General features: G+C 41.8%; 55 protein-coding genes and 1 pseudogene (2 of these 56 running past the window's edge). 16 read left to right on the top strand and 40 right to left on the bottom strand.

Annotated features, from left to right (window positions below; translation table 11 throughout):
• From rpoS to AN390_RS02215, 11 genes are all read right to left on the bottom strand, one after another.
• A protein-coding gene (rpoS, locus tag AN390_RS02265; protein WP_055252851.1) for an RNA polymerase sigma factor RpoS crosses the window boundary here: on the bottom strand, nucleotides 1–439 show its 5' portion. It extends 536 nt beyond the left edge of the window; only the first 439 of its 975 coding nucleotides appear in the window; its start codon is at nucleotides 437–439; its stop codon lies beyond the left edge, outside the window.
• Between the two features lie 35 nt (nucleotides 440–474).
• Nucleotides 475–1,299, bottom strand: coding sequence for a peptidoglycan DD-metalloendopeptidase family protein (locus AN390_RS02260; RefSeq protein ID WP_055252850.1), 825 nt, complete (start codon nucleotides 1,297–1,299; stop codon nucleotides 475–477).
• Nucleotides 1,300–1,340: 41 nt separating this feature from the next.
• Nucleotides 1,341–1,919 (bottom strand): YqaA family protein, encoded by a 579-nt coding sequence (locus AN390_RS02255; protein ID WP_055252849.1) that lies wholly within the window; start codon nucleotides 1,917–1,919, stop codon nucleotides 1,341–1,343.
• Nucleotides 1,920–1,928: 9 nt separating this feature from the next.
• Nucleotides 1,929–2,567 (bottom strand): protein-L-isoaspartate(D-aspartate) O-methyltransferase, encoded by a 639-nt coding sequence (locus tag AN390_RS02250; protein ID WP_055252848.1) that lies wholly within the window; start codon nucleotides 2,565–2,567, stop codon nucleotides 1,929–1,931.
• The gene (gene surE / locus AN390_RS02245) at nucleotides 2,557–3,321 is read right to left on the bottom strand and encodes a 5'/3'-nucleotidase SurE (protein ID WP_004586186.1); all 765 of its coding nucleotides are present in this window, start codon (nucleotides 3,319–3,321) and stop codon (nucleotides 2,557–2,559) included. The genes AN390_RS02250 and surE overlap by 11 nt, the downstream gene beginning before the upstream one ends.
• On the bottom strand, nucleotides 3,302–4,351 hold the full coding sequence (gene truD, locus AN390_RS02240) for a tRNA pseudouridine(13) synthase TruD (RefSeq protein WP_055252847.1): 1,050 nt from the start codon (nucleotides 4,349–4,351) through the stop codon (nucleotides 3,302–3,304). The genes surE and truD overlap by 20 nt, the downstream gene beginning before the upstream one ends.
• A complete protein-coding gene (gene ispF / locus AN390_RS02235; RefSeq protein ID WP_004586184.1) occupies nucleotides 4,348–4,845 on the bottom strand; it encodes a 2-C-methyl-D-erythritol 2,4-cyclodiphosphate synthase in 498 nt (165 codons plus the stop codon). The genes truD and ispF overlap by 4 nt, the downstream gene beginning before the upstream one ends.
• Complete coding sequence (gene ispD, locus AN390_RS02230) at nucleotides 4,842–5,543, bottom strand: 2-C-methyl-D-erythritol 4-phosphate cytidylyltransferase (protein WP_024033118.1); 702 nt, start codon at nucleotides 5,541–5,543, stop codon at nucleotides 4,842–4,844. The genes ispF and ispD overlap by 4 nt, the downstream gene beginning before the upstream one ends.
• Nucleotides 5,533–5,820, bottom strand: a complete 288-nt coding sequence (ftsB, locus tag AN390_RS02225; protein ID WP_055252846.1) for a cell division protein FtsB — start codon at nucleotides 5,818–5,820, stop codon at nucleotides 5,533–5,535. Before ftsB ends, ispD begins: the two co-directional genes overlap by 11 nt.
• A 30-nt stretch (nucleotides 5,821–5,850) precedes the next feature.
• Nucleotides 5,851–6,480 (bottom strand): hypothetical protein, encoded by a 630-nt coding sequence (locus AN390_RS02220; RefSeq protein WP_024033119.1) that lies wholly within the window; start codon nucleotides 6,478–6,480, stop codon nucleotides 5,851–5,853.
• Between the two features lie 75 nt (nucleotides 6,481–6,555).
• Nucleotides 6,556–7,035: a DUF2947 domain-containing protein gene (locus tag AN390_RS02215; protein WP_024033120.1), complete on the bottom strand. Its 480-nt coding sequence runs from the start codon at nucleotides 7,033–7,035 to the stop codon at nucleotides 6,556–6,558.
• A gap of 60 nt (nucleotides 7,036–7,095) precedes the next feature.
• On the opposite strand from AN390_RS02215, the gene AN390_RS02210 reads away from it, so the two are divergent.
• The 3 genes from AN390_RS02210 to AN390_RS02200 are packed head-to-tail and all read left to right on the top strand — an operon-like array spanning nucleotide 7,096 to nucleotide 9,425.
• Nucleotides 7,096–7,335 (top strand): DUF1653 domain-containing protein, encoded by a 240-nt coding sequence (locus AN390_RS02210; RefSeq protein ID WP_029774266.1) that lies wholly within the window; start codon nucleotides 7,096–7,098, stop codon nucleotides 7,333–7,335.
• Between the two features lie 52 nt (nucleotides 7,336–7,387).
• On the top strand, nucleotides 7,388–8,236 hold the full coding sequence (locus AN390_RS02205) for a MoxR family ATPase (RefSeq protein WP_004586178.1): 849 nt from the start codon (nucleotides 7,388–7,390) through the stop codon (nucleotides 8,234–8,236).
• A gap of 1 nt (nucleotide 8,237) precedes the next feature.
• On the top strand, nucleotides 8,238–9,425 hold the full coding sequence (locus AN390_RS02200; protein ID WP_055252845.1) for a VWA domain-containing protein: 1,188 nt from the start codon (nucleotides 8,238–8,240) through the stop codon (nucleotides 9,423–9,425).
• Nucleotides 9,426–10,115: 690 nt separating this feature from the next.
• Here AN390_RS02200 and AN390_RS02195 read toward each other — a convergent pair.
• The 7 genes from AN390_RS02195 to tkt form a co-directional block, all read right to left on the bottom strand.
• The gene (locus AN390_RS02195; RefSeq protein ID WP_004586175.1) at nucleotides 10,116–10,430 is read right to left on the bottom strand and encodes a DNA-binding transcriptional regulator; all 315 of its coding nucleotides are present in this window, start codon (nucleotides 10,428–10,430) and stop codon (nucleotides 10,116–10,118) included.
• Complete coding sequence (locus tag AN390_RS02190) at nucleotides 10,417–10,749, bottom strand: type II toxin-antitoxin system RelE/ParE family toxin (RefSeq protein WP_054982728.1); 333 nt, start codon at nucleotides 10,747–10,749, stop codon at nucleotides 10,417–10,419. Before AN390_RS02190 ends, AN390_RS02195 begins: the two co-directional genes overlap by 14 nt.
• 78 nt (nucleotides 10,750–10,827) lie before the next feature.
• Nucleotides 10,828–11,283: a GNAT family N-acetyltransferase gene (locus AN390_RS02185; protein ID WP_055252844.1), complete on the bottom strand. Its 456-nt coding sequence runs from the start codon at nucleotides 11,281–11,283 to the stop codon at nucleotides 10,828–10,830.
• A 71-nt stretch (nucleotides 11,284–11,354) separates the two neighbouring features.
• Nucleotides 11,355–12,590 carry an NRAMP family divalent metal transporter gene (locus tag AN390_RS02180; RefSeq protein ID WP_055252843.1) on the bottom strand — a complete coding sequence of 412 codons (1,236 nt, stop codon included), beginning with the start codon at nucleotides 12,588–12,590 and terminating at the stop codon, nucleotides 11,355–11,357.
• A gap of 142 nt (nucleotides 12,591–12,732) precedes the next feature.
• Complete coding sequence (gene hpf / locus AN390_RS02175) at nucleotides 12,733–13,089, bottom strand: ribosome hibernation-promoting factor, HPF/YfiA family (protein WP_024033129.1); 357 nt, start codon at nucleotides 13,087–13,089, stop codon at nucleotides 12,733–12,735.
• Between the two features lie 178 nt (nucleotides 13,090–13,267).
• On the bottom strand, nucleotides 13,268–13,582 hold the full coding sequence (locus AN390_RS02170; protein ID WP_024033130.1) for a pyrimidine/purine nucleoside phosphorylase: 315 nt from the start codon (nucleotides 13,580–13,582) through the stop codon (nucleotides 13,268–13,270).
• Nucleotides 13,583–13,839: 257 nt separating this feature from the next.
• Nucleotides 13,840–15,831 carry a transketolase gene (tkt, locus tag AN390_RS02165; protein WP_029774273.1) on the bottom strand — a complete coding sequence of 664 codons (1,992 nt, stop codon included), beginning with the start codon at nucleotides 15,829–15,831 and terminating at the stop codon, nucleotides 13,840–13,842.
• A 304-nt stretch (nucleotides 15,832–16,135) separates the two neighbouring features.
• Here tkt and metK point away from each other — a divergent pair, with 304 nt between their 5' ends.
• The 5 genes from metK to serA all read left to right on the top strand — a co-directional run bounded on the left by metK (nucleotide 16,136) and on the right by serA (nucleotide 20,684).
• Complete coding sequence (metK, locus tag AN390_RS02160) at nucleotides 16,136–17,287, top strand: methionine adenosyltransferase (protein WP_004586168.1); 1,152 nt, start codon at nucleotides 16,136–16,138, stop codon at nucleotides 17,285–17,287.
• Between the two features lie 308 nt (nucleotides 17,288–17,595).
• Nucleotides 17,596–18,138 carry a hypothetical protein gene (locus AN390_RS02155; RefSeq protein ID WP_055252842.1) on the top strand — a complete coding sequence of 181 codons (543 nt, stop codon included), beginning with the start codon at nucleotides 17,596–17,598 and terminating at the stop codon, nucleotides 18,136–18,138.
• 19 nt (nucleotides 18,139–18,157) lie between these two features.
• On the top strand, nucleotides 18,158–18,754 hold the full coding sequence (locus tag AN390_RS02150) for a 5-formyltetrahydrofolate cyclo-ligase (protein ID WP_055252841.1): 597 nt from the start codon (nucleotides 18,158–18,160) through the stop codon (nucleotides 18,752–18,754).
• A 37-nt stretch (nucleotides 18,755–18,791) separates the two neighbouring features.
• The gene (gene rpiA / locus AN390_RS02145) at nucleotides 18,792–19,445 is read left to right on the top strand and encodes a ribose-5-phosphate isomerase RpiA (protein WP_004586165.1); all 654 of its coding nucleotides are present in this window, start codon (nucleotides 18,792–18,794) and stop codon (nucleotides 19,443–19,445) included.
• Between the two features lie 9 nt (nucleotides 19,446–19,454).
• The gene (serA, locus tag AN390_RS02140) at nucleotides 19,455–20,684 is read left to right on the top strand and encodes a phosphoglycerate dehydrogenase (protein ID WP_004586164.1); all 1,230 of its coding nucleotides are present in this window, start codon (nucleotides 19,455–19,457) and stop codon (nucleotides 20,682–20,684) included.
• A gap of 117 nt (nucleotides 20,685–20,801) precedes the next feature.
• On the opposite strand, the gene AN390_RS02135 is transcribed toward serA, so the two are convergent.
• The 3 genes from AN390_RS02135 to radA all read right to left on the bottom strand — a co-directional run bounded on the left by AN390_RS02135 (nucleotide 20,802) and on the right by radA (nucleotide 24,239).
• Nucleotides 20,802–21,653 carry a tetratricopeptide repeat protein gene (locus AN390_RS02135; RefSeq protein ID WP_055252840.1) on the bottom strand — a complete coding sequence of 284 codons (852 nt, stop codon included), beginning with the start codon at nucleotides 21,651–21,653 and terminating at the stop codon, nucleotides 20,802–20,804.
• A 192-nt stretch (nucleotides 21,654–21,845) separates the two neighbouring features.
• Nucleotides 21,846–22,778, bottom strand: coding sequence for a hypothetical protein (locus tag AN390_RS02130; protein ID WP_055252839.1), 933 nt, complete (start codon nucleotides 22,776–22,778; stop codon nucleotides 21,846–21,848).
• 75 nt (nucleotides 22,779–22,853) lie between these two features.
• A complete protein-coding gene (gene radA, locus AN390_RS02125) occupies nucleotides 22,854–24,239 on the bottom strand; it encodes a DNA repair protein RadA (protein ID WP_004586161.1) in 1,386 nt (461 codons plus the stop codon).
• A gap of 359 nt (nucleotides 24,240–24,598) precedes the next feature.
• Between radA and AN390_RS02120 the strand changes: the two genes are divergently transcribed.
• Complete coding sequence (locus AN390_RS02120; protein ID WP_055252838.1) at nucleotides 24,599–27,076, top strand: PilZ domain-containing protein; 2,478 nt, start codon at nucleotides 24,599–24,601, stop codon at nucleotides 27,074–27,076.
• A 120-nt stretch (nucleotides 27,077–27,196) separates the two neighbouring features.
• Here AN390_RS02120 and serB read toward each other — a convergent pair whose 3' ends face one another.
• Complete coding sequence (gene serB, locus AN390_RS02115; protein ID WP_055252837.1) at nucleotides 27,197–28,213, bottom strand: phosphoserine phosphatase SerB; 1,017 nt, start codon at nucleotides 28,211–28,213, stop codon at nucleotides 27,197–27,199.
• A gap of 151 nt (nucleotides 28,214–28,364) precedes the next feature.
• On the opposite strand from serB, the gene AN390_RS02110 reads away from it, so the two are divergent.
• Nucleotides 28,365–28,985 (top strand): AhpA/YtjB family protein, encoded by a 621-nt coding sequence (locus AN390_RS02110; RefSeq protein WP_004586158.1) that lies wholly within the window; start codon nucleotides 28,365–28,367, stop codon nucleotides 28,983–28,985.
• On the opposite strand, the gene AN390_RS02105 is transcribed toward AN390_RS02110, so the two are convergent.
• From AN390_RS02105 to AN390_RS02075, 7 genes are all read right to left on the bottom strand, one after another.
• Nucleotides 28,952–29,719, bottom strand: a complete 768-nt coding sequence (locus tag AN390_RS02105; RefSeq protein ID WP_055252836.1) for a TatD family hydrolase — start codon at nucleotides 29,717–29,719, stop codon at nucleotides 28,952–28,954. The two genes, AN390_RS02110 and AN390_RS02105, sit on opposite strands and share 34 nt — an antisense overlap.
• A 12-nt stretch (nucleotides 29,720–29,731) precedes the next feature.
• Nucleotides 29,732–30,370 (bottom strand): pyridoxamine 5'-phosphate oxidase, encoded by a 639-nt coding sequence (gene pdxH / locus AN390_RS02100; RefSeq protein ID WP_004586156.1) that lies wholly within the window; start codon nucleotides 30,368–30,370, stop codon nucleotides 29,732–29,734.
• A 366-nt stretch (nucleotides 30,371–30,736) separates the two neighbouring features.
• Complete coding sequence (gene argS / locus AN390_RS02095) at nucleotides 30,737–32,479, bottom strand: arginine--tRNA ligase (RefSeq protein ID WP_055252835.1); 1,743 nt, start codon at nucleotides 32,477–32,479, stop codon at nucleotides 30,737–30,739.
• A gap of 62 nt (nucleotides 32,480–32,541) precedes the next feature.
• The gene (prfC, locus tag AN390_RS02090) at nucleotides 32,542–34,131 is read right to left on the bottom strand and encodes a peptide chain release factor 3 (protein WP_004586154.1); all 1,590 of its coding nucleotides are present in this window, start codon (nucleotides 34,129–34,131) and stop codon (nucleotides 32,542–32,544) included.
• 289 nt (nucleotides 34,132–34,420) lie between these two features.
• On the bottom strand, nucleotides 34,421–35,455 hold the full coding sequence (locus tag AN390_RS02085) for an HlyD family secretion protein (RefSeq protein WP_055252834.1): 1,035 nt from the start codon (nucleotides 35,453–35,455) through the stop codon (nucleotides 34,421–34,423).
• A 24-nt stretch (nucleotides 35,456–35,479) separates the two neighbouring features.
• A complete protein-coding gene (locus tag AN390_RS02080) occupies nucleotides 35,480–37,024 on the bottom strand; it encodes an MFS transporter (RefSeq protein WP_055252833.1) in 1,545 nt (514 codons plus the stop codon).
• Nucleotides 37,024–38,532 carry an efflux transporter outer membrane subunit gene (locus AN390_RS02075; protein ID WP_055252832.1) on the bottom strand — a complete coding sequence of 503 codons (1,509 nt, stop codon included), beginning with the start codon at nucleotides 38,530–38,532 and terminating at the stop codon, nucleotides 37,024–37,026. The genes AN390_RS02080 and AN390_RS02075 overlap by 1 nt, the downstream gene beginning before the upstream one ends.
• 239 nt (nucleotides 38,533–38,771) lie before the next feature.
• Here AN390_RS02075 and AN390_RS02070 point away from each other — a divergent pair, with 239 nt between their 5' ends.
• Nucleotides 38,772–39,440 (top strand): TetR/AcrR family transcriptional regulator, encoded by a 669-nt coding sequence (locus AN390_RS02070; protein ID WP_055252831.1) that lies wholly within the window; start codon nucleotides 38,772–38,774, stop codon nucleotides 39,438–39,440.
• Between the two features lie 428 nt (nucleotides 39,441–39,868).
• Complete coding sequence (locus tag AN390_RS02065; RefSeq protein WP_055252830.1) at nucleotides 39,869–42,541, top strand: ATP-binding protein; 2,673 nt, start codon at nucleotides 39,869–39,871, stop codon at nucleotides 42,539–42,541.
• 48 nt (nucleotides 42,542–42,589) lie between these two features.
• Here AN390_RS02065 and rimI read toward each other — a convergent pair whose 3' ends face one another.
• Both rimI and AN390_RS02055 read right to left on the bottom strand, forming a co-directional pair.
• Entirely contained in the window at nucleotides 42,590–43,057 is a 468-nt protein-coding gene (rimI, locus tag AN390_RS02060; RefSeq protein WP_029772791.1) for a ribosomal protein S18-alanine N-acetyltransferase, read from the bottom strand.
• Nucleotides 43,044–43,349, bottom strand: coding sequence for a hypothetical protein (locus AN390_RS02055; protein WP_055252829.1), 306 nt, complete (start codon nucleotides 43,347–43,349; stop codon nucleotides 43,044–43,046). The genes rimI and AN390_RS02055 overlap by 14 nt, the downstream gene beginning before the upstream one ends.
• 819 nt (nucleotides 43,350–44,168) lie before the next feature.
• Here AN390_RS02055 and AN390_RS02050 point away from each other — a divergent pair.
• The gene (locus AN390_RS02050; RefSeq protein WP_055252828.1) at nucleotides 44,169–45,767 is read left to right on the top strand and encodes a BCCT family transporter; all 1,599 of its coding nucleotides are present in this window, start codon (nucleotides 44,169–44,171) and stop codon (nucleotides 45,765–45,767) included.
• A 302-nt stretch (nucleotides 45,768–46,069) separates the two neighbouring features.
• Here AN390_RS02050 and AN390_RS02045 read toward each other — a convergent pair whose 3' ends face one another.
• Complete coding sequence (locus AN390_RS02045; protein WP_055252827.1) at nucleotides 46,070–47,257, bottom strand: MFS transporter; 1,188 nt, start codon at nucleotides 47,255–47,257, stop codon at nucleotides 46,070–46,072.
• The gene (locus tag AN390_RS02040; RefSeq protein WP_055252826.1) at nucleotides 47,254–48,237 is read right to left on the bottom strand and encodes an aldo/keto reductase; all 984 of its coding nucleotides are present in this window, start codon (nucleotides 48,235–48,237) and stop codon (nucleotides 47,254–47,256) included. The genes AN390_RS02045 and AN390_RS02040 overlap by 4 nt, the downstream gene beginning before the upstream one ends.
• Here AN390_RS02040 and AN390_RS02035 point away from each other — a divergent pair.
• Entirely contained in the window at nucleotides 48,236–49,240 is a 1,005-nt protein-coding gene (locus AN390_RS02035; RefSeq protein WP_201780868.1) for a LysR family transcriptional regulator, read from the top strand. The genes AN390_RS02040 and AN390_RS02035 overlap by 2 nt on opposite strands.
• 108 nt (nucleotides 49,241–49,348) lie before the next feature.
• Here AN390_RS02035 and AN390_RS19725 read toward each other — a convergent pair whose 3' ends face one another.
• Nucleotides 49,349–49,513: a hypothetical protein gene (locus AN390_RS19725; protein WP_157686027.1), complete on the bottom strand. Its 165-nt coding sequence runs from the start codon at nucleotides 49,511–49,513 to the stop codon at nucleotides 49,349–49,351.
• A 332-nt stretch (nucleotides 49,514–49,845) separates the two neighbouring features.
• Here AN390_RS19725 and AN390_RS19550 point away from each other — a divergent pair, with 332 nt between their 5' ends.
• On the top strand, nucleotides 49,846–50,316 hold the full coding sequence (locus AN390_RS19550) for a hypothetical protein (protein WP_095206716.1): 471 nt from the start codon (nucleotides 49,846–49,848) through the stop codon (nucleotides 50,314–50,316).
• Here the strand turns inward: AN390_RS19550 and AN390_RS02030 are convergent.
• Nucleotides 50,252–51,401: pseudogene (locus AN390_RS02030) on the bottom strand (IS3 family transposase). The gene AN390_RS19550 and the pseudogene AN390_RS02030 overlap by 65 nt on opposite strands.
• Before the next feature lie 109 nt (nucleotides 51,402–51,510).
• Here AN390_RS02030 and AN390_RS02020 point away from each other — a divergent pair.
• Nucleotides 51,511–52,200 (top strand): hypothetical protein, encoded by a 690-nt coding sequence (locus tag AN390_RS02020; RefSeq protein ID WP_201780867.1) that lies wholly within the window; start codon nucleotides 51,511–51,513, stop codon nucleotides 52,198–52,200.
• 202 nt (nucleotides 52,201–52,402) lie between these two features.
• Here the strand turns inward: AN390_RS02020 and AN390_RS02015 are convergent, their stop codons facing one another.
• The 5 genes from AN390_RS02015 to guaB form a co-directional block, all read right to left on the bottom strand.
• Complete coding sequence (locus AN390_RS02015) at nucleotides 52,403–52,876, bottom strand: oxidoreductase (RefSeq protein ID WP_095206715.1); 474 nt, start codon at nucleotides 52,874–52,876, stop codon at nucleotides 52,403–52,405.
• Entirely contained in the window at nucleotides 52,873–53,574 is a 702-nt protein-coding gene (locus AN390_RS02010) for a DUF3800 domain-containing protein (RefSeq protein WP_055252823.1), read from the bottom strand. The genes AN390_RS02015 and AN390_RS02010 overlap by 4 nt, the downstream gene beginning before the upstream one ends.
• A 74-nt stretch (nucleotides 53,575–53,648) precedes the next feature.
• Nucleotides 53,649–54,839, bottom strand: a complete 1,191-nt coding sequence (locus AN390_RS02005; RefSeq protein WP_055252822.1) for a site-specific integrase — start codon at nucleotides 54,837–54,839, stop codon at nucleotides 53,649–53,651.
• A 307-nt stretch (nucleotides 54,840–55,146) separates the two neighbouring features.
• Nucleotides 55,147–56,724 (bottom strand): glutamine-hydrolyzing GMP synthase, encoded by a 1,578-nt coding sequence (gene guaA, locus AN390_RS02000; protein ID WP_055252821.1) that lies wholly within the window; start codon nucleotides 56,722–56,724, stop codon nucleotides 55,147–55,149.
• Nucleotides 56,725–56,820: 96 nt separating this feature from the next.
• Nucleotides 56,821–57,671 carry the 3' portion of an IMP dehydrogenase gene (gene guaB, locus AN390_RS01995; protein ID WP_004586134.1) on the bottom strand. 619 nt of this gene lie beyond the right edge of the window, so 851 of the gene's 1,470 nt are visible here — the last part of the coding sequence; the start codon falls outside the window, past its right edge — the gene reads right to left on this strand; the stop codon is at nucleotides 56,821–56,823.

The following is a 57,671-nucleotide window of genomic DNA, read 5'->3' as shown; positions in this document are numbered from 1 at the left end:
CAATTGTTTGGCGTATCCACCACGTTGCATAAGTCGAAAATCTAAAACCGCGCTCTGGGTCAAACTTTTCAACAGCGCGAATTAAACCTAGGTTACCTTCTTCAATTAAATCTAGAAGTGCTAATCCTCGGTTGTTATAACGGCGGGCAATTTTTACAACTAAACGTAGGTTACTTTCAATCATACGCTTGCGAGATGCTTCACATCCACGTAGCGATTTGCGGGCAAAAAAGACTTCTTCTTCAGCGCTAAGTAGGGGAGAAAAACCAATTTCTCCTAAATAAAGTTGGGTTGCATCAAGGTTTTTAGTTACTTCCTCTTTTGCAAATATCTCTTCTTCGTTATCAACCTCTTCAAGTAATGCTGCAGTTTCTGCTACTGCGGTGTCATCAAATTTTTCGTCGGTGGTGTTTTTGTCAAGTTTTGCTGCGTTAGCCATAAGCCTTCTCCCGAGCAATTATCAATACCTAAAAATTAGGGTAGGTATTTAGCAGGATTGACAGCTTGCCCACGGTAGCGAATTTCAAAACGAAGCGCAGTGACCGAAGATTCTGACTTGCCCATTTCTGCTATTTTTTGTCCTGCCTTAACTTTCTGCTTTTCTCTAACAAGTAGTTTCGAGTTATGTGCATAAGCACTTAGGTAATCATCATTATGTTTCAAAATGATTAAATTACCATACCCTCGAAGCGCATTACCCGCATACACCACCGTTCCTTGTGCTGCGGCTAAAACTGAAGCCCCTGTACGGTTAGCAATCTGTAAACCCTTGTAACCGTTTTCCTTATTAGAAAAGCGTTTAGTCACTTTGCCCTTTGCAGGCCAAAACCACTTTACTTTACTGCTCGACGAAGGTTTAGCATTACTAACTATTTTATTGGCTTGTTTTTGAACATACTCTCGTTGTTTCGGCTGATCAAGATTTTTCTTTAATTTTTTGTTAGTTTTTTGTTTTATTTTAGTAGATGTTATTTTTTGTTTAACGGGTGAATTGCTAGCAATCGCATGACTACTGGTGGCTACAAGCGAAATAACTTGCCCAGGATAAATAACATAAGGTGATGGAATTGAGTTGTTTTTTGCAAGTGTTCTAAAATCTTTGCCTGCACTAAAGGCAATGGAATATAAAGTATCACCCTTTTGTACTGTGTATTTATTGCCATTAATGTTAATGCCTTTTTGGAAATCATTAACATTAGTATTGAGACTGCTAACAGGAGCAGGAATATGGCGAGATGAACACCCCGAAAGCAAAACAACAATAAATACAATTACATATAATGCGTACTGACTATTCAAGGTGTCTTGCTCCGAAATTTAAAAAGTACTACTTTTGCTTGTTAGCGTAATGAAAAGTAAGCAACCGCTATTAATATAACTAAACCCCAGCCAAGTACTTCAACATATTGACGTAATTTTTGCTCCATTTTAACCCCGCCCCACTTCATTAAAGCAGAAACTAAAAAGAAACGCGCACCGCGGCCAACGGCAGACGCTATTAAAAATGGTAAAAATGCCATTTGTAATACCCCTGCACCAATAGTAAATACCTTATAAGGGATAGGTGAAAAGCCCGCTAAAAATACCACCCACACGCCATACTCTTTAAACCATGTAAGCGCTGTTTCAAACTTTTCTTGCCAGTGCATCTGCTCAATAAAGGGCTCTACAACAGGCTCAAATAACCAGTAACCTAAAAAGTAACCTACAATCCCCCCAAGTACTGAAGCAACTGTTGCAAAGCTTGCAAAGCGCCACGCTTTACTTGGCTGAGCAAGCGACATAGGAGCAAGCATTACATCCGGTGGTACCGGAAAAAAAACAGACTCAGCAAAGCTCATGGCTGCTAAATAGCGCTCAGCAAAGCGGTGTTTTGCCCACACTAGGGCCATATCGTATAACTTAGTAAACAATTTCAACGTGAATTCCTATTCAATATCACCAGGGACGAGAGGGACAAACCGTACTGGTGCAATAACATGCTCTGTGAAGCTATCGCCTTGGCGAATAACCATGGTTAATTTTTGTTCTTGCTCACCAATGGGAGCAAGGAGTACACCGCCATCAGCTAGTTGTGCAAGTAAGTCTTGAGGTACTTTTGATGCGGCCGCGGTAACTATAATACCATTAAACGGGGCCTGCGATTGCCAGCCTTGCCAGCCATCTGCGTGTTTCATGGTTACATTATATAAATCAAGTTGCTGTAAACGGCGTTTAGCCTGCCATTGCAGTGCTTTTATACGCTCGACCGAATACACCTTATTAAAACACTTGGCTAACACTGCGGTTTGATAACCAGAGCCTGTGCCAATTTCTAACACTTTGTCGCGTACGCCAGCCAAATGAAGCAGCTCGGTCATACGCGCCACAATATAAGGCTGCGAAATAGTTTGCCCTTGCCCTATTGGCAACGCCGTGTTTTCGTACGCCTTGTGTTTTAGTACATCATCAATAAAGGCATGACGAGGTATATCTGCAATGGCTTTTAATACCTGTTTGTCTTCTACCCCTTCTTGCTCTAATAGCTTAGAAAGCGCAATAGCACTGCGCGAGTAATTAGCCAGCACGGTTTATCTCCATTTCAGCTAACCACTGCCCAACCGCTTCAATACTTTCTTTTGCTGTCATATCAACACTTAACGGTGTAACTGAAGCATAGCCATTATTAACAGCGTAAAAATCAGTGCCCTCACCGGCATCGCTTTCAATACCAAGCGAGCCATACCAAAAAATATCACGCCCCCATGGGTCCGTTTGTTTGGTCATGGTTTCGGCTTTATGTCGAGCGCCTAAACGCGTAACTTGCACCCCTTTTAGCTCACTTAGAGGAATATCGGGTACATTTACGTTGATAATTTGATCTTTAGGCAGTGGGTGCGATGCCAGCCCTTTAATTATGTTAACGGTCACAGCTGCTGCGGTTTCAAAGTGCTCACCATGGTGCGAGCAAAGCGACACGGCAATAGCAGGCAAGCCTAAATGGCGCCCTTCGGTCGCCGCAGCCACAGTGCCTGAATACAATGTATCATCGCCCAAATTAGCGCCGTGGTTAATACCTGCTACGACTAAATCAGGCGTTTCATCTACTAACTGATTAACCCCTAAATGAACACAATCAGTAGGTGTGCCATTAACCGATATAAAGCCGTTTTCAAGCGTGGTAGAGCGCAGTGGATTTATTAACGTTAACGAGTTACTGGCACCACTACAGTTACGATCAGGGGCTACAAGGGTTACATCGGCAATTTGCGTAAGAGCCTGGTATAAAACAGCAATCCCTTTAGCGTTTACACCGTCGTCGTTACTTAGCAGTATCTTCATTTTGACTGTCCTTTTCTTTTCGCTCATTAGGGCTTGCATCGGTGTAATCCACCAGCTCACGTAAAAGTGCGGTAGCAAAACACCCTTTAGGCAATCCAAAGCTTAATTTTAAAGTCGTTTCGTCTAGTGTTTCTATGGTTAAATCTTGCGGAATGAGACGCAGCATACGGCGCTCATTTTTAAGGCCTAATTCGCCTAAGCCCTCACACCATGCTTGGTATGGTTTTAGCCATAATTTTTCTTGATCAGTTAAGCCCTTTTCGCTTTTACCAACCATAGGAGCCGACATCATAATATCGCCAGAGGCTAAACGCGCTATGTTTTCATCGCTTATTGCATCTTCAAAAAATGCGTTACTACCGCTTAGCATAAATACTTCACGGTGCATGGTTTTAGCTAACCCATGCTCTTTAACACGTAAGCTCACTATTTGATTAAATACATGTGAACGGGCAGCGGAGATAATAATACCGCGTAGTTTTTTATCGCGAATGCGCTCGCCGGCAAACATTTTTTCGGCCATAACTAAATTATGCCCGTCGCGGCCAAAGCGCTGCTCGCCAAAGTAGTTAGGCACACCCGCACGCACGGCATTAATGCGGCATAAAATATCAAGCGGCTGGGTTACATTACGAAGCGTAATAGTGAATCGGTTTCCTTTGTGGCAACCGGTGCGTAATTTACGTTCGTGGCGCTGTTGCGAAACCACAAAAATGCTGTCGCTATTGAGTTCACTAAAATCAATGTGCTTTTTAATAGGTACTTTTACGCTAAACCATTGGCTACACACGCCGTGGCGGTCTTTCATGCCGGCGTAGCTTACTTCGCGCGGTGACACTCCAGCCTTTTGTGCAATTAACTTAGCCACGTATTGCGTGTTTTCACCTTTTTTAACGACCTGTAAGCATACATGCTCACCACTGCTGGTAAATTCTATGCCGAGGTCTTCATCAACCATAAAATCTTCAGCAACGGTTTTAAAGTCTGCTTTTGAAAGGGGTGCACCGTATAGATAATTTAAATCGCTCATGCGCTTGCTGTACTCTCAGGCGCTTTGCTCATAATAACCACCGCATGGCTAGAAATACCTTCTTTACGCCCTTCAAAGCCGAGCTTTTCGGTGGTGGTCGCTTTAACATTGATTTGTGAAAGCTCGCAATTTAAATCGCTGGCTAAATTAGAGCGCATAGCTTGGATGTGTGGCAACATTTTAGGAGCCTGCGCCACAATAGTGACATCGCCATTGCCCAGTACATAACCTTGCTCTTTGGCAAGGCCTACAACATGGCGAAGTAAAATACGGCTATCTATATTTTCATACTCGCTCGCCGTATCCGGAAAATGCTTACCAATATCGCCCATTGCCAACGCGCCTAAAATAGCATCGCATAATGCATGAATAGCAACATCGCCATCTGAGTGTGCTAAAAAGCCCTGCGGGTAATCTATTTTTTCGCCGCAAATTGTTATTGGGCCTTCGCCACCAAATTTGTGTACGTCAAAACCATGGCCAATTCGAATCATAATGCTTGCTCGTTTTGTTGTTTGTTTAATAAAAACCCCGCTAGGTCTAAATCCTCCGGCGTGGTTATTTTAATATTGTCGCTGCGCCCTGCAATTAGCTTAACGGGTTTATTTGCCCACTCAATGGCACTGGCTTCATCGGTAATAGTTACGCCTTCACAAAGCGCACGTTGCAACGCATTTTTAAGCTCGTCATATTTAAAAAACTGCGGTGTAAGCGCTTGCCATAAATCATCACGAGGCACGGTTTGCTCGCTATGCGTGTTTCCACGCTTTATGGTGTCTTTTACCTTGCTTGCTAAAATACCGCCTTCGTCGTCGGCTATGCAATGCGCTATTAAGGTTTCAATATCGTTAATAGTGACTAAAGGGCGGGCTGCGTCGTGCACCAGCACCCATTCAGGAGGGTTATTTTCTAAAAATAATAGGCTATTAAGCACTGAATCTGCTCGCTCTTGCCCGCCGCTGGCGCGTAAAATTCGCGAGTCTATGTGCGCAAGCGAGTCAAAATAAGGGTCGGTTTGACTAACGGCTACAACTATTTGGCTTAAGCTTTGTAATTGCGAAAGCTTACAGAGCGTGTGCTCTAAAATAGTTTTTCCTGCCAATTTAATATACTGCTTAGGTGCACTGTGCTGCATTCTGCTGCCTACGCCGGCAGCGGGTACAATGGCAGCTATTGAATTATTATTTTTCATATTGTTTGCCCGGTAAAACACGTATAAATGTTTCATCCGGTTTAATCATTCCTAATTCGTTACGAGCGCGCTCTTCTATGCCTTCTTGACCAAGCTTTAAATCTTCTATGTCGGCGGTAAGTACTTTATTGCGCTTAATTAGTTTTTCATTAGTTTGTTGATGAGAAGCCACGGCTGCTTTTAATCGCGTATAGTCTTGCACCCCGTTATGACCAAACCAAAGTCGGTATTGTATAAACAGTGCTAAGCACAACAGGCCAAGCTGAAAAAACCGCATTTAACACTCCCTATTCGTTTTTAAATAAAATTAGGCTCGTGGGCGTTTTATGTTACGCCAATTAATATTACCCGCTAATAGCATTTCTCTAAGTGAAAGCAACCTAGGTGCGCAGCGTTTTGAAAATTGCCACTGATGCCCGCAACACGCCGCTGTTAAACTCATTTTACTGGGTTTTACCAACTGCGCATTTGCTTGCTCTAGGCCCTTGCCAAAAAAATCAAACCAGCCTAGTTCATTACAGTGCAGTTTATTGTCGCTTACTTGGTCTATGCTGTCTATTCTTAGCCTCACTTGATCATGGCTATTTATTAACACCGGCACTATTAGCCCCACTTGGGCATATTTTTTATAAAAAAGTTCATTTGCCTGAGCGTTAACCTCTGGCGGTGTTGGCTTTTGTTTTTCAAGCCAAGAGCCATTTTGTGAGTCGAGCGTAAACGGCGAACTCCCATTGGCAACCAAAGTCGCCGCCCGCTCTATATAATACGGTAAGCTTTTTAATTGGCGGCGTAGTTTATCAGCATTAGGCTCAGCAACTAAGCGCTGTACCTCTCGCTGATAAAACGCATTGCACAATTGTGCATACAGCACTTTTTGCGCATCACTTTGCCATATTTCTTGCTGCTGAGCTGCAAGTGGCTGACTCTTCGCTACCAATAGTTATACTCAAAAAACAATTAGGTAGCTGTTTTATAGCACAATAGCGGCTATTTTTTAAGCGCACTTGGCAATTTAAGCACTTGGCTTTTCGCCTAATTTAGCAATGCCGCTTTCTAAAAATTGCACCACGGTATTACGCTTTTTACCAATTAATAAACTGCCATCAGCTAAAAACATAAAGTTTTGCCAATTACGTTTAAATACATCAAAGGTGGTTTCTATAACGTTATCGCGTGCCATACAAAAATAAACAGTGGTATTAGCCTGCCAATCTAAATGATCCAAAATAGCTTGCGGTAAGCTTTCGTCGCCATTTTCCCACGCATCTTCCCAATTTACTTCATCGCTAAAGCTTTCTTCTTTACCGCACCAATCGGTTTTATCAAAAAAATCGGGGTGGTCGAACTCGCGGCTCACCATAGTGCTCCAAAGCACCGCAGCACGTTCGCTGGTCATTGGCTTAATACGCGCAGCGTCTTCTTCAGATACAGGGAGGTCTTTATGACGAAAAACCCAGGCTTTTTTGTGATCATCGAGCGAAATATAATTCATAGTGTTGGTGTATTCTTTGGCATAATAAAAAGCAAACGCAATTATACAAGAGATCAAAACATGACTACAGCAATAAAACCGCTTTCCCTCAAACCAGGCATATATCAACACTACAAAGGCCCACAATACAAAGTATTTTACGTAGCAACACACAGTGAAACCGACGAGCAACTAGTTATATATCAAGCCCTGTATGGCGAGTACGGCATGTGGGCACGTCCACTAAGTATGTTTTTAGAAACCGTTGAAAAAGATGGACACACTATTCCACGCTTTGCCTACCTTGGAGCTGCAGATTAACTATGGCATTATAATCACATACAACACTGCTCAGACCAGGCAAGGGGAACCCGTGCAATTTAATTCTACCGACAACTACATCGCTAGCAGCTCACTTAAACAGGCTGTAAATGCCGCTATTATGCTTGAAAAGCCCTTATTAATTAAAGGTGAGCCAGGTACAGGTAAAACCATGCTAGCTGAAGAGCTTGCTAAAAGCTTAGATACCGAGCTTATTCAGTGGCACATTAAATCAACCACTAAAGCACAACAGGGCTTGTACGAATACGACGCGGTATCACGCCTACGCGACAGCCAATTAGGCGATGAGCGCGTACATAACATTGGCAACTACATTGTTAAAGGTAAGCTGTGGCAAGCGTTTAACTACGCTGAACTTAACGGAAAACGCCCAGTGCTTTTAATCGACGAAATAGACAAAGCCGACATCGAGTTCCCAAACGACTTACTGCTCGAACTTGATAAAATGGAGTTTCATGTTTACGAAACTAACGAGCGCATTGTAGCGAAAGAACGCCCTATTGTGATCATCACCTCAAACAACGAAAAAGAACTACCAGATGCCTTTTTACGCCGCTGCTTTTTTCACTATATTGATTTTCCAAGCAGCGAAGAAATGCAGCAAATCGTTGATGTGCACTACCCTAACGTTAAACAAGATTTAGTTCGCCAAGCACTCGAAGTATTTTTTAACTTACGTGAAGCCAACGGTCTTAAAAAGAAACCTTCCACCAGCGAACTGCTGGATTGGTTAAAGCTTTTAATGGCAGAAGATATAGATGCTAAAACACTGCACGATAAAGCCCAAAAAGGCGGCTTAATGCCGATGTTTGGCGCACTGCTTAAAAATGAGCAAGACATAAGCCTCATCGAAAAACTTGCGTTTATGAGTCGTCGCTAACATGCTAGTACAGTTTTTTTTCACGCTGCGCAAATACCGCTTACCGGTAAGCCTGCGCGAGCTACTCGATTTAATAAACGCCTTAAAAAAAGGCGTTATATTTGCCGATGTAGATGGCTTTTACCATTTAGCGCGCACCATAATGGTAAAAGACGAAACCCATTTTGACCGGTTCGACAAAGCCTTCAGCGACTATTTTAGCGGTATTGCCGACCTTGATTTGCTCGAAAGTTTAAAACAACAGCACAGCTTACCTAAAGACTGGTTGCGCAAAGAGTTTGAAAAACACCTAAGCGATGAAGAAAAAGCCCAGCTAAAAGCCATGGGCGGGCTCGACGAGCTAATGAAAACCCTAAAAGAGCGTTTACAAGAGCAACAAAAACGCCACGCTGGCGGCAATAAATGGGTAGGCACTGGTGGTACATCACCTTTTGGTGCATATGGGTATAACCCAGAGGGCGTGCGTATAGGGCAAGAGGGTAACCGTAATCGCCAAGCGGTAAAAGTGTGGGATAAACGTGAATACCGTAATTTAGATTCAGATCGTGAAATAGGCTCACGCACCATAAAACTTGCCCTTAAAAAATTACGTAAATTTGCCCGCACAGGCGCAAGTGACACCCTTGATTTAAACGAGACCATTCGCGCTACCGCCAAACAAGGCGGCATGCTGGATGTAAAAATGGCACCCGAGCGCCACAATGCCGTTAAAGTATTAATGCTGTTTGATATTGGCGGCTCAATGGATGACTACATTCATACCTGCGAAGAGCTATTTAGCGCCGCCCACAGCGAGTTTAAACATTTAGAGTTTTACTACTTTCATAACTGTTTATACGAGCACGTTTGGCAAGACAATGCGCGGCGCCATTCAAACATCATCGACACCATGACGCTGATTAATAAATTTACCAGCGACTACAAAGTAATATTTGTTGGTGACGCCACTATGGGCCCATACGAAATAGCCTACCCTGGCGGCTCAGTAGAACATTACAACGAAGAGCCTGGCAGTGCATGGTTGCAACGTATAACAAACCACTTTGATAAAGTCGCCTGGCTCAACCCACAACCTGTTGAACACTGGCCTTACTATCAATCAATTGATTTTATTAAGCAGCTGATGGATAACAGAATGTACCCGCTGAGTTTAGATGGAATAAGTAGCGCGATAAAAGAGCTGAGTTAGATATTAATTTACCTCAGCTCAGCGCTAGCAGCTGAGCTTCAGGCGTGAACCTGTAACTTTGTTGGGTGGCGCCTTTGGCTTAACCAACCTACCTTTGACGTAGGTCGGATAAGTGGCGAAGCCACGCCATCCGACGATAATGATGAATTAACTAGAAACAACCCGACTTACTGCGCTAAATATGAGCTGTTGAAATTTCAAGCAAGGAAAGGCTAAATAATGATACCTACCCTTATCCTATAAATTATTATTTGCACTCTTCTATATAAGGTTATAATATAAACATATAACCAAAAGGAATATGGTTATAACAAAAAAGCCTAAGCGATTATAAATCAACTTAGGCTTTCTTTAGGTATTGACCATTTGTAAATTGCTAATGCCATACCCTTTTGCGTGAGAACTAAAGGTTAGCATTAGCACGGTAAAATGGTCAATTAATTTAAACCATTTGACCGAGAGGTGCATCATGCAAATCACGATTAAAATTAGTGAGAAGTTTTTAGCTGATTTAGTAAGGTTAGTTACTTCAGTTTCTCCAATCTTGTTAATCATCAATAACTTTATGTGATAATTAATTAACTGATAAAAAGAAAGGATTCTTTTTATACTTCTACATTATACCTTGTAGCTCAACTGCGCTTTATTCATTTTAAAACATAATAAAAATCGTATTACAGAGTCAAAGCCCTACAATTCAGCTATATGATTCAATGTTTCAGGATGTCGCTGCACAAGCTTTAACAAGGTAATTGCTTGCCCATTCGGTGCACTACGCCCTTGCTCCCAGTTTTCGAGTGTTCTTGCTGATGTATGTAGAATGTTTGCAAATACACCGCGCGACATATTAAATGTTTCTCGAATATTTACTATTTCATCGGGTGAAATAGCAAGATCGTTAATATCATTTACCGCATGAGTACGTAACGTAAGCTTTCCTTGTGAATGCGCTTTAGCATCATCAAGTGCTGTCGTTAATTCTGAAAATAAATCACGTTTGCTCATTGCGCCATACCTCTAAGAATTCTTTTAATTGCTTTTTCTGATCTGCTGTTAAATCGGTTACTTCGTTTTTACTGTAAATAGTGAGTAGATAAAAACGTCTTTTGTCGTCCAAGTAATAATATATAACTCTTGAACCGCCACGCTTACCTTTTCCTTTGCTCGCAACTCGAACTTTACGTAAGCCGCCTGTTCCTTGAATCACATCGCCCTGTTTTGGGTTAACCATGAGGTCTGCTTGAAATAAACGATATTCGTCATCACTCAAGTACAGCTCTCGGTACTTTTCAAATATGCTTGATTCAACAAATAGGCTTTTCATACATAGAAGTATACGCAGATAGCGTACAAATTCAATTAAAGATTTTAAATGGGCGGCAGCTGGTATCTTTTGCTTTAGCTAAAGCACTTTACTCATAAACAAGCTATACGGATCTTGCTCATAATTCCCAAATGGTTCGCATTTTTTAAAACCAAACTGAGTGTAAAGCTTTTGCGCGGGTAAAAACGCCTTTGCAGTGCCTGTTTCTAAACTTAACTTTTTATACCCTCGCAGTGTTGCTTGCTCAATAATATGCGTGAGTAACTTAGCGGCTATGCCTTGGCGTAAATAATTGCTTGAGGTGCGCATTGATTTAATTTCGCCATGCGTTGTATTTAACGCTTTTAATGCGCCAACACCCGCTAAATTATTATCAATCCATAAGCTATAAAAAGTTATATCGGGCTTTGTGAGTTTAGTTACATCCAGCGCATGTACGCTTTCAACAGGTGAGTGTTTTAGCATATCGTTATGATGCGCTTGTAGTAACTTTATAATGTGTGGGTTTGAAAGCTCGCCTGTTCTAATATCCATTTACACCCCATTTAATCTTTGAATTTAATGCTTTAGGGCTTTAATTAAAGCCCTAAAATAAACAGCTATTTTTAGGCTGCTAGCTTCCACACCACAAACGCAACAGCAAAACCAACTAAGTACACTAAGCCTAACCACGTTAAGCTGCGCAATAGTACGCTGTGTTTAATGGCCGGCTCTGAGCGCACTAAACTAAAGTTAAGCCATGCAAAAACGGGGGTGGTTACAAAAGCAAGTGTCATGGCAAAGGTAAGCATTGGTCCCAGGGCCGATTTAAAAAATAAAATAACGGCCATACCGGCAAAGGCCTGCAGTACTAACCAACTATTTAAACTGTGTTTAGATTGCTTAAAACCAAGTAATTTATGTGACTCGTTAAGTGTACGGGCGTAGCCATCAAGCACGGTGAGTGTAGTGCCAAACATACATAAAAAAGCAATGGCTGATACAAGTGGCCTTGCCCACTCGCCAATAGTCAGTGCGTACATATCAATAAGCTGTTTAGCAAAGGCAACACCGCCAAGCTCAATACTGCTGCTTTGCCCATATTGCACCAGCACACCTAAGCTAAAAAATACCAATGCTAAACAGGCTGTTAGCCAATAGCCTACGTTAAAATCGAATAAGCCTTGGCTTTTAGTAACCGTTTGCTGAGTTTGTTTTTCTTTGAGCCAAAGCGAACTAAGCGCTGATATTTCTATGGGTGCTGGCATCCAGCCCATTAACGCGACCATAAAGCTCAGCATAGCCAACTCGTAAGGTGATGGGCCAATATAGTCAGCAGGAGCCATTGGGCCGTTACTAAACGCGATAACCAGTGCAATAACAGTAGCTAACGTTAATAGCCCCATAATGCCTTTAGCAACGCTGTCGAGCGCTTTAAAGTGCCCAAGTAATAAAATAGCTAAACACACGGCCAATAATATCCAACACAGTAGCGTGACTTCTATCACTATTGGCAGTGCATAATGCAGCAAGCTTGCAGTCAGTAATAACACCCCTGCGGTATTAACTATGGCGGCCAATATATTTAAGCCAATAAAGCTATAAAAATAGACAGGGCCTTTATTTTTATAGCCTTCTACTAAACTGTTTTTGGTTGCTAGGGTGTATTCCATACCAAAGCGAAAAAACGGGTACTTTAATACGTTAACAACGAGAATTAGCCAAAACAGTTGCCATCCAAATAGCGCGCCAGCTTGAGTAGATGCAACTAAGTGAGAGCCGCCAATTGCTGCGGTTGCCATTAAGATACCAGGGCCTAGTGCGCCCAATCGAGATTTCCAAGAGGTGTGTGTTTGCTGCATTAATTTCTCAAATTATGTGTGTTATTCGCTCTGGTTATTAATTTTAATAATTAATAACACCGAAGGCTGCATAACTTACCTAAATTAAAGGCAATAAAAAAGAGCCGTAAGGCTCTTTTTTATAGTACTTTGGGACTAAATCTTATTTTAGTTCCATCTCTTGGATGATTTCGTGCGCTATTTCTGGCGTTGTGCTTACAGGCTTTTCGTGTAAATTTGCTTTTATTTGCCCTTTTCGATGTTTTAGTGCTGCATCGAGTTTTTTAGCTGCGCTTGCAATCGCCGGGTACATAACTTCGTTTTCCCCTTTTACCGATATACGCGCACCTTCGTAATTTGTGCTAATTTCTGCTTGGATTTTGTGATGCTCTTTAGACAATATAATGTCGAGTGCGATAAGTGATGGAAAGTGGCTCTCGATTTTTGAAAACTTTTCGTTGATATGCTCTCTAATAGAGTTAGTAACGTCTACATGGTGACCAGAAAGATTAATTTTCATAGGGTATCCTTTTATTTGTTACCTCATAAATAGTATTGGGGGCTATTTAGATTAACACAAGGAAAAAGCACTGATTTTTGAAATTAATTTGTTACTTAAACTGATTTAAATTATAAGTTGTGCAAAGTTTATGCAAAGCCCATAGGGTATGGGCTTTCAGACGTCTAGCCTTTAGCGTTTAGTCTGTGTACGAACAACAATAGTCAGCAAAATCACTCACTTTTACTTTAAAGCTAACATTGGCATCAACGTTAAATGATTCGCCCGCGATAAATGTTTTCCACTGCGTTTCGCCAGGTAATAAAATATCCCATTGGCCGCCTAACAGCTCCATGAGTTCTTTTTTGCTTGTATCAAATACAAATTCGCCTGGTTGCATAAAGCCTAGCGTTTTGGTTGTGCCATCGTTAAATACCACGGTACGGCTTGATACTTTACCGTCAAAATACACGTTCGCTTTTTTAATTACGCTTACATTTTCAAACTGAGACATCCTCACTCCTGTTGTATTATTTTATTTAATCGGCCACCACCTTGCCTGATAGGTCATAGCCTTGCAAGAAAAGCGCTGTGAAAATTACTCATCTGAAATTCAAGCTCAAAAGGCTTTAAGCCAAAAAAGTACTACGTATTACAAGCAGTGTGATTGAAGTATCTTAAGGCTACTACGCCACTTTATAACTCAGTCAGCAAACAAAAAAGCCCGCCCTGTTTTACACAGGGCGGGCTTTTAAATATTAAAGCTAACGGTTAAAACAACGCGTTTGCTTTATTTACAATGTTCTCTACTGTAAAGCCAAAGTACTCAAACAGCTCACCAGCAGGTGCCGACTCACCAAAGGTAGTCATACCTACTACTGCACCATTTAGGCCTACGTACTTGTACCAGTAATCAGCAATACCTGCTTCTACTGCTACGCGGCGTGTAACGGCTGCCGGTAGTACGCTTTCTTTGTACTGTGCGCTTTGCTCTTCAAATACATCAGTACATGGCATAGATACAACACGTACCTTTTTACCTTGGCTGCGTAGCTCTGTTGCAGAGTCTTGTGCTAGTTGCACCTCAGAACCTGTTGCAATAATAATTAGCTCTGGCTCGCCGTCACAGCTAAGGATGTAACCACCCTTTTTAACATCTGCTAATTGCTGAGCGTCACGCGCTTGTTGCTCAAGGCCTTGGCGAGTAAAGATAAGTGATGTAGGACCATCTTTACGCTCAATAGCTTGTTGCCATGCAATTGCCGACTCAACTTGGTCACACGGGCGCCAGTTGTATAAGTTTGGCGTTAAACGCATGCTAGCAATTTGCTCTACTGGTTGGTGAGTTGGACCGTCTTCACCTAGGCCGATTGAATCGTGCGTGTAAACAAAAATGCTTGGTTGCTTCATTAGTGCAGCCATACGTACCGCATTTTTTGCGTATTCAACAAACATTAAGAACGTTGCACCGTAAGGAATAAAGCCTTTATGAAGGGCAATACCATTCATAATTGCCGACATACCAAACTCACGTACACCGTAGTAAACGTAGTTACCGCTTGCATCGTCTGCAGTTAGCCCTTTAGAGCCATCCCAAATTGTTAAGTTTGAGCCAGCTAAATCGGCTGAGCCACCCATGAATTCTGGTAATAACGGGCCAAATGCATTTAATGCATTTTGCGACGCTTTACGAGATGCAGGATTTGCAGGGTTTGCTTGTAGTTGCTCTATGTATGCTTGAGATTTTTCAGCCCAATCGCCTGGAAGTTCGTTGTTAATACGGCGCTTATATTCAGCTGCAAGCTCTGGGTATGCTTTTGCGTATGCTGCAAATTTTTCGTCCCAGCTAGATTCAAGCTGTTGACCTTTTTCTTTGCTATCCCACTGTGCGTAAATATCATCAGGGATTTCAAATGCACCGCCAGACCAGCCTAAAAATTCGCGAGACGCTGTAATTTCGTCATCACCTAATGGCGCGCCGTGACAATCGTGGCTACCAGATTTATTAGGTGAACCGTAACCAATCACTGTTTTACAACAAATTAGTGATGGTTTGTCGGTAACACTTTGAGCCTCTGCTATTGCAGCACTAACAGCATCGCTGTCGTGGCCATCAACGTCACTTATTACATGCCAGCCGTACGCTTTAAATCGTGCTGGTGTATCGTCGCTAAACCAACCTTCAACTTCACCATCGATTGAAATACCGTTGTCATCCCAAAAAGCCACTAACTTGCCAAGGCCTAATGTGCCAGCAAGTGAACATGCTTCATGAGAAATACCTTCCATTAAACAACCGTCACCCATAAATGCATATGTGTAGTGATCAACAATGTCGTGGCCTTCACGGTTAAATTGTGCAGCAAGCGCTTTTTCAGCAATCGCCATACCTACCGCATTTGTGATCCCCTGACCTAGTGGGCCCGTAGTAGTTTCAATTCCTGGTGCATAACCGTACTCAGGGTGGCCTGGCGTTTTAGAATGCATTTGACGGAAGTTTTTAATTTCATCAAGTGGTAAGTCGTAACCAGTTAGGTGCAATAGAGAATAGATAAGCATTGAACCGTGGCCGTTTGAAAGAATAAATCTGTCACGGTCAGCCCACTCTGGATTAGTTGGATTATGCTTTAGATAATCGCGCCATAATACTTCTGCGATATCGGCCATGCCCATTGGGGCTCCAGGGTGGCCAGATTTGGCCTTTTGTACTGCGTCCATTGACAAGACGCGAATAGCATTTGCAAGTTCTTTGCGAGATGGCATGAATTCTCCTACCTTTATGTGTATTTGCGCGGGTACTTATGTGTTCGTTAATACCCTTAAGTAACTTAAGAGCTGTTATAGCAACCATTCTTACTTAATGTGGGTGCAGTGTGCAATTAAAAACCCCATAAAAATGGGCTATTATGAATATTTTTTAAGACCAAAAAGTTATTACTCATTTTATTTAGACGTCTAGGCGTAAAAACACTATGCAAGGTGTTTTGTTTTAGATAAAATACGCCCCTTAATTTTTTAGCGCTAATACCGACGTTTGTGAAGCGCAATATTTGTGAGCAGAAATACAATGGCAAAACATTTATTTACTTCTGAATCTGTTTCTGAAGGTCATCCGGATAAAATCGCCGATCAAATCTCTGATGCGGTACTTGATGCTATCCTAGAGCAAGACTCTCATGCCCGTGTTGCGTGCGAAACTTACGTAAAAACCGGTATGGTTATGGTTGGTGGTGAAATTACCACTAGCGCATGGGTTGATATTGAAGAAATTACACGTAAAACAGTACGTGAAATTGGCTACACGCATTCAGACATGGGTTTCGATGCAGACTCGTGTGCAATTTTAAACACAATTGGTAAGCAGTCTCCTGATATTAACCAAGGTGTTGACCGTACTAGCCCAGAAGAACAAGGTGCTGGCGACCAAGGCCTTATGTTTGGTTATGCATGTAACGAAACAGAAGTACTAATGCCTGCGCCAATTACTTACTCACACCGTTTAGTACAGCGCCAAGCGCAAGTACGTAAAAGCGGCGAGCTTAACTGGTTACGCCCAGATGCAAAATCTCAAGTAACTTTTGCATACGAAAACGGCAAGCCAGTAGGTATTGATGCAGTTGTGCTTTCTACTCAGCACGCAGAAGAAATTTCGCAAAATGACTTAGTAGAAGCCGTGATGGAAACCATCATTAAGCCAGTACTTCCTGCCGAGCTTATTACTAGCGCGACTAAATTTTTCATTAACCCAACGGGTCGTTTTGTAATTGGCGGACCTATGGGCGACTGTGGTTTAACGGGTCGTAAAATCATCGTAGATACATACGGTGGTATGGCACGTCACGGTGGTGGTGCTTTCTCAGGTAAAGATCCATCAAAAGTTGACCGCTCAGCTGCATACGCTGCACGTTACGTAGCTAAAAACGTAGTGGCTGCAGGCCTTGCTGATAAATGTGAGCTACAAGTATCTTACGCAATTGGTGTAGCAGAGCCTACCTCTATCAGCGTTGAAACCTTTGGTACAAGCAAGCTTGAAGAAGGTCGTTTAATTGAGCTTATTCGTGAGCACTTTGACCTACGCCCTTACGGCTTAATTCAAATGCTTGATTTAGAGCGCCCTATCTACCAACCAACAGCGGCATACGGTCACTTTGGTCGTGACGAATTCCCTTGGGAACGTACAGATAAAGCAGACGCACTTCGCGCAGCTGCTGGCCTTTAAGCCAAAATACATTAAATAATAAACGGCCCTTTTAAGGGCCGTTTTTATATCTAAAGCAAAGGCTAATTATGCGCTTTATATCAATTGCATTAATTTAGTTGTTTATCATAGCACCCAGTAAAGAGTGCAATAACAAAGGAATTTACGGCGTACAGTTATTTTATATAAATAATTTTAACGCAATCAGTGCACTATTTAATACGCTAAACTAATCGTGTTTTGAATTAAATTGGTATTAGCTAGCCCTCGAATTTCGTACGGTTTTAGGTATATACTCTTTGCATAATAAAAGCTTAAGGGATAAGTAAATGGCCAATAATTTTCGTGTTATGTTTGTAGGACTCGCCGAGGGCACTGAGGCTAAAACGGCCTGCGTAAATTTAGCAAGTAAGCTAAAAACGTCTGAAGATAAAGTAACTCAGTTTTTTAATGGCAAAGCACTCTTTGCACCTAGCAATAAAGACAAAGCCTTAAAGCAGGCCAAATTACTGGCAAGCCTAGGCATTAAAAGTAAGTTACAAGCCACAGGTGAGCTGCCCACTCAAAGCCCTAGCGCAGCTAGTCAGCGTGATGAACGGATTTTTGATGCCCTTGATTACATAACGAGCAGCCTGATCCGCCTAGAAGAAAAGCTAGAAGAGCTAGAACAAAGGCTTCCAACCAATGAGCTAAAAAGCCCTACAGACGAAAGCGATGAGTGGCAAGAAGATGATCTAATGCTTGACGAGCAGCTCGATGAACCTGTTAAAACGCGTAGCAATATTTTGTTATATTCACTGATTGCCACCGCCGTTTTACTACTTATTGTGCTTGCTGTTTACTTAGCTTTTCCTGATTTAGTGTCTATTTAATCAAAGGTGCGTAATTACAATGAGCAATAAACGTACACACATACGCCAATCTATTCGCCAATTACGCAATAATCTATCAAAAAAACAGCAAGAAAAAGCCGCGGCACAGTTAAAGTTGAATTTTACTCAACAGCTAAATAGCGATAAAACAGCCTCAAAAAAACAAATAGCCATTTACTTTAGTAACGATGGAGAATTAGATACCTCATTGTTAATTAATGAGTTATGGGAAAAAGGCCACACCCTTTACTTACCCGTTATACACCCATTTAATGGGGCTACTTTGCTGTTTCAACGCTATGAAAAAAACTCACCCATGAGGGCAAATCGCTATGGTATCTTGGAGCCTAAGCTGAACTGCTCTCAAATATGCCCATTAACTGATTTAGATTACTTACTGATGCCACTTGTAGCATTTGATAATCAAGGTAACAGATTAGGAATGGGGGGTGGATTTTACGATAAAACACTGGCGCAATTACACGCTTACAATTGGCAAAAACCGCAACTTATAGGCTTAGCACATAGCTGCCAAAAAGTAGATGCACTGCCAATTGAATCGTGGGATGTTCCACTTAAAACCATTATTACTCCCGATAAAATTTATCACTGGTAATAAACACCCACTACACATTTGAAATATGAGCATAACAATGACGCAAGACGAATTAAAAAAAGCAGCTGCGTGGGCTGCACTCGAGTTTGTAAAAGAAAACACCATTGTTGGTGTGGGGACAGGCTCTACCGTAAATCATTTTATTGATGCCCTAGGCACAGTAAAAGACACCATAACGGGTGCGGTATCTAGCTCTGAGGCTTCAACAGCGCGTTTACACGCGTTAGGTATTGAAGTGTTTGAGCTAAACGATGTAGATGCTCTTGATGTATACGTAGACGGCGCAGATGAAATTAATGCCCAAAACGAAATGATCAAAGGCGGCGGCGCAGCACTTACCCGCGAAAAAATAGTCGCAGCCGTTGCAAAACAATTTGTTTGTATTGTTGATGACACAAAATTAGTAGATACATTGGGTGATTTTCCGCTTCCGGTAGAAGTTATACCAATGGCACGCAGCTACGTAGCGCGTGAATTATTAAAACTTGGTGGCGACCCTGTGTACCGCCAAGGCGTAGTAACCGATAACGGTAACGTTATTTTAGATGTACACAATTTAAGTATTAGTAATGCCAAACAACTTGAAACACAAATTAATTCAATTGTTGGCGTAGTTACCAACGGCCTATTTGCGATGCGCGGCGCTGATAAAGTGATTATCGGCACTAAAAATGGGCCACAAATTAAATAGGATGAGGTTATGAGTAAGGTATCGTTAGCAAAAGACAAAATTAAAATTCTCTTGCTTGAAGGTGTTCACCAAAGCGCAGTAGAAACGCTTAAACGTAATGGTTACAGCAACATCGACTACGTAAAAACATCGCTACCTGAGGACGAACTTAAAGAGCGTATTAAAGATGTGCACTTTGTAGGGCTTCGTTCTCGTACTCATATTAACCAAGCAGTTTTAGACTCAGCTGAAAAGCTAGTAGCCATTGGTTGTTTTTGTATTGGTACTAACCAAGTTGACTTAAACTCAGCTCGCGAGCGCGGTATTGCAGTATTTAATGCACCGTTTTCAAACACTCGTTCAGTGGCTGAACTTGTACTTGGCGAAATACTATTACTATTACGTGGCATCCCAGAGCGTAATGCAGCAGCGCACCGTGGCGGCTGGTTAAAAACAGCAACCGGCTCGTTTGAAGCGCGTGGTAAAACGCTCGGGATTATTGGTTACGGCCACATTGGTACCCAGCTTGGTATTATGGCTGAAAACATAGGTATGAACGTAGAGTATTACGACATTGAAGATAAGCTCTCTTTAGGTAATGCAACACAAATTCATAACCTAACACAGCTTTTACAGCGCGCTGATATTATTAGTTTACACGTACCAGAAACACCGCAAACTAAAAACCTAATTGGCACAGCAGAACTTGCCGTAATGAAGCAAGGCTCAATACTAATTAACGCTTCACGCGGTACTGTAGTGGATATTGATGCACTTGCCGAAGCACTTAGCGAGAAAAAGCTAAGCGGCGCAGCTATTGATGTATTCCCCGTTGAGCCAAAATCTAACGAAGAAGAATTTGTATCGCCACTGCGTGAATTCGACAACGTTATTTTAACGCCGCACATTGGTGGCTCAACCCAAGAAGCGCAAGAAAACATTGGTATTGAAGTAGCCGGTAAATTAGCTAAATACTCAGATAATGGTTCAACTATTACAGCTGTTAACTTCCCTGAGGTTTCGCTACCAGAGCTTGCTAACCGTAGCCGCTTATTGCACGTACACCACAATCGCCCTGGCGTACTTACACAAATTAACCAAGCGTTTGCCCAGCACGGTATTAACATTGCCGCTCAGTACTTACAAACTGATGAATCAATTGGTTATGTAGTTATTGACGTAGATACCGATCAGTCAGAAGTTGCACTTAAAGAGCTAAGCGCAGTAGAAGGTACAATTAGAGCGCGTATTCTTCACTAAAAGATGAAGTGTAAAAAATAATTAAATAAACACCGTGTTTAAAATAAATACGGTGTTTTTATTTTAAAGCTAACTTAACTTTAGGCTCTCATTTCAACGCATTTACCTAGGTGCCCATTATAAACCTTGAGTAGCGCCTTGCTTAAACAGTTTCAAGTTTTCATAACCACTTATACTTTCACAGCTGATGCTATCCTCGCATTTACCTCCTTTAATACGACTCGATACGGCTGTTCGCATACTAGGCAAATTTTTTATATTAGTGATAAAATTACCCATTGTTTGCTTTTCTCTAACAACGGTTATACGCTCAATATCTTTATTTTCAGGCTCTCTTGGTAAATCGATGCCTAAAGCGGCAAGCTTTAGTTTTGCCCTTGGGTCTTTTATAGCCGCCTTTTTATAATGCTTAATTGCTTTTTCTTTATTGGATTGACCTAAAATTGCTGATTCATACACTTTAGCTAGTAAAAAATTTGCCCTCACATAGCCCTTATTTGCTGCCAGTTCTAGCTTTTCTTTTGCTTCTAAAGCATCATCTTTTGTCGGGTTATTAGTTAGCATATATGCTGCAATATAATAATTTGCTTTTGGTAACTTTTTAGCGGCGTGTCGTAAATTTGTAAAGCCAAGGCTTTTATTAACTTCACCACCTTGGCCTTCAATCATCATTATGCCAAGTTTAAACTGGCTATTAGGCAGCCCCCAACGAGCGGCTTCATAAAAGTACCTTCTTGCTTTTTTTAAATCTTGCTCTACACCATAACCATTATAATAAAAAGTGCCCAACATCTCTTGAGCAAGTGGGATCTGTTGACGTGAGTATCGCTTTAGTTTTTTAAACTCTTCCTTACATTTTTCTGAAGAGCATGACTCCACCTTGATATTGTGCTCAAAATTAGTTTTTGCTGATAAGGCAGGCGAAAGCGATAAGATTATTACTTGGGTAAGAATTAAAAATAAGCGCATAATTAGGTCCATTTCCGTATGTATAACTAATACACTAGCCAAACAGAGACTAAAAAACAAGCAGTTCAACCAATGAAAAAGCATTTAAAAACAGATTATTATATTGCATAAAAAAGCGTGAGATATACCCACGCTCTAACAACTTTATTGTTTGCAGCCAACCATATAGGCAACTACAAAGCTAAAACGACTTTACTCGCCTTTAACTTCTAAATTAACAAATTTAACTAGCTCTTCTGGCTGGCCAGCTAACATCATTATTTGCTGGTTTACTTCCATCATGGTTTTACCTTCAGGCAATTTTGCCGATATGCTTAATGAGTTTAAACCTTTGGCAAAATCAGTCAGCGCCTGTGCTATTTCTTCAGTTACGGGCGCTTGCTGTAACTGTTGCTGTAGCGTCATTTGCATTTGCTCAAGCGTCATACCTTGTTTTTCAAGCTCGCTCACAAATAGCTCTTTTAATTTGCCTTGGTTATTAAGTACTAAATTAATATTTCGTGGCTCAAGCTTACTCATAGCTTGCATAACTAAGGTTTGCTGTTGTAACTCTTGCTCGTACGTAAGCGGCGTGTCACCTGCTTCTTGCTGTGCTTTGCTTATCGCAAGGGATGCGTCCATTAATGCTTTAGAATTGGCAAGTCCTACATCCATATTAAAACTAGCAATATCTTTTGCATCAAGCTTTAAAACTACGTCGCTGTCGCCAGATTGTTCATCGTAATCGAGCGATGAGCTTAAGTCGTAACTTGCAGAGGCAAGCATTTCGTTTGTATCAGCAGGTAGTTTTGCTACAAAGTCTTTATCGAACTGAAAGCTTTTTACTATAAACGATGTATGTGGCGATATTTTATCGGTTTCGTAACCGGTTACTTCAATACTTTGAATATGCGCTACGTTATCACCTTCAGGGCTAATTACTTCCATGTTAGTAATTTCAACACTTTTAGAAATAACACTTGCCGATAAACCCGCGTATTTAAATGTTGCACCGGTTTGATCGCTCACTAAAGCAAGCTGCTTGTCTACTTCGGTACGTACTTCTTGAGTTGCTACATAGTTTGCGTAGCTAACACCGCCTACGCCGGCTGCAACGATGGCTATGGCTATTACGAGTTTTTTCATGCTATTTCCTTATTCTGTTCTGTATATAAATTGTGTTTGCTCAAGAGTAACATTGCACAGCAGCCGCTGTAAGCGTTAATTAATTAAACTCAGTAACTCGTGCACGGTTTTTACTGGCGTAATTTTAGCCCCTAGTCCTTCCATCGATTTATGGTAATTACGAAACGGGATAAATATTTCAGTAAACCCATGCTGAGCCGCTTCTTTAACCCGTGGTACACCGCTGTCGATTGGGCGCACATCGCCGTTTAAACTAAGCTCTCCCATAATGCAGGTTGTACGCGGTACAACAAACTCGTTTAAGCTGCTTAAAAGCGCGGTTACTAACGCTAAATCAATACAGGTTTCGGTTTCATCGATTCGTAAGCCGCCCACAATATTAAAAAACGTATCGTGAAATATTTTAGTTTTGGTGTGTTTGCGTAAAATACCAGTGAGCATTTTTATTCGGTTCATGTTTAAACCCACGCACACACGCTGCGGAAATTCGGCTTCGGTTTCGGTGGTTAAACATTGAATTTCGAGCAATAAGTTACGGTTACCTTTTCGGATACACGTAATAGTAGAGCCTGGTGATTCAGTACTTGATCCCGATAAAAAAATCTCGCTGGGGTTATCAACACTTAGCATGCCGCGTTCGCACATTTTAAAAATGCCTACGGTATCAATATCACCAAAACGGTTTTTGTTAGCTCTAAGCGTACGTACCTGTCCATCATTCGTGTCAATGTGCAATAAGGCATCCACTATATGCACTAATGTTTGCGGCCCTGCAATTTCGTTGTTTTTATTTACATGGGCAATAATAAACATAGTGACATCGTTTTGCTTACAATACTGAGTAAGCGCTTGTGCGGCACTTTTTACTTGCGAAGGCGAACCTGGGCTGCCATTTGCAGTGTCGGTTACAACCGCCTGAATAGAGTCGATAACAGCAAACTTAATTTTATTTTTATCAAGTTCTTCAATAATGGTTTCTACGCTAGTTTCAGAAAGTAAATAAAGCTCATCGGCGTTATAGTTAAGCTTTAAGCGGTTTACACGGTTCTTAAACTGCGACAACGACTCCTCAGCAGTACAGTAAAGTGATGGCATACGCTGCGACATTCTGGCTACTAAATCAGATAATAGCGTTGTTTTACCTGCCCCTGGGTCGCCCGATATAATATTAACCGAGCCCGTGGTTACGCCGCCGCTTAGTACACGGTCAAGCTCGCCTATTTCTGTTAGCTGCTTTTCGGCCTCGGTGGTGGCTACATCATCAATTTTTTTAGAGCCACCACCAATACCACCTGCATAACCACCAACGGTTGCTCGCGCAGCGGCTTTTTTACTTTGCCCTGCAGAGGGTTTAAATTCTGCCAACGTGTTCCACGCACCACAGCGACACTGACCTTGCCAACGTTGGTAGTTCATACCACACTCTGTACAAACAAATTCTACTTTTGCCGCCTTAGCCATTTATAACCTTACCTACTATTCTTTAATTTAAAATGCATACATTTAGTTGTTTATTTTATCATGGGGAGAACGACATAGCAGCGCTACATTGCTAAAGCCACTCTAGGATCTATATTAGAAACAAACACATGTAATTTTCTCTTTTACTTTAAGTTAGGGCATACTTATTGCTTTTAAATACTTTAAAGTAACTTGCCAACAAATTGGCATTTAACACATAATAACAAGAGTTAAACTGTACTTACACGAAAAATCGTACCTATATTAATAACATAGCACGATGTTACGTTTATTGAATTTTTCAAATAAATGGACTTTACAGTATACCTACTTTTCAATTAGACGGTGACGATTTATAAATGGCTGAAGACATACTGCTCAAACACGAAGACCTCGTAAATGAGCTAAAAACCTATTTAGGTAACGCAAAGTTCGACCTAATTTTCAAATCTAAAACGGCAGGTTTAACAAAGCCTGAGCAGTTTTTAATGAAAATGGAAATGTCGCGCCTATCTCAGCCAGTTGCCCGTTTTGTTGACCTGCGAGGCTTAGTAACAGGCCAAGTTCGCCCGTATGAGCACAATGGTAAACAACACTTTATGGATGACACCGCCATAGAAGTATTTGAGGCAGCCTTAAAACAACACGGCGGCTATACTTTAGCGGTATACGAAGCGGTAATGAATACCGAAAACAACCATCGCGTACTACAAAAGCAAGCACAAGAGCAAAGTGATACACAAGTTGAAAACGACACTCTGACTACCAGCGTAATAAAATTTGCCTCTTATGAAAGCCGCTCTGAGGAGCGAATGAACTACTCGATTAAAGTTAAAATTGAGTACAACGATAAGAAAAACATTGCCGCGAGTACCTCAGATATCTCTTTGAGTGGGTGTAAAATTAAACTTCCTACCCGCCAAATTATAAAAAAAGGGCAGCTAATTGCCATGCGGCTAGTAGGGCTTGAGCAAGATTTTGAGCTAGGCCTTAAAAATGGCATTCAATATGAAGTAGTTGCAGTTGAAAGCATATCTCGTGAATATAACCACATTCGTTTAAAGCGTACTTTTATAGAAAAAAATGAAGCATTCGATAATTTTTTAGATAGCTTTATAAACGGTAATAAACGCCGCTATAAAGTGAACTTAGATAACACCCTAGATGCAGTGGTTTCAAAGGGTTATGAGCAATATTATATTCCGCGCGTTACCTCTTTATACGTGTTTTTAAGTAAAAAAGGCGAACAAATTGTTCCTAGTTTAAGCCTAACCACTGAAAATAATATTTTTATTCAGCGCTATTTTACTGATGAACGAAAAGTGCCCTGCTTATATAGCATTTTAAATAATCAACGTATTAGCCAAATGCTTACCCAAGTAAACGCAGTAAAAGAAGATTACTTATATACGTTTACTCATGTTTCTGCAGGAAAAATTTATTACTACTCAGCCACGCGTACAGAGCTTAATAACAACCCTAAATTAAGAAACCAGTTTTTAGGGTTTGGTAGCCAAAAAGACAGCTGGCAATGCTTTAAGTTACAAGTTATGCCAAGCCACCCTGATGATTCGTTTATTCCATTATCGTTGCCTAATTCGGCGGGTAAAAACATAGAAAAGCTAAATAAGCCACCTTCTCCAAGAGTGGCAGGCCTTATAAAAGATGTAAAATACATTGCGGTTTTAACCGCCATTGGCAACAGTGAAGAACAAGCGCATTATAAGAAGCAGCCCTACGATAAGGCGTTAGTTAACCAGCTTAAACATTTTGGCCACGCTAAGCATAATAAGCCTCCTTATTTAGATATTGTGCCACTAGAGTATGTAAACTTACGCTCTCACAAACGTTACTTGTATAAAACACCTGCCGAGCTTACGTTTGAGGATAAGCAGTATCAGGCTCATACTCGGGATTTTTCGGTTATGGGTTTGCAATTAGAGTCAGCCTCGCCGGTTAGCTTTAAAAAAGGCGATATTGTTTTACTGTCTTTCCCCGATTTACAAAAAATAACTAAAAAGCATAATTTAAGTGAGCTTAAATACGAAGTGATGGCAATTAGTAAGTCGTTAACGACCATTAATTTAAAAGCCAACAGAGTTGCTGACTTACCACATGCAGGGGTTAACTTTTTTACCCAATTAATTCAAAGTAATAAAGATAAATTAAAAGTGTCTGAAGAAGCCCCTAAAATAGAAGGCCTTTCTACCGCACTGAGAAATATGGTGACCAAAAGTGTGTGCCAATTCCCGCTTTATTTACATAAAGAAGCAAGCCACTTTATTCCAGGCGCCATAGGTTTTGGTTTATATGCCAGCCCAATTCACGTGATTTTACAAAATTTTGGCTTATTAAATAATAAAACTGACCTAAGCCATATTTTAACGCAGCAACAAATTATTGATGTGATCACCCCAAGCATTAAAGATCGTAGCCGACAAGACCCGCCTTTGCCGTTTACACTCGCAATTAATTTTGACCCTAAACAAGATAACATTGAAAAGGCTGTGACGAGCCAATGCATACTAGGCGAAAACTATTCAAGCTTTAGTGAGCAAATTAGCGCAGGCGTTAAATCTGAGCTGGTATTTGTTATGCGCTTGTACTTATCGCGAACGGGTCGCCCAGATACAGACTACCTATCAAACGAACTTAAATATGTAAGCCAATATGCAATGCACAAAGCAAAAGACATAGAAGAAGCGCTGTGGGCAGTATCTGGGGTGGGTGATATTGTAGATATAACCGACGAAGCGCTTAGCCATTTAGAGTTAGATCAAAAGCAGGTCGCTCAAATGAGCCGCAGAAAGCTGTTATGGTTAAACCGCTTGCGCTAAGCGGCTTAATACCAATCGACTTAAAAGTTTATAGCGTGCTAAATAAAGCGTTAATAGCGTTATAAATGTCTAAATAACTTAACCCGATTGGTATAATTAATTTTGGTGGATATTCTCAGGTTACTTATTTAAGGGAATAGCCAACATATACAACAATTGCAGTAACGAACCCTGACATATAGCCGCTTGCGCTTGCTCCACCACTTTTGGTTTACCGTGTACGGCAACGCCTAACCCTGCTTTTTCCATCATGAGCAAATCGTTTGCACCATCGCCAATGGCTACCGTTTGCGTATTTGCTAAGCCCAGCTTTTGCTGCAGTGTTTCTAAAACAACCGCTTTTTGCTGCGCATCAACAATGGCACCAGAGACTTTTCCTGTCAGTTTATCGTTTGCAAATTCAAGCACATTAGCATGTACTTCATCTAAATTAATCAGCTGCTGCACACGCTCGGCAAAGGGCACAAAACCGCCTGATGCTATAGCAAGATACCAATTATGCTGCTTTAATATTTGGCATAACGCTTTAATACCTGGCATTAATGGTAGGGTGTTTTTTAGATCTTCAATTAAGCTTTGTTCTATGCCGGCTAACTTTGCTACACGCTGATTTAAACTTTCGCTAAAATCTAGTTTGCCCGCCATTGCAAGCGCGGTCACCGAAGCCACATCGTCATATACATCTGCTAAACGTGCAATTTCATCAATGCACTCTATGGTGATGGCGGTAGAGTCCATATCCATAACCAGCAGCCCTGGCTCATATAGGTTGGGTGGCGTTGTAACTTGCACTAGCTGAAAATCAAGCGTGTTTGCAAACTCTCTTAGCGCAAGCGGGTTAATTTTTTGCTCTGCCTCTGGGCTATAAAAACACAGAGCTGGGGCTAACCCTAAGTCGGGCTGATATTGACATACAGCGGTTACTTTAAGCGCGTGCGTTTTTAAAAAGTCGATAATGCTCGTTACATGCTTTAGTTCAAAATCGCCCGCAAACGCAATACTAAATAACCCAACGGCTTTATCTGGTATTGTTTGAGCAGGAGTAAAACTCCCTTCTTTGTAATCAAACCATGTGTTTAGCGTTAAAGAATGTAATGCTTGCTCAGCAGCTGGCTGTGCCATGTTCATTTGCGACATGGGTTCTCCGTGTTTGTTATTTATTTTTCTAATTTGGCGTATCAATTAGGGTATTCATAACGCTAAATTCGCCATCGGGGTAGATTTAAGGTTATAGTTAGCGTAGTTGTAACATCAAATCAAAATGCTGTCAGTAGCATATACGGTGACTATGAAAAATAACCATATAAAAAGCCCTTTGTCTGCATCACAAAGAAAGCGAATCGTTCGCTTGTTATTGGCTGCGGGCTGTTTTGTATTACTGAGTTTTGTAGGTGTTAACAGTAGCTTTGAAAGCCACCAACTACTTTATAATAGTGCCGATAATACTGCCAAAAGCTTAACCTCATTTATGGCTCTTAATGCTAAAGAGCCTCTGCTTGCTAAAAATAAGCCGCAGCTTAGAGCTTTGTGTAATGATATAAGCAAAGACGAGTTTGTACTTTCAGCCACAATTTACGATCAGCAAGGCGTACTTATAGCCAGCAGCGATCACTGGCAATCGCACCACATATTTGGCCAATTGCCAGAGTCCACCCCAGGGATTAGTAAACTAAAAACCCCATTTGTTGAGCCCGTTGTAAGCGACATAGATAAGCCTTTAGGCTTTGTATCTATTACTTATTTAACCCGCGCGGCAATATCTGACAGCCACAATCATTTTCATGATTTAGGCAGGCAAGTTTTATTAATGCTAGTAATAGCCTGTATTTTTACATGGCAGCTAGGGCGAGGCCTAAAACGTTGGCAGGTAAATCGCTATATGCAAAAAACCTCAGAGCAAGAATCGTAAAGCTGCAGAGCAAGTTCGGCTTTATTACTATTTGGCTTTAAGCTACATAAAACTTCAAATACAGCAGGAATATGCGCAGGGGTGTTAATTTCTCCCTGATGGCCACTTAATGGCATTGAGGGCGCGTCCGTCTCAAGCACTAAATGCTGCGGTTCTATTTGAGCAATTACATCACGGGTTTTTGCTGCTCGTTCATAAGTAATAACGCCACCTACACCTAATTTAAAGCCCTGTTTAATATAATACTGTGCTTGTTGCATGGAGCCTGAGTATGCATGTATCACCCCGCCATATTTTGGCTTGCAGCGCTTAAACGCATGCGCAATTAAATCATGGCTTTGCCTGTGATGCACAATAAGCGGCAGCTTGAGCTCATTAGCAAGGGTAATGTGTTGCTCAAATAGGCTGGTTTGTTTTTCAAGGTCATCAATACTTCTATCAAGCCCGCACTCCCCTATTGCCACCAACTGCTTTTTATTGGCTTTTGCAAAATCGAATAACTGCGCTAAGTGAGCATCTTTATGCTCATCTAAAAAGTAAGGGTGAAGCCCTGCGGCAATATGTACTTGTGGGTATTTAGCTTTAAATTCAATTAGCTGCTGAGATTGCGCCAAGCTAATACCTGGCACAACAAAGCGCTCAACACCTTTAGCCGTACACTCTTTTATGAGTGATTCGCGCTTTGCGTCAAACTCAGTAAAATCGAGGTGGCAGTGGGAGTCTATAAACTTCACAGCGTAAACCGGTTAAGGGTTTAAACGTGTTATTTGCCAGCTATTATCGGTTTGGCGCTGATATATAAAGCGGTCGTGTAAACGATGTGCGCCACCTTGCCAAAACTCTATTTTAGAAGGGACTACGCAGTAACCGCCCCAAAAATCAGGCAATGGAATTTCACCATTAGCAAATTTACTCTTCATATTAGCAAAGGTTTCCATAAGCACTTTACGCGATGAGACTGGCCTGCTTTGCGCTGAGGCCCATGCTGCTAATTGACTTTCTTTAGGGCGCGATAAAAAATACTTAGCGACTGCAGCCGTCGGTAATGGTTTTGCCTCGCCGTATACAATCACTTGGCGCTCCATATGGTGCCACGGAAAGTGCAGCGATATTTTGTTATTGCCTTTTAGCTCTTGCGCTTTACGTGAGCCGGTATTAGTAAAAAATACAAACCCGTTATCATCTAAATGTTTTAGCAATACAATACGCTGTGAAGGTTGCCCGGTTTCATCAACCGTTGCCACAACCATGGCCGTTGGGTCTGGGATATTACTGCCCACAGCATGCTCAAGCCACGTTTCAAATTGTTTGAATGGATCATCTTGCAAGTTATCTTCGCTTAGCGCGTCTTGCAGGTATTCACGGCGGATGTCTTCGAGTTTCATAAACAAATCCTTCTCTGTTTATTAAAGCGTATGTGGGTAAGTTAAGGCCAGGCAATCAATAGTAATCAGTAATAAGAACAATTTTATATTTTGGGTTAGTGCTTAGTTAATGTTGGGTTTCGTTTCACTCAACCCAACCTACGGTGCTATCAGCTATCAGCTATCAGCTATCAGCTATCAGCTATCAGCTACAAAATTGATTAACTTACAAAAGTTCGTCAAGTAAAGCCTAAAATCATCTGCAAGTGTAGGAGTGCTAGCAAGGCGGTAAAACTATTTATGCCAAGGAGCATACGGTTTGTATGTGACTTAGGCTAAATAGTTTTACCAACGCAGCTAAAGCGAACTACACGAAGCAGAAGGTGATTACATTTGCTCCATGACTTCAATGCCAAGCAAATCCAATCCTGTTTTTAGTGTATCTGCCACTAAATTACATAACACTAAACGGCTGCCACGTACGCTTGGCTCTACGCCTTCTTTAAGCACTGGGCAGGCTTCATAGAATGTCATGTATAGGCTAGCTAGCTCGTATAAGTAGCTACATAGTACGTGCGGAGTAGCCTCAGAGATCATTAAATCAAGGACTTCTTCAAGCTGAAGCAGTTTAAGCGCGAGTGCTTTTTCTTGCGGCTCGGCTATGGCTACATCTGCATTTAGCGTAGCGGCATCGACACCTGATTTACGGAAAATACTGCGCACACGGGTATAAGCATATTGTAAGTAAGGTGCTGTTGCGCCTTCAAAGCTTAACATGGTGTCCCAGTTGAATATGTAATCGCTGGTACGATGCTTAGAAAGATCAGCGTATTTAACAGCGCCAATACCTACTTTACGCGCAATCTCGCTGCGATCATGATCTGATAAATCAGATTCACGCTCAGCAAGTTTTGTTGCTGCACGGCTAATCGACTCTTCAAGTAAATCAGCAAGTTTTACTGTACCACCTGTACGGGTTTTAAATGGTTTACCATCGGCGCCCATCATGGTGCCAAAAGGGCAAAACTCATAGCTTGTTTCATCGCGTAAAAGGCCTGCTTTACGTGCGGTAAGCTCCACTTGATTAAAGTGAAGGCTTTGGCGTGCATCAACAAATATTAAAATACGCTCAGCGCCTAAGGTATTTGAGCGGTAGTTACACGCGGCTAAATCGGTGGTTGCATATAAAAAGCCGCCGCCAGATTTTTGCACAATAAACGCCGATGGCTCACCATCTTTATTAGCAAGTTCATCTAAAAAGACCACTTGTGCGCCTTGCGACTCTACCGCTATGTTTTTATCTTTTAATAGGCTAATAATATCGTTAAGCTCACTGTTGTAAGCACTTTCAGCCATAATATCGTCTTGGGTAAGCGTTACGTTTAGACGTTTGTAAACTTCTTCAGAGTGCTTAACAGAGGTCGCTATAAATAGCTTCCATAGCTTTTCACAGTGCGCGTCGCCACCTTGTAGTTTAACTACATAGTCACGGGCTTTATCGGCAAAGCCTTCTTCATCGTCAAAACGTTTTTTTGCATCGCGGTAAAACGTTTCTAAATCAGCAAGCGCTACCGACTCTAAGTCTACGCCTTGGCTAATTTGATCTTCTAAATGCGCAATTAGCATACCAAATTGTGTGCCCCAATCGCCCATGTGGTTTTGACGAATGACTTTGTCGCCTCTAAATTCAAGCGCACGTACAATGGCATCACCAATAATGGTTGAACGTAAATGGCCTACGTGCATTTCTTTTGCAAGGTTAGGTGATGAGTAATCTACCACGACAGTTTGTGGATTTGCGTGCTCGTTTACAGCCAGTTTTGCATCGCTGTTTGCTGCTTTTACACTGTTGGCTAAAAACTCAGGCTTTAAATGAATATTAATAAAACCCGGGCCGGCAATTTCTGTTTTTTCAGCGATGTCGGTTACATCTAGGTTATCAATAATTTTTTGCGCAAGCTCACGTGGGTTGCTTTTCATTTTTTTAGCGGCGCCCATTGCACCATTAATTTGGTAATCACCAAACTGTGGGCGTGTGCTTTGTGTAACAGCTGGGTTTGTGTCTTCTGGTAGGCCTGCCGCGGTCATGGCGGCAATGGCTTTTTCTACTAAAATAGTACGAATGTTCATTATATTATTTACCTTTGTAAGCCCGCCATAGCAGGCTTTCAGTTAACTTTAGTCAGTCGATTCTAGTTTTCGCGCGTATGGTTAAAGGTTACCTCTGGGTAACGCTCTACCGATAAGTTAAGGTTTACACGGCTCGGTGCTATGTAAGTTAAGTTATCGCCACCATCGAGTGCTAAGTTGCTTTCGCACTTACGTTTAAACTCTTCAAACTTTTTAACATCGTCGCTGCTTACCCAACGTGCCGTATTTACATTTACGCCTTCGTAAATTGCATCTACGTTGTACTCAGCTTTTAAGCGCGCTACAACTACGTCAAACTGAAGTACACCTACCGCGCCTACAATTAAATCGTTGTTAGTAAGCGGTCTAAATACCTGTACAGCACCTTCTTCAGAAAGTTGTACTAAGCCTTTTAATAATTGCTTTTGTTTGAGCGGATCGCGCAAACGAATACGACGAAATAGCTCAGGCGCAAAGTTAGGAATACCGCTAAATTTAAGCTTTTCGCCTTGCGTAAAGGTATCACCAATTTGAATGGTACCGTGGTTATGCAAACCAATAATATCGCCCGCATATGCATCTGCTGCACGCTCACGATCGCCCGCCATAAAGGTTACTGCATCAGAAATACTAATTTGCTTACCAAGGCGTACGTGGTTCATTTTCATGCCTTGGCTGTATTTGCCCGAGACAATACGCATAAAGGCAATGCGGTCACGGTGTTTAGGGTCCATGTTGGCCTGAATTTTAAACACAAAGCCAGTAAAGTTTTCTTCTGTTGCGATTACTTGGCGGTCATCTGTTTCGCGCGGTAATGGCGTTGGTGCCCATTGCGTTAAACCATCAAGTACATGGTCTACACCAAAGTTACCAAGGGCTGTACCAAAGTACACTGGAGAAAGCTCACCTGCTAAAAACAATTCAAGATCAAACTCATTTGAGGCACCAATTACCAGCTCTAACTCTTCACGTAATTGCTCAGCGAGTTCTTCACCAATGGCGGTATCAAGCTCTGGGTTATCTAGGCCTTTTACAGTACGAACTTCTTGAATAGTATGACCTTGGCCTGTTTTGTATAAAACCGCTTCGTCGTTATGAATGTGATAAACACCTTTAAACTCTTTACCACAACCAATTGGCCAGGTAATAGGCGCACAGGCAATATTTAGCTCTGTTTCTACTTCATCAAGTAGTTCCATTGGGTCACGAATATCACGGTCACACTTATTCATAAAGGTAACAATAGGCGTGGTACGTAGGCGCGTAACTTCCATTAGCTTACGGGTACGTTCTTCTACACCTTTTGCGGCATCAATAACCATTAAACACGAATCTACCGCGGTCAATGTACGGTAAGTATCTTCTGAGAAGTCTTCGTGTCCAGGGGTATCAAGTAAATTAACCAGCGCATTGTTATACGGAAACTGCATTACAGAGGTAGTAACCGATATACCACGCTCTTTTTCCATTTCCATCCAGTCAGACTTTGCATGCTGATTAGAGCCACGGCCTTTTACAGTACCGGCTTTTTGAATCGCTTGTCCGAACAAAAGTACTTTTTCGGTGATGGTGGTTTTACCAGCATCCGGGTGCGATATGATTGCAAAAGTCCTTCGCTTGCTAATTTCGTTGATAATATTCTGGTCTGCCATTAATAAGTTCTTTTAGTTTGATGCCAAGTTACATGCATAACATTGAGTGTATGCAAGGCAACCCGTTAAGTTGATCGTTATTAACTGGGCTTTGAGCAATTTAGTGTGAATAAATTGACAACAATTAACGCCATATAGCTAATTTTTTAATAGTGGCAATTGTAACAGGAGTCGGTATAAAAGTGTGCTATCTAACTCAAAAATATCTTGGCTTTATATGCAAAAGGAAGGAGTAACTAATTTTAAGGGCCAGCAACCTGGTTACTGGCCTTGTAATTAACGCAATGTGCTACTGCGTTATTGAAATACTTGGCACCACCGACATACCTACTCGTAACTGCTTAAGCGCCGGCTGGTTTGCATCTAAGCTAATTTTAACCGGTAAACGCTGCACAATTTTGGTGAAGTTTCCCGTGGCGTTATGAGCACCAATGGCCGAGTAGCTCACGCCACTGGCAGGGCTTAGGCTATCAACGTGGCCGAGTAAAATTTGCCCTGGTAGTGCATCTACTTTTATTTCAACTTCTTGGCCTACTTTTACATTAGCTAGTTGAGTTTCACGGTAGTTTGCACTAACAAACACTTTATCAAGGGGTACAACAACCAACAGCGGGCTGCCTGGGTTTACATACGCCCCTACACGCACCGATTTTTGGCCAACTATGCCATCAATAGGCGCTGTAATTTGGGTGTACGATAACTTAAGCTCGGCATCTACTACACGTGCTTTAGCTTGTACAAGCACAGCTTTGGCTTTTTCAATATCGGCACGTAAAATTTCAATCTGCTGCTTTGCTGCCGCAAGGCCTGCTTGGTTTTTATGCAAGTTTGCTTTTTGAATAGCCAGCTTTGCTTGTGCTTCTTCTCGTGCTTGCACAGTGCCTGAGCCATCGGTTGCTAAGTTGGTATAACGCTTTAAATTTAACTGCGCTAATTTAAGTGATGCAGTGTCGGCCTCTACCGCAGCTTGCGCTTGTTGTACCAGCGAATCTTGATAAGTTAACTTAGCTTGCAAGCTAGCTACACTAGCTTTAGCACTATTAGCTTGGGCTTTAGCGGAATCTAGGGCCACTACAAAATCGCGATTATCTATGGTGGCAATTAAATCGCCTTTTTGTACTCGCTGGTTATCTTTAATGAGTACTTGATCTACCGTGCCAGATACCTGAGGCGCCACAAAGGTAAAGTCGGCTTGCACGTAGGCATCGTCAGTTGTTTGAGTTGCACTTTGCGACTCCGGTTTATTAAGATAAATAATACTGCCTGCAACAACGGCAAGTATAGTTGCTGCAACGGTTAATTTAACTACTTTTGGTAAGGCCATAATATATTACTCAACGATTAAAATTTAAGATTTATTAAGATTCGGGGCTGGTACAAAGTTCATACATAGCGCCAGCGGAATTAATACAAGTGCTAACACACCTAGCACCAAGTAGGCATCACCTACCGACATCACTAACGATTGCTGGGCAATAACGCCGCCTAATTGCTCATTAGGTATGGTGTTTGCCAATGAGTTACCGACCAGAGAGGCGCGGTCTAATAGCATTTCGTTATGAAAATGACTGCGCACCGTCAATAGCTGCCCCACAACAGCCCCGCCAATAAGCGAGCCAAACACACGTAATGTGTTTATGGTTCCCGAAAAAAACGGCCCTTCGCTTGGGTCTAGTACACTGGTCATTAAAAATAAAATAGAGACCACTGCCATGGGCTGGCCAAATGCTTGCAACAGCTGCGCTGTGATAAATTGATCGCGATGCCATAAAGGCGTAATTTGTGCGCCGCTAAAACAGGCCAGCGCAATTAAAAATAATCCAATTGACATCACAATGCGGGCGTCTACCCATTTTTTGTATAAAAGCAGTGCCACTACCGAGCCAAGTACAAGTTGTGGTAGCGCAATTAATAACCCTACTGGCGCTAGCTGTAGTGCTCTGTAGCTATGCAAACTGGCTAAATGGGTTGAGGGCAACATTGAGCCCGACATCAACACCACTAACAACATGGTAAGCAGTACAGAACCAATACCTAAATTGCGACGGCCTAATAATTGCGGTCTCATAAATGGCGCTTTGTGATGCCACTCGGTTAATACGTAGCAGCCAAATAAAATTAGCCCACCAAAAAAACACACACTAATAAGCGATGAATTAAACCAATCTAAACGCACACCTTGATCAAGCGCGATGGCAATTAACGTCAAAGACGATACGCCGCATACTAGGCCTAACCAGTTTCCTTCTTTAAAGCGCGCATATTTAACGCCCTCTTTTGGGAGCCCCCACGCAGTTAGTGAGCCTGCAATAATACAAAGCGGAATAACTTGCCAGTAAATCCAGCGCCAGTCCGATAACACATCAGCCCACTGCCCGCTTAGCCAAATAGCTAAATTTGGAGCGAATGTAGCGGTCATGGCGTAAAGCGCTAAACCGTGTAAACGTATGTTAGGGGGTAAAAATTTAAGTGCAGCCATCATTAATATAGGAATGAGCGCGCCACTACTTACCCCTTGCACAAAACGCAGTGCAATTAATAAGTTTAAATCATTAATAAAAGGCAAAATAGCCGCAATAACACCACATATAGTCACCATAGAAATATGAAAGCGTCTAACCGATAACGTAATAGCGAACCAAGAAGCAAAAGGCATAGCGATTAGCTCCCCAACGGTATAGGCGCTTGAAAGCCAAGAGGCATCATCTAAACTTGCCCCCATTACGCCCCTCACATCTGCTAATCCAAGTGCCCCTACTCGGTTATTTAAACCCGCCATCATAGCGGCAATAAAAATGCCTAATAACCCAGCCAGTGCTTGTTTTGATGGCCCTGCGGGCTTAGCAACAGGTGCTGCATTTTGTACAGGCACATTAATCGTGACTGCATTCATTACTCGCCCTCCGCCTTGGCTGACATTGGCGCAAGCGCACTTTCAGGTAACGCGTCTGGGTTCCAGCCACCGCCGAGAGATTTATACAAATTTACAACCGCAATCGAGGCATTGGTTGCACTGTTATTTAACTTAGTTTGGCTTGCTAATAAATTACGTTGCGCCGTTAAAACACTAAGGTAGTCGGCTGCACCTTGCTGGTAGGCTCTTTCAACGGTTTGTAAAGCCTGCTTATTAAAGTCGTGGGCAATTTCAACTTTGTGATGGTGATTTTGCTGCGCAGCCCAGCCATCTACTGCGTTATCAACTTCGTGCCACGCTTTTAGTACAGTTTGACGATACGTTAATGCCGCGTTTTTCTCGCGCTCTTTAGTCAGCTTAAGCTGTGACTTTAAGCGCCCACCCTGAAAAATAGGCAAATAAACATTTGGTCCCACTGAAAAAACACGTGAATCCCAGGTTGATAAATCACTCTGCGCATACCCTTCAACTCCTAATGAGCCCGTTAAAGTAATGCGTGGGTAAAAATTCGCTTCGGCCGCGCCAATAGCGGCAACAGCGCTGTGTAAGTTTGCTTGCGCTTGTAAAATATCTGGGCGGCGTTTCACAAACTCTGATGGAATAGCCGAAGGGATTTCGCTTGGCATAACAGGCGCAGCAATACGCTCGGCTAACAAAGTATTTAAGGCACGTGGTTTTTCACCTACTAGCAACGCAAGCGCGTTCATTAACACATTACGGCGCTGCGTTTGCTCTGGTAGCGCAGCATTAATTGTTGCCAGCTCTGCTTTTGCACTAATTGTTTCAAAACGTGTACTTACACCGTTTTTTTCGCGGCTTTGTGCAAGCTTTAACACACGCTCTGCAATGGTTTTGTTTTCGTGTGTTATGTTGAGCTGCGTTTGCGCACTGCGCAGTAACAAATATGTTTTAGCCACCTCGCCAGCTAAGCTAACACGCACGGCTTCACGCGCATACAAAGAGGCCTGCAGCATAGCGACGGCCCCTTCTTCAACACGTTTATTACGGCCCCATAAATCAAGTTCCCAGCTGGCATCAAAACCAAGCTGCCAAAAGTTATCAGGGTCTGAGGGCGCACCGAGTGCAACAAATTTACCATTTTCGCTCAACCCTTCGCGCTTGTAGTCAAACCCAGCAGATACACTGGGTAAGCGGTCTGCCGATGCAATACCCAATGCCGCGCGGCTTTGGGCAATTCGGCTTGATGCTAGCTGTAAGTCAAGATTGCCTAACTGTGCTTTGCGCTCTAGCTCCGTTAAAATAGGATCGTTTAAAATTGTCCACCAATTCCACGCCAATTCAGCATTACCGCGTTGTAGCTGAGTAAATTCGGGAGTTGGCTTTATAGCATCGTTGTTTATATTTGTATTAGGCTCTTCAAAGTTAGGACCCACTACACAACCCGACAAAGCCGCAGCTAATGTAAGCGCAATAGCTGAATGCCGCGAATAATTAAAAAGTCTTTTATTAAGACACTGATTAGCCATTTTTAAATCCTAAATTAATAACACAATTATTTATGTACTGTACCGCTCGGTTCGAGTGATAAGCAAAAAAAAGCTAAGCACGCTAATTGCTGCCTAGCCACACCTCAAATACATTTAAACAGGGTAATACCGATAGTTAACAGCTGCTAAAAACACCCTTAATTTAAAGCTCAAATTGAACTGTACCGCTCGGTTTGATATGCTAGCCGTAATTTAACATTATGTCAAGGTGAAATGTAATGACAAAAACGCTTACTAATGCCCAAAACACTCTGCCTCCAAGTGAATTAGAGCTTGGCGCAAAAGCACGAACGGTATTACACGCTGCACGTAAAATATTTTTAATTCATGGTTTTAATGGTGCAACCACCGACATGATCCAACGTGAGGCAGGCGTATCAAAATCGACGGTTTACGCTCACTTTGCAAATAAAGAAATTTTATTTTTAGCGGTCATTAAAAGCGAATGCGAAATATTTACAGCATCAATCGATAATATAACGTTTAAGCCAGGGAACTTAACAGAAAACTTACGCCGCCTTGGGCATGCTTATTTACAAATCGCTCTATCAGAGTCGGCCATGGCTCTATACCGAATTGTTGTTGCTGAAGCCCCCCGCTTACCCGCCCTAGGTCATATGTTTTATAACTCTGGCCCGCGGGTGGTAAAAGACAAAGTCTCTAATTATTTAAAAGCGGCAGTGGAATCTAAAGAGCTTGATTTTGAAGAATTAAACATTGAAGAAGCCACTAACCTATTTGTTGCCTTAATGCGCAGTGAGCTACATTTAATGTACTTAACTCACCCCGATCAGCCTGTGCTTAAAAAAGATATAGACCGCTGGGTAGAAGTAGCAATAAACTTTTTAGTGCGCTCTTACGGTACGGCTCACACTCAAAAGAACTAATTTTTAAATGTGTAATACTTTAAATAAATAGCATTTTAAAGCCACGCATTAATTTTAAGCGTGGCTAAATTACCCTTAATGCCAATGCCCTAACAACGCATATTTTAATGCATTGTGCTAAACACTAATAAATATAAAAATAGCGCTACGGGTTTACCCCTTGCGCTCAATTTATGACAGGCATTGATACTGCATTGTTAGCTATATAATTAAAAAACCAAGTAGCGCAGCCGCTAACTTATTTAAAACAAAGCTAAATATAGCGCCTTAAAATATAATCTCGCTTTCGGTGCTCACTAGCCGTATTTAAACCAATTATATACACACTTTTTTTACGCTAAATTAACCCAAATCAGCTTACGCTTCTTGTGTAATAAAGTCGTAACGCATATCATTGCTAGATTGCACGGAGGATAAGTAGTTTGGTCATGAAAACCAGTAAGTTAAGTATTCGATTATTATGGTATATAACCCCGCTTGTTATATTACCCTTGTTGTTTTTAGGTGGTTTTACATTAACTAACGTAACCAACTCAACACAAAAGCAGGCTGATCTTATAATGAGTCGCTTTGTTGAGCAGCAACAGCAAAAGGTTTTCAACTACATAGACTCGTTTCATTCAACAGCAAAACTACTGTCTACCTCGCCTGTTTTAAACGATTTTTTATCAAACGACATTCATGCTGATGGCAGCTATACCCGCCGCTTAGGGGCACTAATGGATGTTTTTGCCAGTTACAGCGAAGCCTACCCAGACATAATTAGTATTAACTTAGTCTCGGCCAGTGGTAAAAGTGACGCGTATTATTCTAATAATTTAACAACCGCACCGCAGTCATACCCATTTTTTAAGCAAGTACTGCAAAGTAATTTGCGCCAACAACAATTTATGGTGCAAAACAACGACGGCACCACCAACTTATTTTTTGTACAGCGCGTACAAAGTGTTGATTACTATTTAAAACGCCCACAACAACTTGGCTTTATAGTATTACAAGTTGAACCCTCCATATTAAACACCAGTATTTTAGAGGCACCTTATAACAACACCCTTAATTTACTGCTAACCAACGACGGGCAAATTTTATTTAGCTCAGACTACAGCTTACGCGGGCAATATATTACCGAGCACGAGCTTGAGCAGGTTCACGATTTAGCCGATGTAGGCACCCTTTCGACGATTGAGCTTTCGAGCATAGATAAAATAGAAAGAATGATATTTGCTGTACAAATGAGTGGCGGTTATTACTTTGTATCAACCATTCCAAAAGGCGTGCTTTATCAATCGGGTAAGGCAATTAGCTTAATCACAGGCTTAATTGTGATAATTTCGGTGATCACCCTGCCTATCCTTATTTTTGTGGTTGTGCGCAATTTACTGCTAAACCCAATTGAGCTTTTAGGGGCCGCCAGCCACCGTGTAGGTGATGGTGATTTATCGGTAAATTTACCTGCTCATACAAATGATGAAGTTGGCGTGTTGTTTAACGATTTTAACCACATGATCAACCAAATAAGACACTACCAAGAACAACTAGAAGAATATAAGCACCACCTAGAAGACAAAGTAGAAAGCCGTACTAAAGCGCTCGAAGCGATGAACAGCCAGCTTGAACTTGCCATAGCTCAAGCAGAGCAAGCTAACCAGCTTAAAAGCCGTTTTTTAGCAAATATGAGTCACGAGATTCGCACCCCACTTACAGCCATTATGGGCTTTACCGAGCAGTTATTAATTAACGATAAAGTGGTTAACGACAAACAGCATTTAAATACCATTTTACGAAACTCTAAACACTTATTAGAGCTAATAAACAACATACTCGATTTATCTAAAATAGAAGCAGAAAAGCTCGCTGTAGAGCAAGCCCCCCTTAATGTAGTGCAGCTGGTTCACGATATAGAATCAATTATTGAACCGCTAGCACACGAAAAACAACTCGGGTTTAGCATTCATTACGAGCTGCCATTACCGCGCACTATTTATAGTGATATGACGCGCTTAAAACAAATTTTGATAAACATAGCCAGCAATGCCGTAAAGTTTACCGAACAAGGCAAAGTATCAATTTGTGTGCATTATTTGCAAAGTAAGCAGCAGCTTGAATTTGTGGTTAAAGACACCGGTATTGGTATGTCTGAGCACCAAATAGAGCGTATATTTAAACCTTTTGAACAAGCCGATGCCACCACCACGCGCCGCTTTGGAGGCACAGGATTAGGTTTATGTATTTCTAAAAACTTAGCGCAATTATTGGGTGGCGATGTTACTTTAAAAAGCGAAATTGGCATAGGCAGTCGCTTTGCTATTACCGTTGATTGCCATATTAACGAGCCGAAACAGTCACTTGAGCTTTTAACTGAGCAAGCACAGCTTATTCCAGAAAAAGACCCTTTCTTGTCGTTTGCCACTTCTAGTTTTGATGCCAACATATTAGTTGCCGAAGATAACCCCGATAACCAGCTACTTATAAAACTGCTTTTACAAACCTGGGGCCTAGAGCCAGATATGGCTAACAATGGTGCACAAGCAGTAGAAATGGCGTTAGTAAACGACTACCAGCTGATTATTATGGATATGCAAATGCCTGTAATGGGCGGCCTTGAGGCAACTAAAATGCTACGTCATGCAGCCTACGATGGGCCCATTATCGCGCTTACTGCCAATGTAATGAACCATGATATAGACACATACATTGAGGCAGGTTGCGATAAAGCTCTGGCAAAACCCATTGATAAAGACGCGCTTGAAAACGTGCTAGTTAGTTACTTAAACCTTGAAAAAGATAATCAGAACAAGTGGGATAGTTTACTAAAAAGTGAAAAGTTTCAGCAAATTAACGATAACTATGTGGCTAACCTGCCAAGTTACTTACAAAAGGTAAACAGCTTAAAAGCCAGTAACGATGCAGAGGCACTTCGAAGCGTAGCTCATAGCCTAAAAGGCAGTGCGGGTTGCTTTAATTTTGACGATATTTACCACAGTGCAGCGCTACTAGAAGAAAACCTGCTTAGTAATGACCAAGCGCAGCGTCCCACCTTAATTGTAAATTTAATTAATGCTATTGAGCAAACCATAGCTAAAAGTAAAGTAACAGCCTAAAAATACGCGTTTTACTTTAAACGTTTATTTAGCGCTTAATTTAACCCTTTAACTAAACCCTAAGTTAAGCGCCATACCCATTAGTATGGCGTCTTCATAGCCATTTTTAGAGGGCTCATCGCTTGGGTAATAGTTTTTACGTACCGACATTTGCGTAAAGCCAGCATGTTCGTAAAGCGTTATTGCACGCGCGTTTGATTCGCGTACTTCTAAAAAAAGGTTTTCAGCATTTTGCTGCTCGCCATATTCAATAAACTGGCTAAGTAACTGCCTTGCAATGCCTTTACCTTGCTCACTGGGCGTTACACATATATCCATAAGGGTAAAGTCAGGCCCTGCCTTTTCACCTATATAAAAACCTACCAGGGTGTTTTCATCAAACGCCGCTAAATTAAAGTAACGGCCGCCCATGCAAGAGCTCATTGTTTTAAGAGACCAAGGATGAGAGTGGCAGGCAGTTTCAATAGCCATTAATTGTGCTATTGCGCTTTCGTTTACAGGTTTAAAGTTTATCAAGGTGTGTGCTCATTAAAGCCCATAAAGCGCGCTTATCAGAAGCACTGAGCTGTGAGGTTGGTAGTGTAAGCTTATCGTCGGCTAACTGTATGTCTGCCCCTTTTAAAACATGATTAATTGTTAAAGAAGGTGCACTAAAACGTATATCACTTAATAACTGCTTGCTCAGCGCTAAAGGCTCAGCTGGAGTGCTTTGTGAAACGGCTAAAGTAGGATCAGTATTTTTAGGACGATAATGCTGATTTAGTTCAAGGTTTTCTATACCAAAAATAGCTGCGTAACGTGGATGCATAACAACTCAGTAGATTAAACACTAGAACAATATATGAAGTAATAAAAACGATGTAAAGAAGAAATGGCAGGGTCGGTTTTGGAGACCGCTGTTCTACCAATTGGAACTACGCCCCTGCAATGTCGACGAATTATAGAGACCTTTTAGAAAAGGTAAAGTAAAAAATTAACTTTTTAGTTTAACTGCTTTTTAATTATACAAAACGCTGAATTAGCAAGCTAAATAGTGCTGTAAAGCCACTTTAGCTTTAACAGCACTTACCTTTAAAAAATAAATGCTGCTCAGCTTAGCGTAATTAAAACTGCAGTGTGTGCTTTAAAACCGTGCGTGCTTAATAACCGCGGTACTGTTTCTGCCTTCGCTTAGCCCAAACGCTATGTTGTAAATTCCTTCTTAAGTGTTAAATACTTTAAGTAGCATGGTGTATTTACACTTGCTGCTAGTTATTTTTATAGCGGTTTAGCTTGGTTGAGTTGCTGTATACATAAACAAGTCAATAACATTGGCAGCATTTATGATACAATTTAGCGTCTAGGGGATCCGCGTTATACCAATCGTGTTAAGTTATTAGTCGCTTATAGCGACAGATAAATAGAGCGGTTACAAGGCATTAATTTTTACATGTAGTTGCTCTACCTGAGAAATTTATAACGCTGTTAGCGCTTTATTTAGCTCGCTAGAAAGACTAAGTATTTAAGTCGATTGGTATTACCACCTAATTGCATATTTCATCATGTATCTTACTTACGCGGGTCATTCACAATGCAAATATGGAGGAGCTTTACTATTAGCAGTTGCTGGTAGTTCACGCCGTGTTATATGAAGTTTAAATCAAAAAAATACAGTATCGATTCAACCGATTACCAAGTAGGACAAGATAACGTTAGCAAATGGGGCATGGATATTCATACTAATGTATTTTCTGTTTCTATTGGCCTATCTCTACTTTTTATAATTACTCTACTTGCACTCTCGCCTAACGAAGCTAAAGAGGCGATTAACTCAATAAAAAATGCCGCACTAACTAATTTTGACTACGTATTTATGTGGGGCGCCAATATATTACTGCTGTTTGCAGTAGGTATTGCCGCTTCACCGCTGGGAAAAATTCGCCTTGGCGGCGATAAAGCAACTACAGACTATTCAACCTTATCGTGGGTATCTATGCTCTTTGCTGCAGGCATGGGTATAGGCCTTATTTTTTGGGGTGTGGCAGAGCCCACCGCCTTTTACACCGACTGGTTTGGCACGCCTCTCAATGCAGAAGCCTTTACCGAGCAAGGCCGAGAAATGGCTTTAGGGGCAACTGTATTCCATTGGGGTCTGCACGCGTGGGCAATTTACGGTATGACCGCTTTGTGCCTAGCCTATTTTGTTTATAACAAAGGCTTACCGCTTTCTATGCGCTCAATATTTTACCCGCTTTTAGGAGATAGAGTATGGGGCAAGTTAGGTGATGTTATCGATGTAATGGCGGTATTAGTAACCCTTTTTGGTCTTGCTACGTCGTTAGGCTTAGGCGGGGCACAAGCAGCCAGTGGTATTAGCCACGTGCTCGGCTTTAAAAGCTCTTTATTATTACAACAAGGCATTATTTTATTAATTATGAGCTTGGCTATCCTCTCTATTGTGCGCGGTATGGATGGTGGCGTTAAACTCCTAAGCAATATAAATATGGGCATAGCCTTTGTGTTTCTGGGTTTAGTGTTTATTTTAAACTTTACCACGGTACTTGATTCTGCCTACACAGCAGTAATAGGTTATGTTAAAAATATCATTCCTCTAAGCTACAGCACCGGCCGAGAAGATACGCAGTGGCTACATGGCTGGACTGTGTTTTATTGGGCGTGGTGGGTTGCATACGCACCTTGCTTTGGTATGTTTGTAGCGCGTATTTCAAAAGGGCGCACCATACGCGAGTTTTTAGTGTATGTATTACTCATTCCTACCCTTGTAACTACTGCTTGGATGTCGGTTTTTGGTGGTGTTGCGATTGATCAAATTATAAATGAAGTTGGGGTACTTGGCGCAAATCAAGGCATTACAGATGTAACGCTTAGCTTGTTTTATATGCTAGATGCTTATGCATTTGGTACGCTGCTTTCGCTTTTAGCTGTGGCGTTAATAATTATCTTTTTTGTTACCACCCTCGACTCCGGCTCTATTGTAATAGATAGCCTTACATCAGGCGGAAAACTAGAAGTACCTATAAAGCAAAAGCTAGTATGGGCCGTTATTGCCAGTATTATTGCTATGTTAATGCTGTGGATTGGTGGCACCGATTCAATCCAAGCATTGCAATACATTACTATTATTGCCGCCCTGCCCTTTACTATTATTTTAATTTTAGGCTGTATTAGCCTAGTTAAAGGGCTACTTACAGAAACCGAGCAACCTACGCCCGTTCCTGCAAAATAAACCCGCTTAGCCCACTTCACTTAATGAGTTTAGTGGGCAAGAGCTAACGGTTTTTAGGCATAAAAAAAGTCCGTGTAAGCGGACTTTTTATTATTTAGATAACAAAACTATGTTTGCTATCTAAAAGGCATTAACCATTAGTAAAGACGGGTGTTATTCCCACTCGAACATCAATGAGAAGAAAATGTATCTATATAACAGCCAGTTAGAAAGGTACTTTTTCTCAATACCATCATCTATACCATGCGCAGAATTTTTTTAATTTTTTGCTGATTGTCGACATATTTCATAACATTCCAAACTTATACAATAGTAGCTTGTTCCGTAGCTCCTTTACGACTAGCAACCACCAAAGCAAGACTTAGCAGCGTAATTAATGAAGCAGATAAATAAAGCGTACTAATATTCCAATGGTCTAAAATTCCTGCTCCTAATACGGCTCCCATACCAACAGCACCATTGAAAATAGCAGCATAAATAGCTGAAGCTGGTAATGCATCGTCTTTGGCTAATCGGATGACCCATGTTTGAAGACCAACGAATAGTATCGCAACACCAATGCCCCATCCGGATACGAGCAGCAATGTCATGATTTTGCTGTTAACAGTCGGAAGGCTAATTAACATCAAACACAACGAAATAAGTAGAAGCCCTGTGCTAAGGACTCTCTTTAAGTGGTTGTCTATATACATTCCGCACATGAAGTTGCCGACTATGCCAGCAATACCAAATGTCAACAGACAGATAGAGATCCAACTGTTTGGCAGGGCAATCACTGAAGAAAGTAGCACCTCAACATAAGTAAATGCAGCAAAGTGTGAAACGATACCACAAGCCGCAATGAGGTATACGATTCTCAACTTCGAATTTCGAAACACAGAGAAGAGTTGCCCCCTTCCCAAACGCGGTGTACCTGATACATGCGGAAGGCTTAGAGCCAGAGTTAATGCCGTAACAACAGATAATATTCCTAAAAGTGAAAATGATAATCGCCAGCCAGCATCAGCGCTTATCCAATTAATAAGTGGGACACCTAAAACACTCGCGGTTGAAACACCCCCGAAAATAATGGCAGTGGCTTTCCCCACGCTACTTTCTGAGACCAGCTGTGCGCCCAAAGTGCCAATCATTGCCCAGAAAGCACCATGAGCAAGAGCACCGACAAGCCTGGCAGCTAACAATACGCTAAAACTATGACTGACAGCTGCCACGCCATTGGACAGCCCCAACAATAGCATCAGTCCGACTAACAATGGTCGACGGGGTAAATGACTAATCATCATGACTGAAATTAAAGCGGCAGCGGCACCAAGCCATGCATACAAAGTAACAACTAACCCTGTAGAGCTAGCACTCTGCTGCATATCTTGTGCAATCGAAGACAACATACCTATTGGTGCTAACTCAGTAGCAACAACCGTAAATGACGCAATACCAAGCATAAAAACAGCGACCCAGCTGCGCCAATTTGTGTGGTTTAACGGGCTCAAGCGTTCACTCCTTTCATACCTTCAGTTGTATAACGCTCCCCTGCGGGCTGAAATTCTCGCACTGCTGATTCAATGCGGGCCAAATCCGCTGCCGTTAATACGACATCAGGAGCCCCCAAATTATCAATCAAATGCTTCATTTTCTTTGCACCCGGAATAGGTACGATGTCAGGCCCCTGTGCTAATAACCATGCCAATGCAATTTGTGCCGAAGAGCATGACTTACTACTGGCCATGCTAGCAACCACCTCTGTTAGCGGCCGATTTGCTCTTAGGTTATCAGGCGTGAATCTCGGTAATGATTGTCTTGCATCTTCAGGAGTAAAGTCACTGTCAGGCGTAATATTCCCTGTCAAAAAACCACGCCCTAATGGAGAATAAGGAACAAAACCAATACCTAATTCTCTACAAGTTGGCAAAACATCTTGCTCCACATCACGGGTCCACAGTGAATACTCGGTCTGCACGGCACTAATTCGATGAACAGCATGCGCTTTTCTCAGTGTACTTGCGCTGACCTCAGATAAGCCAATATTTGCAATTTTCCCCTCCTTAACCAATTGAGACAACGTAAAAACGGTTGTTTCTATAGGCACATTAGGATCTAATCGATGGATATAGTATAAGTCGATGCATTCAACACCTAAGCGGCGTAGTGAACTCTCACAAGCACGGCGAATATAATCTGGACTATTATCAATTACTCGTTGGTACTCCCCAGGACGACGTACAATTCCACACTTAGTCGCAACTTTAATTTCAGCACGGCTTTCTTTCAAAAACTCCCCAAGTAGCTGCTCGTTATGATAATGGCCATAAGTATCTGCGGTATCTAAAAAAGTGCAGCCAAGATCAATAGCTTTATGGAGCACCGACTTAGATTCGGCGTCATTTCTGGGCCCATAGAATTCACTCATGCCCATACAGCCTAACCCTATCTCGGAGACTTCAAGACTTTGACCTAATACACGTTTCTTCATGATTGATATCCCTTGGTTTACGTTGAGATATTCAGTATACTTTCCGAAAATGGAGATTCATATGCACATAAACCGCAATCAGATTTCCGAAAATGGAAATCAGAACAATACACCATCTTTGAATTGGGATGATGCCAGGATATTTCTCGCCATCGCTCGAGAAGGCACATTAAGTCGCGCAGCAAAACGATTAAATTTGGGGATTGCCACCACTTCTCGACGTTTAGAACGTCTGGAGTCTGCGCTACAGGTTCGCTTATTTACGCGTGACCAACAGGGCTATACATTAACCGATGAAGGCAGAGATCTGGTTTCACCGGCTGAAGCCCTAGAGCAAGCCGGCTTTGCTTTTGGAGATGCTACGTATCGTAATAATGATGAAGTGATGGGTCATGTACGCCTGGCAACAGCGCAAGGATTAGCTGATCACCTCATTATTCCAGCCATGCCAAAACTTATTGCTGCTCATCCAAATTTAACCGTGGAGATAGTCACGGGCGTGTCCACAGTTAACCTGCACCGACGCGATGCTGACATTGCCTTGCGTATGGTAAGACCGGAACGGGGTAATGTGAGCATCCGTCGACTAGGTACACTAGGGTTTGGGCTTTACGCCTCACAAGACTACGTAAACAATAGAAAGAGCTCAGACACCACTAGCCTATCTTTCGAACATGATGATTTCATCGGGTGGTCTGAAATGCAGCAAAATTTGCCAACAGCACAATGGCTAACAAAAATGTTAAGAGGAAAGCCTTGCCGCTTGACCACAACCAGCCTATCGGCACAAATGAGCGCTGTAGAAGCAGGGGTTGGTATGGCGATACTCCCTCATTTTACCTCTAAGAAAAGAGACTTGGTTTGTGTGCAAGGAGATGTGGGTTGTGATCAGCCGATTTGGTTGGCTATTCACTCAGACTTAGCACACTCACGCAGAGTTAGAGCTGTTGTCGATTTTCTGGATACACTGATTTCTGAAAACCAACAGTCATTATCCCCATAAAAAATGCCAGTCAGTAAAACTGACTGGCATTTCATTTATTAGCTATTTATGGCTAGCCCTACTCCCACTCGAATATCAACGAGAAGAAAATTAACATATATATAACAGCTAGTTAGAAAGACGGTCTTTCTCAACTCTAATCCCAGACTTTTTTGATGCTCGTCGACGCTTTAGTTCTGCTTTAGCCCAAGCTGAGGATTCTGCCATATCACGACGAAGCTCTTGCTTTTCTTCAGCGGTAAGCAAACGTGGGTTAGGATTAGATATGTTCACATTTGTCTCCAGCTCATAGTTTTGCTCTCTAGCAACTCATCTTCTCCATTCGTACAACTTCACGATAAGCTTTAAAATATCAATTATATTATTCAAGTACCACAACCCTAAGAAGAAGTCTTTCAACAAGATAATCTACTGGTAGCAGCTAACCTAAATTTGCAAAAATGCCCCGCAGTACCAAATGACTAGTGACTAGGTTCCTTAATCAAATTAGAAGAAAAAACACCCACATTAACTGTAACCTAGTTTATATCACAATGTTGCACATCGTATATATGCTATAAAATGACATCTAGTTTAATAACTTACTCTTTATACTGAGAGGTTAAATGCAACAACTAAGCGAAGGAAAAATCAATAGACTTACAGATAATCAAGAATGTGATTACAGTATAGTTATTGACGCAGACCATATATATCCCGCTGTAATGGATCAACAATGGCAAACTCTTCTTTTTGGAAAAGCTATTGCACTCAAGTCTGCAGCAACCTCAAAAGAGCACTTTATTAGTGATTTGTGCACTAAAGGTATCTCAGACTTCCACTGGAACTGGCAAGGAATAGTCAGTAATGCTGATACTAATGGATATGAGCAAAAAACGTTTTATTTCATTGTTGATGGTCAACCTGAAGGTGTACTACATGCTTTGTTTCCCAAGCAATCGAGACTAAATACGGGTGACAACCTAGTCTATGTAGATAGAATAGCGGTAGCTCTGGTAAGACCCCAGAACTCTATACACTCTCAAGCTTCTGAAAATACTGCCTTTCATAGTCATTGGGTGACAGTCCACCATTAGTACCATGATTTCGTCTGGGATTGTAGAAACACTCGATATAATCAAATATCTCTGACCGCGCTTCAGCGCGGGTTTTATAGATTTTTTTCTTCACTCGATCTTTCTTAAGCAGTGAGAAAAAGCTTTCAGCAACAGCATTGTCATGGCAGTTTCCTTTTCGACTCATACTGATTTCCATATTATGCGCTTTCAGGAAGTTCTTCCAATCACCCGAGGTGTATTGAACCCCTTGATCAGAGTGGATCAGAACCTTACTTTTAGGTCTTCTGCGCCAAATAGCCATCAACAATGCATCGATGACTAGGTCAGATTTAGGACTGCTTTTCATTGTCCAACCAACCACTTTCCGAGAAAATAGGTCGATGACAACCGTCAAGTATAGCCATCCTTCGTGCGTACGGATGTAGGTAAAATCAGTTACCCAAGCTCGGTCTGGTTTATCAACGTTGAATCCCCTATCTAGAACGTTTGGAGCGGCGATATGAGCTTTACCTCGACCAAATCCTGGGTGACGTTTATAGCCTCGTACCGCCTTTATATTGGCTTGCTTCATCAAGCGATATACTCGGTTCTTCCCACAAGATTCACCATCACTTCGAAGATCGATAGTGATATTGCGATAACCATAAACGCACCCACTCTCAAGCCAAAACTGCTTAATTTTACCTAGTAAGCGTTGGTCCTCTTTCGCGCGACAACTTAGCGGTTTACGCTGCCACGCGTAGAATCCACTGCGTTGGATTTCAAGGATTTGGCACATCACTTTCAAAGGGTATCGCTGAAGTCGCTCGCTTATGAACGTGTACTTTTCTTTGACTCCCCGGCAAAGTACACGGCGGCTTCCTTTAATATGTCCCTTTCCATAGTCACCCGCTTTAGCTCGGCTTTTAGCTTCCTTATTTCAGCGTTTTGATCATCTTCTTGCTGACGCTGCTCCGCTGGCTTCTCATATCTTTTAACCCATTCGCAAAGCGACTTGTAGCTCACTCCCAGTCGCTCAGCCGTTGAGTTAAGAGTATGGCCGTGCTTAGTGACTTGTTCACGGCTTGGATTTTGAATTCTTCTGTGTAGCGTTTTCCGCTCATAACAACACCTCATAGTTTGTTTAATTATATAGCTATTAAGTGTCTAGGGAAGTGGGGTCTTACCAGTTCCCATACAGAGCAAGACATACTGTTCATATCGACTCAAGATATGCTCGAATCATTGTTTATGATTTGTGAAGGAAAGAAACCTAATAGATCACAACTAGCTCCTGATATCTGGTTAAAACCGGCTAAAAAAACACGACTATGTGCCCTGTGTGGAAACCCAACAGAGTTTTCACATTTCATGCACACATGGACAAAACACGGATATATTGAGAGAGAAAACAATGATCGTGACAATGATGAAAAAGCAGGAAAAAAAAAGCGACCGGATCTGAGTACGAATTACTGTCTAACCCATCGCCCCAAGCTTCATGATGGTTCTTGGAATTCTCTATATAAGCAAGCCAAACGCTCTGCAGAACAATTTGAGAAAGAAGTCTTGAGGTTACGACGCCAAATCGCGCATCCAGACCGTCATAACGCTAAGTCCGGAGATAAATTAATTGATGAGTACTTTTATCACTTCATGCTGGACTCTTCACTGGATCCAACTAATTTACCCGAGCTGCGCAACTTAGCGCGCAAGATGGTAGATTATCGACTAACCGACAACAAAAAGCGCATGCTGGTTCTTCGGAAGCAAAACATGTCTAATAAACAGATTGGTATATTGCTGGGTGAAATCACAGGTAAGCCGTTGTCAAACCAGGCAGTGTCTAAGGCAATAGGAGGTGTTCGTAAAGGGTTCTTACTTTCTATTTCCAGTTCCTATCGTGACCAAACTAAGGAATGAGTGTTTAACACTTAAGTAATATACTGATAGTAAAGTAATTTTATAGCCGTAACATCAACAAAACATTAATCCATTACCTATAATTACATATCTAATGCCATTGACAACATAGACAAGTTTATCTATGATCACGTTGTCTCATCTACCAGGTGTGGAAAGAGCGTACGAACCCGGTGCATGGTAACATGTATCGGGTTCAGCTTTATTTGTGCTTCTGATACTTATTTCTGTTACGAGTTAGCTGTCTAATTTTACCACTTTTTTCTGCTAGATAAGCGGTCTTCAGTAACCAATAATCCCTACGTTCAGACAAAACAACAACATACTTTTCCGACTCAATCCATATTACTATTTCAGTAGTATTTTTTCTTTTTTCTTCCCAGTAGCTTACTTCAGCAAATTGGGAGAAATTTTCGATAGTCCACTTAATCCATCTAATTCTTTCACACCGTCTTAAATCTGGCTGTCTATCTTCTTCTTCTTCACCTTCTGATGTAATATGCCAAAAACCAAATTCTTTCCCTTGTGTTTCAGGTGTGTACCTTGGTTGTATTGGAATATTATTTAAATTCAAACCAGAATTAAGAATCGTATCTGTATATATCTCGTAGATAGTTTCAATATAATTTCCCCAATTACCACAAAATGGTACTAAAGGAGGCAGTGGCAGAATCATTGTCTAGCCTCCCATACAAATACATTAAATTTATCTTCAGACGGCAAAGTGCTTTTTATAAGACTCTTTCCAGACAAGTTACGTATTTTTTCAATAACAGCAACCTTACCTTTATTACTACTAAGCTCTCGATGAACATAGCCTAAGGCACCAATAAATAAATCTGCAAGTTGTAACTGTTCTACCTCGTGAGATCGAATATGCTGGATTCTTTCTATTGCATCACGGTTATAATCGTAATTGGCGTTATAAAGACATCGTTGCAAAATATCCAGCTTTTCGCGCCCTAAAGTATCTTTTATATCTAAATAAACACGATAACTATTGTTATTCTGTATAATATTCTTTAGCACGTAAAAGTACATTTTATAATAAAATTCGTTATGTTCCTGATTAAATTTACCATGATCTAATAACGATTTATCAGGTATAACAAGTCCTCTAAACCTAAGAGCCTGATTTGAGAAAAAGTAATCCACAAGCTCCAGATAGAAATCTATTTTAGAATCTGAAACTTTTGTCCATTTAATCTCAAAATCTGACTTCAAGCCATGCTTAATCTTTATTTCTCTAATATCCCTACCAATTTTTTTTGTTATTGTGTTTGGACACCAAACAACACCTAGAACCATCACCGAAATATGGTCATTTTCTATGTGACAAGATTCGTCACCGTATATGTTAAATGTTTGAGACACTTTTAGCTCTTCTTCTTTGTTATATTAGATTAAGTCTACCGATTTTTTCTGATAGGTAAAACTACTTGATGAATCTAAACTGATATCCACTCATCAATCATATCTGCCCAGTCCTGTAGCATTGATGCTCTTTGCTCTCGATACTCTGCTTTGTTGTAAACTGCCCTCACCCCTTTCTGTTCGTGCGCAAGGCATTTTTCTATCCAATCCGTGTTATACCCAGCTTCATGCAATAGCGTGCTGGCTGTTCGACGTAAATCATGAGGACCGAACTTACTTAGTGGCCGACCTTCTTTTTGAGCGGCCTTGTATGTCAAATCCATAACTCGATTCATCGTCGCACTACTCATTGGGGCATCGGAGTCATAACGGGAAGGAAGAATGTAATCAGACCCACCGGCAAATGTCTTCAAGGCGATCAGAATGTCCATCGCCTGGCGTGACAAAAATACCAGGTGAGGGTTACGCCGTTTCATCCTCTCTTTAGGAATCGTCCACAACGCTTCGCTAAAGTTAATTTCGCTCCAGGTTGCATTGGTTAATTCGCTTTTGCGTACCATAGTCAGCAATAGCAACTTTACCGCAGCACGAATCGAAGGGGTGGTTCCTACCTTTTCCATATAGCGGTACATCAAACCAATCTCAGCCGGTGTTAACGTTCGGTCTCTTGGCTCAAACCGCGCGATACTTGCGGGCCTCACCAGGTCTGCCGGGTTCTCAACTTTCTGCCCTCTCTCAATCGCCCATCGATACACCTGGAGTACAATGTCACGCGTATGTACAGCCGTTGCGGGCGCTCCACGCTCTACTATCGCGTCAGTCAGTGCTCGCAGATCTTCATGGGTGATTTCGGTCAGCTTCTGATTGCCAAATTTGCCCTCTAACTCTCGGGCGTAGACTGAGCGACGCATATCCCGGGTAGAGTCGGCCATCTGATAACCACGCAGCCATTTCTGAGCCCAAGCACCAAAGGTTTCAGCATCTTTCGTTCTCGCCTTCGCACGGGCTTTCTCTTTGGCCGGTGACTTTCCATCAGTAACCATTCTCTTCGCTTCATTGAGACGCTCACGCGCTTCTGCTAACGTGATGCCTCCTACTCCGTAGCGACCAAAGGTAATGGTTTCTTGTCTGCCATTGATCGAGTAGTTGTAGCGAAATGAGATAGAACCCGCAGTGGTCACAGCAACATAGAGGCCATCACGGTCATTGACTTTGTATAGTTTATCTTTGGGTTTGAGATTGCGTAGCTTGGTATCAGTCAGCATGTTTCGACCTATTATTCTTGTTTGATACCATGCTGAAAAACCTCTAAAAAACTAGAGATTAATCATTACAAAACAGATAGATATAAAAATTCAATACCATGTCCCATCAAAAACACTCAGCATGGTATCGGGCGTAATCCATGGCATTACCGATGAATCATACCCATCAAAATACCACGGTCAAACCGTGCTTGGCGTTGCCAGACATTGCCAAAAATGACTAAGCCAAAAACAAAAAAAGTCCGCAATTACGCGGACTTAAGTATGATTTAGTGCTTGTTAATGCCAGACCTTTCTTAAAGGAGCATTATTCCCACTCAATAGTGGCCGGTGGTTTACCAGAAATATCGTAAACAACACGTGAAATACCGTCAATTTCGTTAATGATACGGTTAGAAACCACACCTAAAAACTCATACGGTAAATGTGACCAACGCGCCGTCATAAAGTCGATAGTTTCAACACAACGCAGTGATACAACCCAATCGTATTTACGTGCATCGCCCATAACCCCTACCGACTTAACAGGTAAGAATACAGTAAACGCTTGGCTTACTTTATGATAAAGCTCAGCTTTGTGTAGCTCTTCAATAAAGATAGCATCAGCACGGCGTAGTAAATCACAGTACTCTTTTTTAATTTCGCCAAGTACACGTACACCTAAACCTGGCCCTGGGAATGGGTGGCGGTAAAGCATGTCGTAAGGTAAACCAAGCTCTAAACCAATTTTACGTACTTCATCTTTAAATAATTCACGTAATGGCTCAACTAAGCCCATTTTCATGTCATCTGGTAAGCCGCCCACGTTGTGGTGAGATTTAATTACGTGTGCTTTACCTGTGGCTGAAGCGGCTGATTCTATTACGTCTGGGTAAATAGTCCCTTGACCTAACCACTTCGCATTTTTAAGCTTTTTAGCTTGCTCATCAAATACATTAATAAACGTATGGCCAATGGCTTTACGTTTTTCTTCTGGATCTGACTTGCCTGCAAGGTCAGCTAAAAATTGCTCCTCAGCATCTACTTTAACAATGTTTAAGCCAAATTTATTGCCAAACATGTCCATAACTTGCTGACCTTCGTTTAAGCGAAGTAAGCCATTATCAACAAATACACATGTTAGGTTTTCGCCAATTGCACGGTGGATCAGCATTGCTACAACAGATGAATCAACACCTCCTGATAAGCCTAAAATAACTTCGTCATTGCCAACGGTTTCTTTAATGCGCTCAATAGCATCATCAATAATTTTGGCAGGTGTCCATAGCTTTTCACATCCACAAATATCAATTGCAAAACGCTCTAATAAACGTTGACCTTGATGAGTGTGCGTTACTTCTGGGTGAAATTGTACGCCGTAAAAACGTTTTTCTTCGTTAGACATAGCAGCATGCGGACACGTTGGTGTTTTAGCTGTGGTGCTAAAGCTTGCCGGCACTTCCATTACTTTGTCGCCGTGGCTCATCCACACGTCTAAAACGCCGTTGCCGCCATCGGTAATATGATCTTCAATTGCATCGAATAATGCACAGTTACCCACTTTTTCTACTTGTGCATAACCAAACTCTTTTTTATCTGAGCTGTGTACACTGCCGCCAAGTTGAGCTGCCATGGTTTGCATGCCGTAACAAATACCCAGCACTGGCACGCCAGCGTTAAATACGTATTCAGGTGCACGCGGGCTGTTCTCTAGTGTGGTTGACTCAGGACCACCAGATAAAATAATACCTTGTGGATTAAATTCGCGAATTTGCTCTTCGGTCACATCCCATGCCCACAGCTCACAGTAAACGCCAATTTCGCGGATACGACGCGCGATTAATTGAGTGTATTGCGAACCAAAATCTAAAATTAGAATTCGTGAATCGTGAATATCTTTGCTCATGAAGGATCTCGTAAAGTAGATGCTAGATTCCACTAATTTGCTTAGTGGCTATAAAAGAGGGCTGGTAATTCCAGCCCCGTAATTTAAACGTGTTGTTTAACCTAAGCGGTAGTTAGGCGCTTCTTTGGTAATTTGCACATCGTGAACGTGCGACTCACCCATACCTGCAGATGTAACACGTACAAACTGCGGTTTTGTATTTAGCTCTTCAATGGTGGCACAACCCGTTAATCCCATTGCGCTACGAAGGCCACCCACTTGCTGATGAATAATCGTTGCAATTGGGCCTTTATAAGCGACGCGACCTTCAATACCTTCAGGTACTAATTTGTCAGCTTGGTTAGATTTTTGGAAGTAACGATCCGACGAACCTTCTTTTTGATCCATCGCACCTAATGAGCCCATACCACGGTAAGATTTGTAGTAACGGCCTTGGTAAAGTTCAACTTCGCCTGGCGCTTCTTCAGTACCAGCAAGCATTGAACCCACCATTACACACGATGCACCCGCAACCAATGCTTTAACAATATCGCCAGAAAAACGAATACCGCCATCAGCAATTACTGGAATGTCACGCCCTTGTAAGCCATCTACCGCATCAGAAATAGCCGTAATTTGTGGCACACCACAACCTGTAACAATACGCGTAGTACAAATAGAACCTGGGCCAATACCTACTTTAACCGCATCCACACCTGCATCAGCAAGGGCAATTGCGCCTTCGGCTGTAGCCACGTTACCGGCAATAATTTGTAAGTCTGGGTAAGTTTCACGAGTTTGAGAAACACGGTCAATAACGCCTTGTGAGTGGCCGTGTGAAGTATCGATAAGTAAAACATCAACACCCGCCTCTACTAATGCAGCAATTCGCTCATCAGTACCTGCGCCAACACCAACTGCAGCACCTACACGTAAACGACCTAGCTCGTCTTTACATGCATGTGGTT

The organism is Pseudoalteromonas sp. P1-11, from assembly GCF_001399995.1.
GTDB classification, from domain to species: Bacteria; Pseudomonadota; Gammaproteobacteria; order Enterobacterales; family Alteromonadaceae; genus Pseudoalteromonas; species Pseudoalteromonas atlantica.
This window is presented reverse-complemented; position numbering and strand designations above follow the sequence as displayed.

What these genes read in the sequence shown, in the direction of transcription:
- surE (WP_004586186.1), bottom strand. Translation starts at nt 3,321, where the DNA reads ATGAAGATACTGCTAAGTAACGACGACGGTGTAAACGCTAAAGGGATT.
- truD (WP_055252847.1), bottom strand. Translation starts at nt 4,351, where the DNA reads ATGAGCGATTTAAATTATCTATACGGTGCACCCCTTTCAAAAGCAGAC.
- ispF (WP_004586184.1), bottom strand. Translation starts at nt 4,845, where the DNA reads ATGATTCGAATTGGCCATGGTTTTGACGTACACAAATTTGGTGGCGAA.
- ispD (WP_024033118.1), bottom strand. Translation starts at nt 5,543, where the DNA reads ATGAAAAATAATAATTCAATAGCTGCCATTGTACCCGCTGCCGGCGTA.
- ftsB (WP_055252846.1), bottom strand. Translation starts at nt 5,820, where the DNA reads ATGCGGTTTTTTCAGCTTGGCCTGTTGTGCTTAGCACTGTTTATACAA.
- AN390_RS02215 (WP_024033120.1), bottom strand. Translation starts at nt 7,035, where the DNA reads ATGAATTATATTTCGCTCGATGATCACAAAAAAGCCTGGGTTTTTCGT.
- AN390_RS02210 (WP_029774266.1), top strand. Translation starts at nt 7,096, where the DNA reads ATGACTACAGCAATAAAACCGCTTTCCCTCAAACCAGGCATATATCAA.
- AN390_RS02200 (WP_055252845.1), top strand. Translation starts at nt 8,238, where the DNA reads ATGCTAGTACAGTTTTTTTTCACGCTGCGCAAATACCGCTTACCGGTA.
- AN390_RS02195 (WP_004586175.1), bottom strand. Translation starts at nt 10,430, where the DNA reads ATGAGCAAACGTGATTTATTTTCAGAATTAACGACAGCACTTGATGAT.
- AN390_RS02190 (WP_054982728.1), bottom strand. Translation starts at nt 10,749, where the DNA reads ATGAAAAGCCTATTTGTTGAATCAAGCATATTTGAAAAGTACCGAGAG.
- AN390_RS02185 (WP_055252844.1), bottom strand. Translation starts at nt 11,283, where the DNA reads ATGGATATTAGAACAGGCGAGCTTTCAAACCCACACATTATAAAGTTA.
- AN390_RS02180 (WP_055252843.1), bottom strand. Translation starts at nt 12,590, where the DNA reads ATGCAGCAAACACACACCTCTTGGAAATCTCGATTGGGCGCACTAGGC.
- hpf (WP_024033129.1), bottom strand. Translation starts at nt 13,089, where the DNA reads ATGAAAATTAATCTTTCTGGTCACCATGTAGACGTTACTAACTCTATT.
- AN390_RS02170 (WP_024033130.1), bottom strand. Translation starts at nt 13,582, where the DNA reads ATGTCTCAGTTTGAAAATGTAAGCGTAATTAAAAAAGCGAACGTGTAT.
- tkt (WP_029774273.1), bottom strand. Translation starts at nt 15,831, where the DNA reads ATGCCATCTCGCAAAGAACTTGCAAATGCTATTCGCGTCTTGTCAATG.
- metK (WP_004586168.1), top strand. Translation starts at nt 16,136, where the DNA reads ATGGCAAAACATTTATTTACTTCTGAATCTGTTTCTGAAGGTCATCCG.
- AN390_RS02155 (WP_055252842.1), top strand. Translation starts at nt 17,596, where the DNA reads ATGGCCAATAATTTTCGTGTTATGTTTGTAGGACTCGCCGAGGGCACT.
- AN390_RS02150 (WP_055252841.1), top strand. Translation starts at nt 18,158, where the DNA reads ATGAGCAATAAACGTACACACATACGCCAATCTATTCGCCAATTACGC.
- rpiA (WP_004586165.1), top strand. Translation starts at nt 18,792, where the DNA reads ATGACGCAAGACGAATTAAAAAAAGCAGCTGCGTGGGCTGCACTCGAG.
- serA (WP_004586164.1), top strand. Translation starts at nt 19,455, where the DNA reads ATGAGTAAGGTATCGTTAGCAAAAGACAAAATTAAAATTCTCTTGCTT.
- AN390_RS02135 (WP_055252840.1), bottom strand. Translation starts at nt 21,653, where the DNA reads ATGCGCTTATTTTTAATTCTTACCCAAGTAATAATCTTATCGCTTTCG.
- AN390_RS02130 (WP_055252839.1), bottom strand. Translation starts at nt 22,778, where the DNA reads ATGAAAAAACTCGTAATAGCCATAGCCATCGTTGCAGCCGGCGTAGGC.
- radA (WP_004586161.1), bottom strand. Translation starts at nt 24,239, where the DNA reads ATGGCTAAGGCGGCAAAAGTAGAATTTGTTTGTACAGAGTGTGGTATG.
- AN390_RS02120 (WP_055252838.1), top strand. Translation starts at nt 24,599, where the DNA reads ATGGCTGAAGACATACTGCTCAAACACGAAGACCTCGTAAATGAGCTA.
- serB (WP_055252837.1), bottom strand. Translation starts at nt 28,213, where the DNA reads ATGTCGCAAATGAACATGGCACAGCCAGCTGCTGAGCAAGCATTACAT.
- AN390_RS02110 (WP_004586158.1), top strand. Translation starts at nt 28,365, where the DNA reads ATGAAAAATAACCATATAAAAAGCCCTTTGTCTGCATCACAAAGAAAG.
- pdxH (WP_004586156.1), bottom strand. Translation starts at nt 30,370, where the DNA reads ATGAAACTCGAAGACATCCGCCGTGAATACCTGCAAGACGCGCTAAGC.
- argS (WP_055252835.1), bottom strand. Translation starts at nt 32,479, where the DNA reads ATGAACATTCGTACTATTTTAGTAGAAAAAGCCATTGCCGCCATGACC.
- prfC (WP_004586154.1), bottom strand. Translation starts at nt 34,131, where the DNA reads ATGGCAGACCAGAATATTATCAACGAAATTAGCAAGCGAAGGACTTTT.
- AN390_RS02085 (WP_055252834.1), bottom strand. Translation starts at nt 35,455, where the DNA reads ATGGCCTTACCAAAAGTAGTTAAATTAACCGTTGCAGCAACTATACTT.
- AN390_RS02080 (WP_055252833.1), bottom strand. Translation starts at nt 37,024, where the DNA reads ATGAATGCAGTCACGATTAATGTGCCTGTACAAAATGCAGCACCTGTT.
- AN390_RS02075 (WP_055252832.1), bottom strand. Translation starts at nt 38,532, where the DNA reads ATGGCTAATCAGTGTCTTAATAAAAGACTTTTTAATTATTCGCGGCAT.
- AN390_RS02070 (WP_055252831.1), top strand. Translation starts at nt 38,772, where the DNA reads ATGACAAAAACGCTTACTAATGCCCAAAACACTCTGCCTCCAAGTGAA.
- AN390_RS02065 (WP_055252830.1), top strand. Translation starts at nt 39,869, where the DNA reads ATGAAAACCAGTAAGTTAAGTATTCGATTATTATGGTATATAACCCCG.
- AN390_RS02055 (WP_055252829.1), bottom strand. Translation starts at nt 43,349, where the DNA reads ATGCATCCACGTTACGCAGCTATTTTTGGTATAGAAAACCTTGAACTA.
- AN390_RS02050 (WP_055252828.1), top strand. Translation starts at nt 44,169, where the DNA reads ATGAAGTTTAAATCAAAAAAATACAGTATCGATTCAACCGATTACCAA.
- AN390_RS02035 (WP_201780868.1), top strand. Translation starts at nt 48,236, where the DNA reads ATGATTGATATCCCTTGGTTTACGTTGAGATATTCAGTATACTTTCCG.
- AN390_RS02040 (WP_055252826.1), bottom strand. Translation starts at nt 48,237, where the DNA reads ATGAAGAAACGTGTATTAGGTCAAAGTCTTGAAGTCTCCGAGATAGGG.
- AN390_RS19550 (WP_095206716.1), top strand. Translation starts at nt 49,846, where the DNA reads ATGCAACAACTAAGCGAAGGAAAAATCAATAGACTTACAGATAATCAA.
- AN390_RS02020 (WP_201780867.1), top strand. Translation starts at nt 51,511, where the DNA reads ATGCTCGAATCATTGTTTATGATTTGTGAAGGAAAGAAACCTAATAGA.
- AN390_RS02015 (WP_095206715.1), bottom strand. Translation starts at nt 52,876, where the DNA reads ATGATTCTGCCACTGCCTCCTTTAGTACCATTTTGTGGTAATTGGGGA.
- AN390_RS02005 (WP_055252822.1), bottom strand. Translation starts at nt 54,839, where the DNA reads ATGCTGACTGATACCAAGCTACGCAATCTCAAACCCAAAGATAAACTA.
- guaA (WP_055252821.1), bottom strand. Translation starts at nt 56,724, where the DNA reads ATGAGCAAAGATATTCACGATTCACGAATTCTAATTTTAGATTTTGGT.